Annotated in this window: 43 protein-coding genes (2 of these 43 running past the window's edge); 14 read left to right on the forward strand and 29 right to left on the reverse strand. The window is 39.8% G+C overall.

What is annotated here, in order from left to right; all coding sequences use genetic code 11:
* Positions 1-990 carry the 3' portion of a DUF8614 domain-containing protein gene (locus HG263_RS18940; protein WP_171627646.1) on the forward strand. Its footprint begins 696 nt before the window's first position, so 990 of the gene's 1686 nt are visible here — the last part of the coding sequence; the start codon falls outside the window, past its left edge; its stop codon occupies positions 988-990.
* Between the two features lie 110 nt (positions 991-1100).
* Here HG263_RS18940 and HG263_RS18945 read toward each other — a convergent pair whose 3' ends face one another.
* The 10 genes from HG263_RS18945 to HG263_RS18990 form a co-directional block, all read right to left on the reverse strand.
* Positions 1101-2633 carry a M17 family metallopeptidase gene (locus HG263_RS18945; RefSeq protein ID WP_171627647.1) on the reverse strand — a complete coding sequence of 511 codons (1533 nt, stop codon included), beginning with the start codon at positions 2631-2633 and terminating at the stop codon, positions 1101-1103.
* Between the two features lie 71 nt (positions 2634-2704).
* Positions 2705-4390: a carbon starvation CstA family protein gene (locus HG263_RS18950; protein ID WP_171627648.1), complete on the reverse strand. Its 1686-nt coding sequence runs from the start codon at positions 4388-4390 to the stop codon at positions 2705-2707.
* Between the two features lie 186 nt (positions 4391-4576).
* Positions 4577-6517, reverse strand: coding sequence for a M3 family metallopeptidase (locus HG263_RS18955; protein WP_171627649.1), 1941 nt, complete (start codon positions 6515-6517; stop codon positions 4577-4579).
* 334 nt (positions 6518-6851) lie between these two features.
* Positions 6852-7862: a DNA polymerase IV gene (gene dinB, locus HG263_RS18960; protein ID WP_171627650.1), complete on the reverse strand. Its 1011-nt coding sequence runs from the start codon at positions 7860-7862 to the stop codon at positions 6852-6854.
* A 194-nt stretch (positions 7863-8056) separates the two neighbouring features.
* Positions 8057-9115: a DNA polymerase IV gene (gene dinB, locus HG263_RS18965; protein WP_171627651.1), complete on the reverse strand. Its 1059-nt coding sequence runs from the start codon at positions 9113-9115 to the stop codon at positions 8057-8059.
* Between the two features lie 66 nt (positions 9116-9181).
* Entirely contained in the window at positions 9182-12364 is a 3183-nt protein-coding gene (locus HG263_RS18970; RefSeq protein WP_171627652.1) for a type I restriction endonuclease subunit R, read from the reverse strand.
* A gap of 1 nt (position 12365) precedes the next feature.
* Positions 12366-16280 carry an alpha/beta hydrolase gene (locus HG263_RS18975; protein ID WP_171627653.1) on the reverse strand — a complete coding sequence of 1305 codons (3915 nt, stop codon included), beginning with the start codon at positions 16278-16280 and terminating at the stop codon, positions 12366-12368.
* A 3-nt stretch (positions 16281-16283) separates the two neighbouring features.
* Entirely contained in the window at positions 16284-17474 is a 1191-nt protein-coding gene (locus HG263_RS18980; RefSeq protein WP_171627654.1) for a restriction endonuclease subunit S, read from the reverse strand.
* Positions 17475-19112, reverse strand: a complete 1638-nt coding sequence (locus HG263_RS18985) for a type I restriction-modification system subunit M (RefSeq protein ID WP_171627655.1) — start codon at positions 19110-19112, stop codon at positions 17475-17477.
* A 175-nt stretch (positions 19113-19287) separates the two neighbouring features.
* Complete coding sequence (locus tag HG263_RS18990) at positions 19288-19527, reverse strand: helix-turn-helix domain-containing protein (RefSeq protein WP_171627656.1); 240 nt, start codon at positions 19525-19527, stop codon at positions 19288-19290.
* A gap of 114 nt (positions 19528-19641) precedes the next feature.
* Between HG263_RS18990 and HG263_RS18995 the strand changes: the two genes are divergently transcribed.
* The gene (locus tag HG263_RS18995) at positions 19642-20166 is read left to right on the forward strand and encodes a VspR family transcription factor (protein WP_171627657.1); all 525 of its coding nucleotides are present in this window, start codon (positions 19642-19644) and stop codon (positions 20164-20166) included.
* Positions 20166-21650 (forward strand): DEAD/DEAH box helicase, encoded by a 1485-nt coding sequence (locus HG263_RS19000; RefSeq protein ID WP_171627658.1) that lies wholly within the window; start codon positions 20166-20168, stop codon positions 21648-21650. Before HG263_RS18995 ends, HG263_RS19000 begins: the two co-directional genes overlap by 1 nt.
* Before the next feature lie 209 nt (positions 21651-21859).
* Here the strand turns inward: HG263_RS19000 and HG263_RS19005 are convergent, their stop codons facing one another.
* Positions 21860-22324, reverse strand: coding sequence for a 5' nucleotidase, NT5C type (locus HG263_RS19005; protein ID WP_216628502.1), 465 nt, complete (start codon positions 22322-22324; stop codon positions 21860-21862).
* 754 nt (positions 22325-23078) lie between these two features.
* Between HG263_RS19005 and HG263_RS19010 the strand changes: the two genes are divergently transcribed.
* Positions 23079-23951, forward strand: a complete 873-nt coding sequence (locus tag HG263_RS19010; RefSeq protein WP_171627659.1) for a hypothetical protein — start codon at positions 23079-23081, stop codon at positions 23949-23951.
* A 122-nt stretch (positions 23952-24073) separates the two neighbouring features.
* Positions 24074-25075, forward strand: a complete 1002-nt coding sequence (locus tag HG263_RS19015) for a DUF4238 domain-containing protein (RefSeq protein WP_171627660.1) — start codon at positions 24074-24076, stop codon at positions 25073-25075.
* A 246-nt stretch (positions 25076-25321) separates the two neighbouring features.
* Here HG263_RS19015 and HG263_RS19020 read toward each other — a convergent pair whose 3' ends face one another.
* The 4 genes from HG263_RS19020 to HG263_RS19035 all read right to left on the reverse strand — a co-directional run bounded on the left by HG263_RS19020 (position 25322) and on the right by HG263_RS19035 (position 32218).
* Positions 25322-25819 carry a hypothetical protein gene (locus HG263_RS19020; protein ID WP_171627661.1) on the reverse strand — a complete coding sequence of 166 codons (498 nt, stop codon included), beginning with the start codon at positions 25817-25819 and terminating at the stop codon, positions 25322-25324.
* Between the two features lie 196 nt (positions 25820-26015).
* Entirely contained in the window at positions 26016-28781 is a 2766-nt protein-coding gene (locus HG263_RS19025) for a hypothetical protein (RefSeq protein ID WP_171627662.1), read from the reverse strand.
* A gap of 4 nt (positions 28782-28785) precedes the next feature.
* The gene (locus HG263_RS19030; protein WP_171627663.1) at positions 28786-30978 is read right to left on the reverse strand and encodes a hypothetical protein; all 2193 of its coding nucleotides are present in this window, start codon (positions 30976-30978) and stop codon (positions 28786-28788) included.
* 7 nt (positions 30979-30985) lie between these two features.
* Positions 30986-32218 carry a tyrosine-type recombinase/integrase gene (locus HG263_RS19035; RefSeq protein WP_171627664.1) on the reverse strand — a complete coding sequence of 411 codons (1233 nt, stop codon included), beginning with the start codon at positions 32216-32218 and terminating at the stop codon, positions 30986-30988.
* A gap of 650 nt (positions 32219-32868) precedes the next feature.
* On the opposite strand from HG263_RS19035, the gene HG263_RS19040 reads away from it, so the two are divergent.
* The 3 genes from HG263_RS19040 (at position 32869) to HG263_RS19050 (ending at position 35595) form a co-directional block, all read left to right on the forward strand.
* Positions 32869-33921, forward strand: a complete 1053-nt coding sequence (locus HG263_RS19040) for an aldo/keto reductase (protein ID WP_171627665.1) — start codon at positions 32869-32871, stop codon at positions 33919-33921.
* Positions 33922-34237: 316 nt separating this feature from the next.
* Positions 34238-34747, forward strand: coding sequence for an NUDIX hydrolase (locus HG263_RS19045; protein WP_171627666.1), 510 nt, complete (start codon positions 34238-34240; stop codon positions 34745-34747).
* Between the two features lie 83 nt (positions 34748-34830).
* Positions 34831-35595 (forward strand): substrate-binding periplasmic protein, encoded by a 765-nt coding sequence (locus HG263_RS19050; protein WP_171627667.1) that lies wholly within the window; start codon positions 34831-34833, stop codon positions 35593-35595.
* On the opposite strand, the gene HG263_RS19055 is transcribed toward HG263_RS19050, so the two are convergent.
* Entirely contained in the window at positions 35580-36254 is a 675-nt protein-coding gene (locus HG263_RS19055; RefSeq protein ID WP_439332004.1) for an SIMPL domain-containing protein, read from the reverse strand. The two genes, HG263_RS19050 and HG263_RS19055, sit on opposite strands and share 16 nt — an antisense overlap.
* A 247-nt stretch (positions 36255-36501) precedes the next feature.
* On the opposite strand from HG263_RS19055, the gene HG263_RS19060 reads away from it, so the two are divergent.
* Positions 36502-39180 (forward strand): bifunctional acetate--CoA ligase family protein/GNAT family N-acetyltransferase, encoded by a 2679-nt coding sequence (locus HG263_RS19060; protein WP_171627668.1) that lies wholly within the window; start codon positions 36502-36504, stop codon positions 39178-39180.
* Positions 39174-40121 (forward strand): ion transporter, encoded by a 948-nt coding sequence (locus HG263_RS19065; RefSeq protein ID WP_171627669.1) that lies wholly within the window; start codon positions 39174-39176, stop codon positions 40119-40121. The genes HG263_RS19060 and HG263_RS19065 overlap by 7 nt, the downstream gene beginning before the upstream one ends.
* A gap of 229 nt (positions 40122-40350) precedes the next feature.
* On the opposite strand, the gene HG263_RS19070 is transcribed toward HG263_RS19065, so the two are convergent.
* From HG263_RS19070 to zntR, 7 genes are all read right to left on the reverse strand, one after another.
* Positions 40351-44859, reverse strand: a complete 4509-nt coding sequence (locus HG263_RS19070; protein WP_171627670.1) for an EAL domain-containing protein — start codon at positions 44857-44859, stop codon at positions 40351-40353.
* 17 nt (positions 44860-44876) lie between these two features.
* Complete coding sequence (locus HG263_RS19075; RefSeq protein ID WP_216628503.1) at positions 44877-45290, reverse strand: GNAT family N-acetyltransferase; 414 nt, start codon at positions 45288-45290, stop codon at positions 44877-44879.
* A complete protein-coding gene (locus HG263_RS19080) occupies positions 45280-45486 on the reverse strand; it encodes a DUF3283 family protein (RefSeq protein WP_171627671.1) in 207 nt (68 codons plus the stop codon). The genes HG263_RS19075 and HG263_RS19080 overlap by 11 nt, the downstream gene beginning before the upstream one ends.
* 87 nt (positions 45487-45573) lie before the next feature.
* A complete protein-coding gene (locus HG263_RS19085) occupies positions 45574-45822 on the reverse strand; it encodes a DUF1289 domain-containing protein (RefSeq protein WP_171627672.1) in 249 nt (82 codons plus the stop codon).
* Positions 45823-45937: 115 nt separating this feature from the next.
* Positions 45938-47047 carry a 1-acyl-sn-glycerol-3-phosphate acyltransferase gene (locus HG263_RS19090; protein ID WP_171627673.1) on the reverse strand — a complete coding sequence of 370 codons (1110 nt, stop codon included), beginning with the start codon at positions 47045-47047 and terminating at the stop codon, positions 45938-45940.
* 99 nt (positions 47048-47146) lie between these two features.
* The gene (locus HG263_RS19095; RefSeq protein ID WP_171627674.1) at positions 47147-48337 is read right to left on the reverse strand and encodes an SO_0444 family Cu/Zn efflux transporter; all 1191 of its coding nucleotides are present in this window, start codon (positions 48335-48337) and stop codon (positions 47147-47149) included.
* Positions 48321-48734 carry a Zn(2+)-responsive transcriptional regulator gene (zntR, locus tag HG263_RS19100; RefSeq protein WP_171627675.1) on the reverse strand — a complete coding sequence of 138 codons (414 nt, stop codon included), beginning with the start codon at positions 48732-48734 and terminating at the stop codon, positions 48321-48323. Before zntR ends, HG263_RS19095 begins: the two co-directional genes overlap by 17 nt.
* Positions 48735-48809: 75 nt before the next feature.
* Between zntR and HG263_RS19105 the strand changes: the two genes are divergently transcribed.
* Both HG263_RS19105 and HG263_RS19110 read left to right on the forward strand, forming a co-directional pair.
* Positions 48810-49757, forward strand: coding sequence for a D-2-hydroxyacid dehydrogenase (locus HG263_RS19105; RefSeq protein WP_171627676.1), 948 nt, complete (start codon positions 48810-48812; stop codon positions 49755-49757).
* Positions 49758-49925: 168 nt separating this feature from the next.
* On the forward strand, positions 49926-50300 hold the full coding sequence (locus HG263_RS19110) for a DUF3192 domain-containing protein (RefSeq protein ID WP_171627677.1): 375 nt from the start codon (positions 49926-49928) through the stop codon (positions 50298-50300).
* A gap of 42 nt (positions 50301-50342) precedes the next feature.
* Here the strand turns inward: HG263_RS19110 and HG263_RS19115 are convergent, their stop codons facing one another.
* A complete protein-coding gene (locus HG263_RS19115) occupies positions 50343-51245 on the reverse strand; it encodes a GGDEF domain-containing response regulator (protein WP_171627678.1) in 903 nt (300 codons plus the stop codon).
* The gene (locus tag HG263_RS19120) at positions 51246-52025 is read right to left on the reverse strand and encodes a response regulator (RefSeq protein WP_171627679.1); all 780 of its coding nucleotides are present in this window, start codon (positions 52023-52025) and stop codon (positions 51246-51248) included. It abuts the gene before it with no gap.
* A gap of 582 nt (positions 52026-52607) precedes the next feature.
* On the opposite strand from HG263_RS19120, the gene HG263_RS19130 reads away from it, so the two are divergent.
* Positions 52608-52919 (forward strand): hypothetical protein, encoded by a 312-nt coding sequence (locus HG263_RS19130; RefSeq protein ID WP_171627680.1) that lies wholly within the window; start codon positions 52608-52610, stop codon positions 52917-52919.
* Positions 52920-53007: 88 nt separating this feature from the next.
* Entirely contained in the window at positions 53008-53172 is a 165-nt protein-coding gene (locus HG263_RS19135; protein ID WP_171627681.1) for a hypothetical protein, read from the forward strand.
* Positions 53173-53320: 148 nt separating this feature from the next.
* Here HG263_RS19135 and HG263_RS19140 read toward each other — a convergent pair whose 3' ends face one another.
* The 4 genes from HG263_RS19140 to HG263_RS22725 all read right to left on the reverse strand — a co-directional run.
* Complete coding sequence (locus HG263_RS19140; protein WP_171627682.1) at positions 53321-53950, reverse strand: YitT family protein; 630 nt, start codon at positions 53948-53950, stop codon at positions 53321-53323.
* A gap of 55 nt (positions 53951-54005) precedes the next feature.
* On the reverse strand, positions 54006-55727 hold the full coding sequence (argS, locus tag HG263_RS19145) for an arginine--tRNA ligase (RefSeq protein ID WP_171627683.1): 1722 nt from the start codon (positions 55725-55727) through the stop codon (positions 54006-54008).
* Positions 55728-55913: 186 nt separating this feature from the next.
* Entirely contained in the window at positions 55914-56735 is an 822-nt protein-coding gene (dpgD, locus tag HG263_RS19150) for an enoyl-CoA-hydratase DpgD (protein ID WP_171627684.1), read from the reverse strand.
* A gap of 249 nt (positions 56736-56984) precedes the next feature.
* Positions 56985-57671, reverse strand: the final stretch of a protein-coding gene (locus HG263_RS22725) for a carbamoyltransferase C-terminal domain-containing protein (RefSeq protein WP_171627685.1). It continues 1059 nt past the right edge of the window; only the last 687 of its 1746 coding nucleotides appear in the window; its start codon lies off the right edge, out of view — the gene reads right to left on this strand; it ends in the stop codon at positions 56985-56987.

Below are 57671 nucleotides of genomic sequence, written 5' to 3' on the forward strand. Positions count from 1 at the left end.
ATGAAGAATAATCCGATTGATGTGGTTATTGGTCCAATTGAAACCTATGAAGATCAATTGTTTGGCTACAGAGCCGGTTTTGAATCATATGTGCTCGTTAAAGATTTGGCATGGAGCGAGCGTTTAGCCAAATTCGCCGCATTTTTACCTGAACTACAAACAGGTTTACCTGTTGACGAGAAATACAAGCAGGAAGTACCAGGATCTGATGCAGACCTAAATGCTTACGATGTGATTTTTTATGCTGGTCACTCAAACGCTGGTAGCAAGACCATTGCTATTAACCTACCAAATGATGAACAGGTTCAGCTAGAAAAAGGCACTCGCCGCTTGCAGCTTAAAAATGCGATGCGTGCTAAATTTGATAAAATCATGCTACCTATTGCCGACCAACTTATTGTGCCAGAGCAACGTAAACACATCACCTTTGATGCTTTTTTTGCTAACACCATGTTCCATGAAGTGGCACACGGTTTAGGAATTAAAAACACCATCACGGGTAAAGGCACTGTTCGCCAATCTTTGCAAGAACATGCTAGTGCAATTGAAGAAGGCAAAGCCGATATTCTTGGTCTTTACATGGTTGAGCAGCTGTTAAATAAAGGCGAAATAACGGAAGGAACTATCGAAGATTACTATATCACCTTTATGGCTGGTATCTTCCGTTCAGTACGTTTTGGTGCATCAAGTGCCCACGGTAAAGCAAACATGATCCGCTTCAACTTCTTCAAAGAACAAGGCGCGTTTTCTAAAAACGAGCAAGGCCTATACAAAGTGAATATGGATAAAATGGCAGTGGCCATGGAGAAGCTTTCAAACTTGATCTTAACGTTACAAGGTGACGGTGATTATCAAAAAGTAGACCAGCTTATTGCCACTCATGGTGATATCAAAGCTGAACTGGAAGCTGACTTAGAAAAACTATCTAAAGCAAATATTCCTGTTGATGTCACATTCAAACAAGGTAAAGACGTACTAGGTCTTAAATAATTTGATTTAAGCAGTCAACCTAATTAATAAAGGGCACATTGAGTGCCCTTTTTCATATAGTTAATGCGTAACTCGCTGTTATACCAATCAGCTTAACTAGTGGATTGATATTAAATGCAATAACGCGCAAATAAGCTGCTCACTGTTGCAGCAGTTGGCTTGCCGTGTTGCCAATCACCGCCCTCAACACCACTGCCAGCAATATCCATATGCACATAAGGCAATGGAAGCTCTGAATCACAGCCATGCTTATCTAGCCCGCCCACAATCGCTAAAAATGCCATAGGGAATTGGTGACCGCGCGCAGTAACCGCTGAAGGGGCATTGTTACTTGAAAGCACATCGTCTGCTAAGGTGCGAGGTTTTACAAAATCATAATCTTCACGACGGCTGCGTGATAACTCCGCGCCATCGGCCCACAGATCGCCGATATCGGCCAATTGACGAGATACACTCGCCGCACGAGCTGGGCCATTTTCTACATAAGCGCTATATGGACCTACCGCTCGTGCTGCGTGGCCAGTCAGTGTTGCGACAGTAAATAACTCAGGGTTTACCTCTGACTTAGCAAGGTCTTTCATTTCGCTTAGTAAATCACCCATCGCCAAACGACCTTCGGCATCGGTATTACCGATACGTACTTTTAACCCCTCACGGCATGTGATGATTTCATCTGGTACAAAACAGTCTGAACCGATTGAGTTACGCACCACAGCGAGGTAGGCAATTACTTTTACCCCATTTGGCTGATAATCAGCAACTGCTTTCATAAAACCAGCGACAGATGCAGCACCGCCTTTATCGCGACTCATCCCCGCCATAAAGCCACCTACTTTAAGATCTGCACCGCCGGTATCGTAAACAAGCCCTTTACCAACGAACATCAAGGTACGATTTACTTCACCGCTTGGCGTGTATTCTAGCTTTATCACGCGAGGATGGTGACGCTCAACGGCATAAGAAGCACGAGCAACAGTTCCCAACATTGGATATTGCTTTTCTATCGTATTGATATCACTAATAACTTCTACAGACACGCCCGTATTGTTAAATAACTCAACACAGTAATCTGCAAATTTTGGTGGCGCCATACGCTCAGGTTCAGTACCACATAAATCTCGGGCTGCATATTGGCCAGCAGCCATGGCATTAAGCTGCTTACACAGCGCCTCACTGGCTCCTACTAAGCTTATTTGTGTAACTGGCTCTATGCTTTGACCACGATACTCTCGTGCTTCTAACGGCTGCCATAGCGCCTGACACGCGCCTAAGTAAGCCACTTGAAGCGCATTTTGATAGCGTTCATCTTGTGGCATACCCACAACCTGCAAGGTAGGTGCTTTGCATCCTGCCGCTTTTGCTTCATTGATAGCTGACTTTGCAGCATCAAAAACACGACGTACGTCATCATAATCACGATTAAGCGGGCCAGTTGGGGAGATAATCAAACGCTTACCAGGTAGCTCATCAGCAAGCAACAGAGTCGCTTTGCTCGCGATTCTCGCATCTATCGCTAGATACGGCGCGACAGCTGTGTTAAGACGCTCATCCTGTAAATCATGCACATCTGCAGCAATCACGATCACTGCGTCTGCGTTATTATTCACTAAATCACTACATGGTAATGCTAGAGGAAAAGACATAAAAAAGGCCCTCAGTTACAAATTAAGGGCCCGATTATGGGATATTTGATAATGCTTTACCAGTAAAGTCGTTATTGTTGACTTGTGCCGTGCGCCTCGGCACGATTATGTTTGCTAATAACAGCCCAAGCTTCCAACATCACCAGTACACTCACCACCAATACGATGATATCCAGTCCCACTAATAACCAGTTACCTTGCTGGTAATATTCTTGTAGTTTGATTACTCCAGCAAAAAATGCCATCAATAAAACAAAACTCATTGGTATTAAAGTGTATTTCGCTGGGCGCCCTAACTTAATGAGGTAGACTGAAATTACTAACAAAGTAAGACTCGCGAGTATTTGATTGGTTGAGCCAAACAATGGCCAAATGATCATACCACCACTGCCCGCAGAGCCACCGGCTCCAAAAGCAAGCAATAGACAACAACCAACTGCGATGAATGTTGCAACAATACCATTTTGTAGCGGCTTAAGTTGGTATATCTCTCCCCACTCTTGAATGATATAACGCTGCAGTCTTACCCCCGAGTCCATCGTTGTACCAGCGAACAGCACCACCATTACCGCAAGGAGTGTTGCTGCGATCTCTGCCGAGATACCCCAACCACTACTGATCAAATTCGACCCGCCGTTAATAAATGCTCCCACACTGCCTGCACCTAAGTGGCTGTATATTTCATGCCATTGCTCAGGTGACACAGCAAGCATCACGCCACTAACGGCTACTAGAGTTATCAAAGCCAAAGAGCCTTCACCTACTGCGCCCAAGTAACCAACAAACCGACCATCTGTTTCTTTATTTAATTGCTTAGAGCTGGTGCCCGATGACACAATGCCATGAAAACCTGATACCGCGCCGCAGGCGATGGTGACGAATAACAGCGGTATAATGCTTGGTGTTTCACTAGCCATTTGGGTGTTGAATGCTGGAGCAGTAATATCTGGCATGACCACAAATACCGCACCGTAGAGTAATATCAAGCCAACCAATAATTGCATACCGTTAATAAAGTCGCGAGGCTGCAGCAGCATCCATACCGGTAATAGAGAAGCCACCGCTGCATAGATAAAGAGGATCACAATCCAACTCGCCTTATCCGTTAGGCCAAATAATTCTGAAGGCAATGCCAAAGGCATACTCGACCCCATGTAAATCGTGGCATACAAAATCGCCACCCCAACCACACATAGCGGTACTAAAGGCACTTGTCGTTTAAGTAACTGTCCAATAATCAATGCCACTGCAATCGCTGCCCATGCAGGAAACACAGCGCTTGGATTGGCAACAAAAGAGTTGGCAATCACCACTCCAAATACCGCATTGACCATTAATAAAACCAGAAACACCACTATCATAAATAACGCACGGGTGCGTTTTCCTATGACGGTTTCAGACAGTGCCCCCATAGACTTACCTTTATGACGTGCACTGGCCCAAAGTGCCCCCATGTCGTGTACACCGGCAAAAAATATGGTGCCAATCACTACCCATAGCACCGCCGGAACCCATCCCCAATACACCGCAATAGCAGGCCCAACAATTGGGGCTGCACCGGCAACCGAGGTAAAATGGTGTCCCCACAATACCACTTTGTTCGTTGGTACAAAGTCTACGCCATCATTGAGTTCGTGTGCTGGCGTGACAAAGTTATCATCCATTTTGAAGATTTTTTCAGCGATGAATTTTGAATAAACAAACCAGCCAAATAGCATACCAATGATGCCAAATAGCACTATCATGATTGACTGCATTCTAGGCTCCTGCTCTTATTATTGTTTTCACTTAGCTTTTGAAATTAACATAATTAACAAAAAAAGCACTTACCTTTTAGTCGCAGAAAAATATAGGGACTATCGATAAGTGCTTGTTGCACGATTCAAACTTGCTCACTTATGAGGCATTCACGTTAGGCAAAAATGCATCATCAGTTTATGTTGTTACTGCTGACTATAGGTTTTTAATTTTCCTGCAAAAGCGTCAAAAGAGACTGGCCTTTGTAGAAAGTCTTCTAACAATATGTCCGCAGGCTTTGAACCGCCCTGCTCCAAAATTAACTGTCGATATCTACTTGCCGTTTCTTTGTCCATCATGCCGTTTTCTTTGAACTTCGAAAGAATGTCCATTGCTATAGCCTGTGACCATTGATAAGTGTAGTAGCTGGCACTATAACCGTTCAAATGTGTAAAAGAGGTATAAAGATACTGATCGTCATTGGCAGGAAATAAAGTATAAATTGACTGTAAGTCATCGCTGAGTTTATCTACATCTAAGCCATTTGGGTCTCGGTTATACACGTCAAGAGAAAACGCCCCATAGTGCAATTGCTGCCGAGTATTCATACCTAAATTAAAGTCTCTAGCAGCGTACATAGCATCAAACATTTCCTTAGGTAGTACTTCGCTTGCGCTGTTGGTCGCAAAGCGAGACAAGGTTGGATAATGCCACGCCCACTCTTCAAGCATTTGTGATGGAGCTTCGATAAAATCTCTTTCTGTTGACACTCCTGCGGTATTACTCCATTGAGTACTTGCAAACATAACATGGAGCGCATGACCAAATTCATGCAAAAACGTGGTCACCTCACGATGCGACATAGCGGCATTACCCTTTGGAAAATTTGCCAGTACGGCCGCCACGGGTATCTGTTTACCTTCAATCCCTTTTTGCAAAGTCACCACTTTGGCATGAGTAAACTTGCCATCCCGCGGGTGCAAATCCAGATAAAAGCGTCCCAATAATTTGCCGTTATCATATACCTCATATGCCGTCACTGAGGTATCCCATAACCAAGTATCCCAAGGCTTTACCTGAATACCGAATAGCTCTTGAGTCAGCTCAAGTATGCCCGCTTTAGTTTTGTCAAAACTGAAGTACCTACCGATAGCTTTGGAATCAACTTGTAACTGTTCTTTTAAAACCAGCTCGTACACATAGTCACGCTGCCATAATTCTACTTTATCTGTCTTTGGATAAATCTGCTGTAATCTCGCTAACAAGCGATTATAGTCTTTTTGATCAGCTGCTTTGGTGTATTCATTAAGCTGGGTTAAAAAGTCTTTTACTCTTTGTGGCGTCTTTGCCATTTTGTCTGAGATGATGTAATGCGCATAGTTATCAAAGCCTAATAATTGCGCATATTCAAAGCGTTTTTGTAGCAATTGCTCAACAACAGGCACATTTTCAGGATAGGCCCTTTGCCAAAACGCAAACCAAAGCCTTTTCTTTACCTCGTCATTTTCTGCATAAGATATGACTGGAATGATATCAGGGTAACGCGTTGAGATTTCAATAAAGCCATTTTCATCTAAGCTCCGAGCATTAATATATTCAGCAGGTAGCCCTTTTAGCTCTTCTGGCTTTACTTTTATATAGCGCACACTCTCATTAATATTTTTATTAAACTGCTGGCCTATATTCGTTAATTCGCTATTGAGCTGGTGCAACTTAGCACGCGTTTGTGCATCTTTGCTCACACCTTTTTTTTGAAACTGAATTAGATACTTTTGTATTGAGTATTTAGTTTCATCATCAAGATCACCCTGACTAATATTCAAATACTTTTCGTGAATTGGTTGTGACAACCAAAGTTCACTCTCAAAGTTGGCAATTTTTTTAATGCACACTCTTGCCGCATTTTTGATACTAGGTTCATTAAAGCTGTCTGAGATCAGTCTTAACCTGCCTGATAGATTACCTAAAGAAACAATCAATGAATCAATAGGTTGATAAAATCTCACTTGGGTTGGGAAGCTGCCATCTTGCTCAAGAAGCTGCTTTTTCGTGTTTGCGTCAATAAGTATCCGTTCACATTGCTGCGTTATATCAGCCACAGAGTTTAAATCTCTGAGTTGAGTCGATTGGTAATCAGCTGTAAACACAGGGGGGTCTTTTTGAACAGTTTGGGAAAGGAGGGGACTTTGAGCGCAAGAGGCTAGAGCAATACACATAGGGGCAATAATTAAGGCTATTTTAAGCATACAACATCATCCTGATACTTACTTTCGTGGTGTGAGATATAAAAAACAGACCGTCCTTATCTTACTAAACAACCAAAAATCACGCTCGCACTTGCTTGTTACGCATCAAATAGTCGCTTTTAGATCACCTGACAAAGGCTTGGTAATGTTTAAGTTTCAATCGGGTCAATTGTTGTACGGCAATATAGCAAATAGCTGAAATAAAAACAAAAACTCTATTAAGATAACGGCAAGCCTACTCGCTATCAAATAGTCCCAGCTGCGCCTGACAGCTTTTGCTATCAGCAAGGCCAATATTAATGCCTATCAAACGTACCGGTTTACTTGGGTAGCGAGCGAGCAGTTCCTTTAGCAATGTGGATAAAACATCAACGTTTAAACTATCGTATTGACATTCTTTGCTAACAACTTGAAAGTCAAAAAACTTCACTTTAACGCCCAACTTATTCATACCTCGATTGTCAATATACGGTTGTGCTCGACGAGTAAGCTCTGGGAATAGCGACTCAACCAAGCGCCGCGTTAACTCGACTTCATCATTGGTGTCTTCACTAAATGTTGTCTCAACACCCACAGACTTTCTTACTCTGTGCGTTTCAACCTCTCGCTCGTCAATGCCATGGCAACGCCGCCAAAGCACTGAGCCAAATTTACCAAAGCGTTGATATAAAAAATCTTCACTACTTGCTTTAATATCACAGCCATACTGAAAGCCAAGTGCCAATAGCTTTTGCTGCGTCACTTTACCTACGCCGGGGATTTTTTTTAAAGGCAAGGTATCAATGAAGTCATTCACTTCATTGGGTGTTATAACAAACTGACCGTTAGGCTTGTTTTCATCGCTGGCTATTTTGGCTAAAAATTTGATGGGTGCGATACCTGCTGAAGCAGTTAAGCCTGTTTCACGTTCGACATCTGCGCGAATTTGTTGTGCTATTAAAGTGGCACTGCCGCCAAACTGAGCGCAGTTTGTTACATCCAAATAAGCTTCATCTAAAGACAGCGGCTCGATCAGATTGGTATAACGAGCAAAAATCCCTCTGATTTGTGCCGACACGTCTTTATAAACTGACATTCTGCCGGGCACTATCACCAGGTGAGGGCATAGCTTTTTAGCCTGATAGTTGGACATTGCCGAGCGTACACCGTATTCACGCGCCAAATAATTAGAAGTAGACAAAACCCCACGATGACTATTACCGCCAATGGCCATGGGAACTTTTGCAAGTTCAGGATTGTCACGCATCTCAACGGCCGCATAAGATAAGAATCGTGATCTAATATTGAACAAGTTCGGAGCTTTAAAGGATACGATACCGAAAATAACCAATAAAAGCAGAGCAATAAAAATTTACAAGGTAAAGTCTCACCCTATACGGTATGTTCAATTTCTATTGTTCATTTTTTTAAGAGTCACAAATAAAGTAAATAACCTTTTATTTACCACTCAAAAGATATCTGTTCTGTATCTTCTTTGTTTGGTGATAAACCGATGTGAACACCTAAAAGGCGTACTCGTTTTCCATTTCCTCTAGAAAAAGCTTCACTGAGCAATTCAGATAAAATGGAATTATCAATCCTATCTGTTGCGAATTCTTTTGTCGTTTGATGAAAATCGGAAAACTTAACTTTAACACCTAATTTGTTTATTGCTCTATCTTTTAGGTGTCTTTCAGACCTGCGCTCCAATTCTGGGACTAATTTTTTAAAAAGGATTTCTTCAAGAACAGAAATATCAAAAATATCTTCTGGAAATGTACGCTCAACACCGACTGATTTTCTTTCCCTGCTAGTCATTACAGGTCTATCATCTACGCCACTACACCTCTCCCAGAGTAAGCGACCAAGTTTCCCATAACGAGAAGCTAAATATTCTAAACTAGATGCTTTGATATCCCTGCCATATTGGAGGTTGTCCGCTAGAAGCTTTTCGTTTGTAACTTTACCAACACCTGGAATTTTTTTTAACTCCATATTATCGATAAAAGAATCAACATCATTGGGAGGAATAACATATATTCCATTAGGCTTATTCAGATCAGAAGCTACTTTCGCTAAATATTTGATGGGAGCTACACCAGCAGATGCAGTGAGTTGTAATTCTTCATAGATAGAGCGACAAATGTCTTGAGCTATTAATGTCGCTGAGCCACCAAACAATTGAGAGTTGGATACATCAAGATAAGCTTCATCAAGACTGAGAGGTTCAATAATGTTGGTATAGCGTTCAAAAATCTCCCGTATTTTTGCACTAACTGATTTGTACACTTCCATTCTACCAGGCACCAAAATCAGGTTAGGGCACTTTTGCAAGGCTACACTTGTGGGCATTGCACTTCTAACGCCAAATTCTCTTGCGATATAATTACAAGTAGATAAAACACCTCTTGCTTTACGGCTTCCGCCAACAGCGACAGGCTTATTAGCTAATGAGGGATTATCTCTGATTTCAACAGACACATAAAATGCGTCCATATCAACATGAATTATCTTTTTCAAAATAGAACCCCTACAAAGTTAACTGTATAAATATACAGTTAACTTTGTAGGGGTTCAACAACAATTTTAATGATAAACACTCTGGCCTTGACCAGGATATTTCTCAAATATATGCATATAAACTTCGCTACATTTTTTAGGCCATAATTCGTCGTCATATGATTCAGGTAAGCTATCGAGCACTTCTTCAATCATATTCTTAACTCTGGCTTTTGTGCGTTGTTTTTTCCGCCAATCGATCACCAATAACTCTTGAATCTTTTCCGTCAGTTCCTTAGCAATCTCTTTAACTTGCTTACGCTCTTTTTCCTCCAATGGTGCATCTTGAATCATCAAGTCATATACCGCTAACTCTTCCTCAGAAAGCCCTTCACGCACGGTACGCTTTTCTTCATGTTCAAGCTCATCAATAAAGTCTTTCAAACGGTTAAAGAACTCTTCTGCGGTATAAGCACCCAAGTTGTACTCTTCAATAAGCTCTAAAAACTTTTGCTGGAGATCTTTGCGGGCTTTATTTTTCAGTACCATAGGTTGAAGCTTGCGCTCTATAATGTTCTTCAACCGTTCGGCATCTGATTGCTGTGGCTTTTCAATTTTTGCCACCATGGTTGCTAAGGCATCAAAATCGATTTCAGCGATATTGATAGGATCAGGTAAATTGCTTTGGATCTTGATTGTAGAGATTGAGTCATCTAGCAAATCATTTACTTGATTACGAACGACATCTAGCACATCTTCATCATCAATTGATAAACCTGACTTCAAACGCATTTGCGTATAAATGACGTTAATTGCAATACGGTATGGTACATACTCATTTGCACTGTCGTCTGGCAATATAGCTTTAAAGATACGATTTATTTGACGCAAATATGCGGTAAACTCTTCTTTATTCTTAGGTTCAAGTAAGATCTCGCTTGCATTGTCGAGCATAGCTAGTTTAGTAAAACCATCAGCTGGTGCTTTTACGATACCGTTGATATCGATATCGTTAGTGTTTAAAAATGCTTGTAATTCATTAATAGCAATGCCTAGCGCTGAAACTAGTTCCGACTTATCTTGCGCTGGGCTATCAACCTTATAAGGTGCGCCACCCTCAGCAACACCACCACCATATAAACCTAGTGCTTGTTGGAGAGAGCTAAAAATATTTATGTAATCAACAATCTGACCAGCTGATTTACCTTCGTAAACTCGGTTGGCACGGGCAATGGTCTGCATTAGTGTATGACTTTTGAATGGTTTATCTAAATAAAGTGTCGATACTGATGGTGCATCGAAACCTGTAAGCCACATGGCGCATACAAAAACAATCCGTAAATTATCCTCTGGGTCTTTGAACTTCTCATCTAACTTTTCTTTTAAAAACCTTTCTCTATGCGGTTTATAATTTAGACCTTTTTTAGCCAAACGTTCATCATCATTTTGCCCACCAGACACAACAACTGCCATGTCTACCGACTCCATATGTTCAATCTGAAATTGAAGCTTATTCAGTCGGCTCCCTTTCGCATACTTGGCCTGTGTTTTTAAGCTTGTTAACTTTAACTTCCAAGCATCCTGAACCTTGTCATACATCTTAATTGCAGTGGCTTTGTCAATCGACACAACCATTGCCTTACCTAACATTCCATCTGAAAAGGCTTCACGATTAATATAATGATCAACCAAATCTTTAGCTATCGTTTCTAAGCGGTCATCACGAGTGATAATGTGGTAAGACTTCGCAAATTCATTTTCAAGTCTTGCTTCTTGCTCTTCTGTTAAGTCAGCTTGATCAAGAATCTCTGCAATATCACTACCTATGTCATCGTTAGAAAGTGCAACTTCAGGGACTCTATTCTCATAATAAAGAGGAAGTGTTGCACCATCATCAACCGCATCAGCAAAGTTATAAACACTTATATAGTCACCAAACACTTCACGGGTTTTTGCTTCGCCTGCTAATAATGGCGTGCCAGTAAAAGCCATAAATGACGCATTCGGCATTGCATTACGCATATTCATCGCAAGTGAGTCATATTGGCTACGGTGAGCTTCATCGGTAATAACAATAATATCGTCACGCTCTGACAAAACAGGAAAATAGCCTTTTTCATCACCTTTAAACTTTTGAATTAAAGTAAATACAAAGCGATGATCTTGGCCTAATAACACTTTTAACTCTTTGCCTGACTCCGCTTGGCAATTTTCAGTTACTATGCCTGCTGCACTAAAGGTTTTATAAATTTGATCATCTAAATCAGTTCTGTCAGTCACTAAAACAAACGTCCAGTTACCTTGGTACTTTCTGAATGCTTTTTTACAGAAAAACACCATAGAAAAACTTTTACCACTGCCTTGAGTATGCCAAAACACACCTAGTTGACCTTCACGCTCTTTAACGCTCTTTAGGCCCAGCAGCGCTTGGTTTACCCCTAGATATTGATGGTACTTAGCGATAATCTTGGCTGTCTGTTTACCTTTAACGAATAAAATATAGTTTTCTACTATATCGAGAAAACGGTTTCGCTCGCATACACCACGTATCACAACTTCTAAGCTAACTCTTCGTTCTTCTTTTTCGCTTTCAATTTTTTTCCATTCAGCAAAGTGCTCCCACTGACTAGATATAGAACCCACTTTGGACTGAACACCATTAGAAAGAATGATTATTTGGTTAAAAGTAAAAAGTTGAGGAATGTTATTACGGTAGTCGGCTAAATTATTCTTATACGCCGTAAGAAGATTTTTGTGACTTGCTTTTAATTCAACAAATAACATAGGTAGGCCATTTACGAAACCTAATAGATCAGGGCGTCGTGTTTCAACTTCTCCCGATATTGTCATTTGGCTACAAAGCAAAAAGTCATTTTCAGTTACATCATCCCAGTTTATATAACGAACAATACAATCGTCTTCACCCTCAGCATCTGTAGTATAAACATACCCTTTTTTTAACAGCTCATAGACTTCTTCGTTCGCCGAAATAGGTGTCATTGCACTTCTATCTCGTGCAATCTCATCTATTGCTTCTTGAATTATAAACGAGCTAATACCTGGATTAAGCCTAACTAACGCAGCTCGAAGCCTTGCGAACAACACAACATCATTGCGTGTTTCTCTACCAAAAAATAAAGAGTCGTTATTTAATGACTCATCATTTAAAGAGCCAAAAACCTCATCCCAACAAGTTGCTGTTTCCCAGTTTAATTCTGAAAATAGATTAATTGCAGGTTGTTCTACTAAAGCATCTTCCGTGTATGTCATTTTAACTCCTTAACATATGCTCTTCAGCGTCACGCTTTACTTCATATTCAATTTGATGGTCAATATTCTCTATGAAACCTATTGCCCAATTTCTCACTTTAATATTGGTATGTTCGGTTAATGTTTGAAGAATTTTCTTATCAGCTTCTAAATATGGGATTAAAGAACCTGACCATGTTCTACTTGAAAAATTCGCAGATATTTCACTTAGAAATGGCCTATTATCAGCATACTCAGTCAGTAATTGAATCATTAAAGGGTTTACTACGCGCTCTTCTCCATGCGAGATAAACATAGAAATTGCTCGGCCAACTATAAGAAGGCCAATTTCATCTTTACACCACGAAACAACTACCTCTGGATCTAATATATCAAAAATGCTCTTATCTCTTTTTTTATAAGATTTACCACTACCAAGTAAGTCAATTAAGCGATACGGTTTTATTGCTTTTCCATCAGTAAACTTATTAGCAACCTTAGGCCAGATATAGTTACCATGTACTTCGAAGGCTTTATAGAAAGCATTACTTAAGTAATCCCACAAATCTGAATAATCAACATCATTTTCGCCAACCTGATCAATAACATGCGAACATAATTGTAATGCGAACTCAGCGTCTCCTGACTTTAATAATCGTTCAACTGAATTTAACCAATGGTAACTATCCGAATGGCGAGTCTTATCTTCTTTTCTGAAAGAAACATTAAGAACTAAATGGGCTAAAGTCTCTCTTAACTGAGTAAAATCCAAATCAGTACGACCATGTGTGTACATGTTCATATTATCAAGTGCTACCCAATTTGCTGTCGCATCAATTTTGCTCAGTGACATGCAAAAGCTAGATATTTCCTCTTCAGTTAAATGCTCAGTTGCCCGCCCATAAACAAGCGTAGAGGCCGAATAACTAGGGAGATTTTCTTCAGCGATCAATCTAATAAAAACATCTAAATGCGACATTTCAAAGCGACCAGTTCGTATCGCGTCAGGATAATATTGAATAAGCTTTTCATCTGAACCTATTAACTCGATCATTTCTTTCCATTGAGCAGGTTCCTTTACATTAAGTCCAGACAGTAAACCAGAAAGGAACTGAGTATTAACAATGTTGTGCTTGCGCAAATAGTCGAGAGTTGCATTGATTATCTTTGTGGCATTATCTGCTTCTAGCACTATATGTTTTGCAAAAACCCAACTTTGTTTCTGCTCAGGAAAGGTCATCAATAATTCAAAATGTTGGTACAAATCATCAAGCTTATTGTTAAGAGTTTTTGCTAGTCGCTTTGCATCTTCCGCTGCCATATCTATATAGTGACCATCATCTCCTTTTACATGTTCCCTCGAAGGATTAAGCACGACTAATTTCAACTGTTCTTCAATGCTATTTTCATCGGGGGACAATAACTTTTCCCACGACTTTAAAAAGTCAATTTGTTCTTCATTCATTCCTTTAGCATCATAATGTAAAGCATGGGTTATCGATTGAGCTGCGGCAGGCCAGTATTTACCTGTAAGTTTGATTACTTCTTTAATAAAGTGATCCAACTTCTCTGGTAGCTTGTATCGGATTAACCCTCTAATTTCATGACCAAATGCATCTTTAACCTGTTCAACTAACTGACCGCGTTTAATAATTACAAGTAATATGTCTAATAAAGACTGCCAATAATCATAAATTTCTTGATATGTTTTTGGATGCCATTCTTTCAATTCTGGCTTAGTGCCTTGAAACTCTGCTCCTATTGTTCTTGTGCCGCCGTGAGTGTCCATAGCTGTTTTAATAGCGTTAATTATTACAATATCTGCACTTTCTAAGTCTAAGGAAATAGCTTTGTTCAAAATTGCCAGTCTTTGGTCAAAATCAGCTTCAGTACCAGATAATTGCCAGCGAAATAATTGCGAGAATTGCCCCAATGCATTATTGCTATAATTTTCGTTTTCAAATTGCGCAAATTTAAATAAAGTCCATGCACTTTTATCAAAGCAAGATTTATGAAAAACAAGCATCTCCAATGCCCAGACTAAGTTTCGTCTAACATCGCCTTCTATATCGAGTATTTCTTTATCAGTTAATCGCAAAATAACTCTGTGTAGCTGATTATTTGTAACCGCAGGGTTCACCTCAACTAATGCGCGAAACAGTCTTGAACCCTGCTTAGATAGCAACAATTCCGCTTGGCCGAAAGGGTGGTTAGCAGCACAAAAATTTTCAACAAACGATTGCACATTTACCGAAGAGTCTAAGTATCTTATTTGATCGCAAAAACTATCGTGTAGCATAGCCGGAAGATTGGAAACAATTTCACTTTGCCTATCAAATGCACTTGTATTCCACCATTCCATTGCCAAGTTTAAAGCTAATGGTTTGGGAACCACGCGAGCTAGGCTTCCAGTACAATTAATCAACTCTTTTTCGTTGAAAGTCATAATTGTATTTTCGAAGGTAATTTGGTCTGTTCCAGCAATACGCTTTAAAAATTCAGCGTCTTCATTAACGTCATCTCTAACACCTCTCTGAAATCTAAAATAATCGAAAAGAGAAAAGACTTTGAGCAGTTCTCTTGCTTGATCACTTAGGTTTCCATCACCATTTATTAATTTTTCAACGAGATCAGATTCATCAAATTGAGTTGTTATTCGCCCTTCTTGCTGAAGCTCTCTTATGGTCATTTGTGCTAAAAGAGGAAAGCCTTCAATAAATTTTTCTAATTGTTTTTTTGAAGATGTATCGAGACCAGGTAAGCTAATATCGATAAGATTTTCTATTTGTTCACTATCTAATTTGTCTAGCTTTATTCTGATGCTATTTTTTAATTTCTTCTCTTCTTCGTGATAAAAATATGTCGTTATAAGTTTTAGAGGAGAGTTATTAATTTCAATTGCATTTGTTGCAAAGTTATGTAAATTCACAGAGCAATTATCTATGATAATAAACCCTTGTGCTCCGTTTTCTGCTGCTATTTTTATTGACTCTTGAACAGCGTGTGTATTTTCAGCGCCACTAAAAATAATAAAATCACTATCTTTCAAGTTATTTCTATTTTTATATTCAATCAATAATCGAGATTTTCCTAAACCAGATAAACCAGTAAGTCTGACAAAACAGCTATTAGAGTTTATTGCTTCTGATAATGCGGAAAATGCTATTTTTCTTGGCTCATCTTCTTCGTAAGCAAGCTCATGCTTACGCTCATCATATTTCAGCCATTCTTTAATCGGCTTAGCCGCATCTAAATTAAATTTACCAACCGAAGGGGAATTTTTGATAAATGATTTCAGTAGTAAAACCTGCGTGTCATCTTCTGAGTTGGGTTTTACTATAGAGCTATGATTTACGCCATTTATTGTTTCAATAGGGTGATGTCTAAATATGCTTTTGGAACTCATCGCAGAAACGATAGTTTCATTAGCATCAATGACACTTAATATGGTTAGGTGCGCATCAAGTTTTTTATCTACCCATTGCTCATTTAAATCGTCTAATTCAGTTGCGTTACTAGCCAAAGACTTTAAATGCCTATTTAAAAAGGCTATATGTTTCCCTACTTTTGCAAAACCAGAGCCTTCATGAGGGACGTCGAAAAAACAGACTTTTTTAATATTATGGTTGGTGCCTTTGGCATCAAGCCTTAAAAGCATCCGCCTAATAACTAGCCCTCCAAGGCTATGACCAACAAGAATGATATCGTCCTTTTCAATGTCGCAGCGTGTTTTAATATCTGTCAACAAACCATTTGCAATACTCAGGATAGATGGTGCAGGCAAGAAGCATTGCTTGATGGGGTTCGGTGAGGTATATCCATACTGAATTACGGTATGTTCAATTTCATCATCATCCATCAAAAACTGTGGGAATTTCCCCCACGTTTTTTCTATTTCACCACCTAATCCATGTACAAAAATGATAAATTTATTCATATTTTAATCCTTTAATTCTATTTGTCCTGAGATTAGTTTGGGTAACAACATATCTCGTTGTTGTTTAAGGTTTTGGTTTCTTTTCTTTAAATTAACCACTCCCTCAAAAAACTTATGTGCAATCTCCTCAAATTGCTCAACTAACTCTTCTGGCGGCGCAATATACTTCAGCTGTTTTAACGTTGTTTGTGTTAAAAGTGGTTGTGCAGATCCTCCTGCATATTTGTTTAAGTTAAAGTGCTCCAATAGCAAGAACAAATATGAAATGTTTTTCTCTGACTTACATTTAGCAATAATCGTATTATCTGACCCCCAGAATTTGTCAAAACAATACTCAACGGCTCCACAATAAGCTCCCACACGACCTATTATCACCGCGTTTTGATACTTCCATTCTTCTGCTTTACCTACAATACCGTTAGCGCCATATAACTCAAACTCACCAGTTTCAGATTTAGCACACTTTTTACCATTCCAAAAATCAAATGACTCAGCAAACTCTTTAACTCCCCATCCCTCAGGGGTTTGACCTAGTGGCGAGTCAATAAGCTTAGGATTGCCATCGGCATCAAGGTTTTCTTTGTGCCCTGGATAACGGAAGTTAATAAACCATTCGCGATAAAGAGATTGCGCCATATCTTCTAAGATAGCGATACGGCGGTTGTTGTTTTCGATTAGGTCGTCGTAACCCTCAAGTATATCTGCAACTTTCTTTTGTGTACTTTCTGGAGGAAGGATGAACTCGAAATCCTTAATTTGTTGACCACTGATGTGAGGTACATTTACACCTGTAACTATGGGTTTAATATAACTTGTAAACTGAGGGCTTCCTATCAAATAACGTAAGTAGCGAGTGCTTAAACCATCCACGCCTCTCATTCTACAAACTCGTTGTACTAACAGTGATTTTGGGTCGCCTGGTTTTATCCATGAAAACTTTAGACCTGACTCAATCCAAGGTCGATCCATAGCTAACACTACATCATTTTCTTCCAACCAATACTTTTCTTTTACTGGATGTTCAGAAACAGGCCACCTTACAGCACCAACCCAGTCTATATAACCTTGGTGAACGTTTGAGCCTTTTACTAAAGGAATATCTTCGAAGTTTTGAGTAAATAATTTACTTTTAAATGCGAAACCACTCAAAAAATCGATGTGTTTACCAAGTTTAGTTACGGTAATATTGTTCATCTAAATACTACCCAGCACTTTAGTAATATTTTTTGAAATTGATACTTCCAATTCATGCGCCTCAGCATTCAAGATTTCTAATTTTTCTTGAAGTGCTTCTAACTTAGCTGCAAAGTCTTCATCATGCTCCTGATCATCTTCAGCAACTCCTACATAGCGACCAGGGTTTAAGCTATAGCCTTGTTCTATGATGTCGGCTTTAGATGCCACTTTACATAAACCAGCGATATCTTGGTAAGTCAGTTCACCATTGTCGTTGGTAAAGAAGTCTTCTAGTTTAAACTTACCGTCGTTGCCAGTGTCTGGATGGGTTTCTAGGTAAGTATTATCAATATCTTGCCCACGGTACAAGCGCACAATATTGGCGATAAAGTTGAGTTGCTCACTGGTGTAATCACGCACGGCGCGGGTAACTTGGCGGAAGATATGGCGCGCATCAATAAACAATACTTTATCTTTGTTGTACGCTGGTTTGTTTTTATCTAAGAACCACAGCGCACATGGCAACGTTACGGTGTAGAAGAAGTTACTCGATACCGCCACCATGACATCAACGGCATCATCTTCGATAAGCTGTTGGCGGATTTCTTGTTCTGAACCACGGGCATCACTAGCTGAATTTGCCATTACAAAACCTGCACGACCTGTTTGGTTAAGCGCGCTGTAAAACATTTGTACCCATATATAGTTACCGTTGTCATTGCGAGGCATACCATAAGGGAAGCGGTGTTTATCACCTTCTAAACGGTCTTTTTGGATTTCATTCACATTGAATGGAGGGTTTGCCATTACATAGTCAAACTGACCGTGTTGTTTACCATCAACAACTTCACCTTTGGCAAGCTCAAACGGGTCTTCATAGTAAGAGTTACCTTCTCGGATATCACCTTGTAAACCATGAACAGCTAGGTTCATTTTTGATAAGCGAACTGTATCACCTGTTTTTTCTTGGCCGAAAACCGAGAGTTCATCAGACGCATTCTTATTATGACTTGCTACAAAGTCCGCCGAACTGACAAACATACCACCACTACCACAAGCGGGATCGAATACCTTGCCATGATATGGCTCGATGATCTCGGTAATTAATCTTACCAATGCAGAAGGCGTGAAGAATTCACCACCACCTTGACCTTCTGTTTTAGCAAATTCATTCAAGAAGTATTCGTAAATACGGCCAAATATATCCGAGCCAAGGCTGAAGTCGATGTCATTGAAGTTCTTAAGCAGGCTTTTAAGAATATCGTTATCAAATCGTGTAAACGTTTTAGGCAAAGCATCTTTTATAGCTTCATTTTCACCTTCTAACGCTTTCATCGCTTCATTAACATTTACGCCAATGTTTGCACCTTCTGGTAAGGCTAGTAAATTTGAATATAAGGCTTCATCAGGTACATACATTGCACCTTCGGCTTGAATTTTAGATTTGATATCACCACCGCCACGGCTGCGAGAATTCGTTTGCTCAGCAATCTTATTCTTTGCTTGAGTAAAGCGATATTCGGCATATTTGAGAAAGATTAAGCCTAATATTGGGCGGGAGTATTCTTGTGCAGTTAAACCTGTGTTTGCACGTAATGAGTCAGCAGCTGACCACAAACGTTTTTCTAATTCTTCAATTTTTTTAAAATCAGCCATTCCTGAGGCCCTACTATCCAATATTGTATTCAATTTAGTGTAACAAAACACATTTTCTAAAAATATATTTTAGTTACATAACTTTTTGAAATTTATGTTCATTTTGTTTTCAATCAAACAAAAGTAGTTCGCCTGATTTTGAGCCATACGAACGCTTTATTAACCACTTTTAAAACTATTCAATTTCAGTCTCTTTTAACTGCTCTAGATTTGGTAAAAAGTCAGCGGGTTCGCACTCTAGTGCAATCGCAATCTTATAGAGGATGTCTAATGTGATATTTACTTCACCTCTGTCGATACGGCCAACATAGCTTCTATCAATTTTTGTTGCGACAGCCAGCTTATCTTGAGAAATCTTCTTACTTGTTCTTATTGCACGTAATTTTTCACTAAAAATTTGGTTTCGATCATTCATCCGATTTACCCCAAACGAAAAGATCGATGATCCCATATTGCGGATTATATTATCACGGATTATAATCCCACGGATTATTATCCTAAAACCTACACCTATCTTAAGAGGGTTCATATGAAGTTAAACTTTCTTATTGCTCAAATTGTCTCTGTTGAGAACTTTGATAACTTTTCAGCATTGGAGTTAAGAGCCGCATTTCTTGTATTGCACGAAGACAAAAGTTTATGCCCTGTAGAAGCTAGAAGGTTCTGTTATGCGGAATTGATAAAGCTAGTAAGAAGAAACTGGTTAAAGAAAATTAAATCCAATAAAACTGGCGCTGTGAGCTACAAAAAAACAGCGCTGTTCAATGCTGAGAAAATTCTGCCTGAAACGACAGGTTCAATGATTGAAAAACCGAATCTTCTCCCTCACCCTGAGAAAGTTAAGGCCCCATTGTTAAGCAGGTTAAACCGTTACAAAAAAGAGCTATTAATTAGTTTTGGAGAACTAGAAGAGTATGAACAGCTCTCGCAAGTTCACCCAGAATTAAACGAACAACTTCAAGATAAATACAATCAAGCCCGTGAACAAAACTCGGCTTTACTTGGCAAAATCAAAGCGATTGAGAATCTTTTTAACCCAGTGAGTAAACCTTAATGAAATTAAGAAAGTGGCAGAGTGAATGTGTTGAAAAAGCACTAAAGCAGTATTCTGAAGGGCAAAAACATTTTTTAGCTCTTGCGACACCAGGCGCAGGTAAAACTCTCATGGGTTCAGAGCTAGCTAAGCAGCTATTTGAGCATGATATGATTGATTTAGTGTTTTGCTTTGCCCCTTCAAAAATCGTTGCTTACGATTTTAGCCAAAGCTTGAAGCAGAGCATAAATGCTCGCTTTGATGGTCTCATCGGAGCCAAAGGTAACTCTAAAACATATCAAGGATTGCAATATTTAGATGAGTCGTTTTGGGATCTTTTTAAGTCCCATAGGGTGTTTGTGATCTTTGATGAGATACACCACTGCGCCGGATCAAATATTGATAACGCTAACTCATGGGGGCGACCAATAATTGAAAAAATAAAGCATGGTGCTGAATTTACCATTTCGCTTACAGGCACTCCTTGGCGTTCTGATGCTGCCCCTGTCGCACTTTCTAAATATTGTGATGTAACAAGAAGAATAAAATGTGATTATGTTTACGGTTTAAAGGAAGCAATACGTGACAAGGTTTGCCGAATACCACAGCTCATCGCTCTTGATAACGACAATATTACTCTCACAGAAAAAGATGAAACCCAGCATTTTAAGTCGTTTGCTAGTCTATTAATGGAATCCGGAATTCCTTACTCTAAAGTCGTTCAAAATGAGATTGTTATTGAGCAGATGCTTATAAAAGCTAATTTTCAGTTAGAACGATTAAGGACTTTAAATGGTAACTCAGCAGGCTTAATTGTTGCCTCAAGCATTAGTCATGCTTGGCAAATTCACGCTATTTTACGAAAAATATTAGGTGACGATGCGCTAGTTGTAACAAGTGATGACGATAAGCCAAGCGAAGCTATCCGACAATTCAGAAAAGCAAATGATAAGTGGGTGATCAGTGTAGGAATGATTTCTGAAGGCACCAACATTCCTAGATTGCAAGTTTGTTGCTTGCTAACAAATGTGACTACCGAGCTATATTTTAGACAAATCTTAGGTCGTATATTGAGAGTTACGGATAAGCCAAATCAGGAAGCAATTATGCTCATGCCTGCCGAACCGCTATTTATGGAATTTGCAAAAAATATCATTCAAGATATTCCAGATTCTGCTCCCATTGTAAAAGTTGAAACCACATCTGACTCTGTATCTCTCGATAATGAGAATATTATTGTCGACGAAACCTGCGACGATAACGTTCAACTAGTGCTCACTTCAGATATCAACTCTGATATATCCACTATCTTAATTTCACCTTCAGAAGTATATGAATCTGAAGGCGAAATTAAGCAAAGCCAGTTAAGTGATACCTATGAAAGAGAATTAGGAGTGTTTGGGAGATTTAAACAAGAAACATTAGAAATTCGGGACTTCGAGTATTTTAAAAATTCTGATTTTAAAAAAATGAACTCAGCTCATGAAGACATGGCTGTTTTTTAAAATGATAAAATGGGTAAATATCAATCTAAATTACCAGATTCAGTTAACAAAGCTGAACCTTCAACAATTGTCACCTAAATAAACGCAACTATCAGAACTGATATAAGCTAGTGCTATTAAAATTTTGCTCACCAAAACTAAGCCTCGTTAATAACGAGGCTTATTATTTTTAAATCTGATGGAGCTTAAATTCTCTTAGGTTAATTCAACTAATTTGAATTAGAACTTAGCTCGCTTGAGAGTTTGCCTAATACTGTTTCCCAATCAGGGCACTCTATAGTTCCAAAATGAAATAGTTTACCTTCAAATATTTCCTGCCCTCTGCCGCTGGCGTGGTCGTCAATCAAAATATCGCCTTTCAGTAGCCCTTTATGGCTGCATATTATTAGGTTATGGGTCATTTCGTAACCGAATTTATCTTCGACCCAAAGCCTTTTTTCTGAATATGATAAAGGATTTTTGGTTGAAGGTGCTGTAAGTATGTAGACTTCAACGTTGGTATTTTTTCTTAGTTGTTCGACTGCTGCTAAAGCGCCATCCATTGGGGCTAAGCTTCGAAAAAATCCAGGTAAACTTTGTGGGAAAGGATTGTCAGGATTTTTTTGTTTGTGCTCTTTTATTTTTGAAGAGTAGTCACACAACACATCGTCCATATCTATGTAAATTTTCAGCATGTCGTCTCACCTAATTTTTTGAAGACCCAATATTATGGGCAATCAGTTTACTTGAACGGAAGCTTCTTTTCGCGTGATTATCATAAGTGAGGCCGAAAAGTAGATCTTCTTAATTTAATAGCGGGCACTTTCTTTCAGTGCTTATATTTATCTCAAGCGAGGTAAGAGAGATCAAGTATAGAAACTTAGGTCAATTAGTAATTATTCACAATAGTGAAAAAAAGCATTATTAATGACAATATCTGACACTATAGTGAAAAAAAGCACTTTTATAGCAAGGCATTACAAGTAAGATTCTCTATGCTTACCCAAAAAAAACGATGTATGGACTTCCCAGAGTTTGCTAGACACCCAATGAGTTACATTGTAACTTTAAATTGTAGTAGCTCATATCTGATCTGACAGTATACGCAAATAGGTTTAGAATTTATCTGACAGGCAGTTATGAGCGAATAGAGTCATTGAATAAATTACTCCAAGCACATAACAAACTCTTCGTTGTTAGAAGTAAAAATTATGCCTATTCCATTTCTTAATGATTACTTCCTCCTTAATAATATTAACACCCAATTTGCCTGTTTTCCGCAATTTATAAAATGTTAATTTTCAAATAACTATCTGACTAGTAACAACTAATTATTAGTGTTATAAATTGCTAAAGTATGTAAACAGGCGATGTTGCGGTAGAAAAAGAGGCAACTTGCCTCTTAATAAACTGTTAGCTGCAAAATAAGGAAAAGGTTACCTTAATACTATGATTTGTATATTTAGTGGTGAGCAGGCTGATACTAAAGAACATGTTGTTCCTGCTTGGCTTCAGCGAAAAATGAACCTATCAAACCAAAAGGTTAATTTGCCTAATGGTACTTGCTTGAAATATAAGCAAGTCGTCGTTCCTGCAACAAAAGAGCACAATGAAAAATTTGCTGAAATTGAAGGGCGTATTGCTAATGGTATTTATGACCCACTTGAAGTTTATCTCTGGGCGTTAAAAATTCACATAGGCTTCATTTTCAGAGATTCAACACTCAAGTCTGATATAAAAAATCCTGAGTCAGGATTTATTCTTGAAGTGGGTGACTACGAGTCTGAGATAAGGTTATTTAGAAAGCTCTACCGAATTTGGTCTCGTGGTGGAACGATTAATCCAGATTCCTTTGGTAGTGTTTTTATTGTTGACTCTTTAACCCAGAAAAATGAATTTGAGTTGGTACACTGCGGGATTTCTGGTGCTGTTGGAATAGATGTTGGTGATAAATTTATATTGGTGATGTTGTGGGATTTACAGAAAACATTGAATTCTAATGTGTTAAATGAATGGAATAATTTCCACTGCAAGAAACTAAAAATGCTGGAAGGCCGTCCAGAATATAATGATCACTGCATAATGACAACAAGGGTATGGGCGTGTGAAACAGCTTACTTTGCTTTTAGGTTTTTGCAACCAATTCGAACGGTTCAGGTTAACGACAATCTGTTTGCATCACTAGACAGAAGTAAAAAAGTTCCTCGTGAAATTAATGATTTCGAGTTTGCAGCTATTTGTAAGAACTTTGGCCTTAAACGTGTGCATATGCCTGAAATGGGTGATTATGTATACACTCAATTTGACGAAATAAGCAGCTAACAGAGGCATCAAGGTGACGCGTTACACTCGGCGGTTTTGGTATGGAGTTCGGTGTGCTTGGTTAGTTTGGTGTTGGCGCACCTTATGTCCGGCGTTATATTTATCTTAAGGTTCGGGGTGGAATGGGAAAAGTCACGAAAAATAAAAATCACTTTAGTCCCGTGTTAGCCAATAAATATTGGACTAATGAAGAATCGGGTTGGAGCTATAAATACTACTATTTTTGTAAGCACCGAAATAAAGTAATTGATTCACATAAAGATATTGGCAAAACCGCATGGGGTTATGAGCTAAACCTCTACCCACAAGAAGTCGAAGACCGCCTCGATCTAGAGCTTGAAAATGAAAGTGCATTACTTTACGAGAAAATAATCGCTGGAGAAATATTAGATTTTCCTCAGCGAATGAAGTGGGCACAATTTATTATTACTCAAGCCGTCAGAACTCCGAGCTTTTTTCGCTATCGTGACCATATCGAGAGAAATAATGGTGGTGACTATTCATATAAGAACTCGATATTGGGTTGTTCTAATTGCGAAGAAAATAAATATATAGCATCGAGAGATTGGCTTATCCTCAAAGCGAATGAAGATGACTTTTTTATACGAACTGATAATCCGGTTTACATGACAGGGTGCCTCGATAACCCAACGACAGCGATATTTTACCCTCTGACACCAAAACTTTGTTTTGTAGCTTGCTCATATGTCGAGACTGTTTTATTGCCAAAAGGCATGAAAATGCCTTCACCAAAGCAAGATTTTTTGCAGTTAGAAAAAGGTGATGCATATCATATAAATTTTGAATTGCTCAAATCAGCAAGTAACTCTGTGATTTTAGCCAAGAGTGATAACAATGAAGTTGTTAGCCAAATTGCATTAGATGTACTCGGAGCATTCCCGCAAATACCTTTTATGCTTTCCTCTGCTAAAAATGCAATTAGTGAGTCTAATGTAATTGAATCTCTAACTGGCTTAATGTCAGCCGCAGATGGGGTAGTGTACCCAGAGTATCGAGACTACCCATTCAGTCCATTTTATGGAGTTGAGTTCTCAATGGGAATTAATCCTTTTTCCGTGTTCGGGGTCACGCAAGACAAGTTGCTTTTAGATTTCGAGGAATGATAAATATAACAAAGCGTTTAAGACGGATTCCCAACGCTTGGCATTTTCGGTTTGCTTCGAATTTAGTGTTTACGGCACAATGGTTTAGGTAGGGTGTTAGCGTTGCTCAGCACTTAACGCGGCGTTACCACCGTCCGCCTCTGGCACATATGTGACTGTCAGATTTGATCTGAGTTCTATTATTCGAATCTGACAGTTCAAGTTAAGACTTATTCATTTAAATAACAACTCTGTACTAGTTCCACATCAGGTTAATCTAAGTATTCGCCTATCTTTAAAAGGCATCTTTGCTATTAAGTCCTCATAGAACTCTAGCAACCTTCTATTCTTCCAATAGTCTTCGCCATCCTTATAATTACGTGCTTTGTTGATAACTTCCTCTTTTGAACATGCGTTCAGACCCTTGGGTTTAACTCTATTAATTTTCTCATTTTCAAGAACTTCATTAACCTCAGTTAAATACTTATTCAGATCATTTGAATATGAGCCATGAGTAAAAAGCCCAGTCCTCGCCATTGTTATTTTTTTTGCTACTTCTATTTGCGTTATCTTATATCTCTTCTTAGCTTTAAAATCAGCTACTAAGTAGTGCGTTTTAATGTATGACAACTTTTCAAGCTTTAATTCATTAATAGCATCATATGCTTTCTTTGAACCATTTTCTGGATTTACCCATGCAGGTAACGTCTCTTCTTTAGGCTCACTTTGTCCGATTTGTTCATTTAAAATATCAATTAGACTCATTCTAACTTAATCCTACTAATTTTGCTCTTTCGCTCTTAAGATGTTTAAGAAAAATATTAACTTCATTTAAGTAAGCTTTAACTCATTTATGGCGTTGTATGCTTTAATCAAATCGTCTTTTTGATTTGTCTTATAAAGCAATTTTACTTATTAGCTTCTTCCAAACCTTTCACTTATCAAAGCCTAGCTGACATGCTTATACTATCTCCTGCTGCTCAGTAAGCTTGATAGCTGACTGCATTTCCTCAATAAATGGTTTGTTTCGATTGGTTTGACTGTTCTTATCCAGTTGCTTCAAGGTCTTAATAGTTTCTTTGACTATTCGTAGGCTTTCTTTCTTAAAGCTAGGGGGTAATTTCGATTGTTTTAATACACTTACATGATTTGCTACATTGATAATGATAAAAGCGACATTCTCTTGCTCGACAAAGTGATTATCGCAACCTATACAAAATTCGACTCCAGCTTTTTCACGCTGAGGTACTCCAAATTCCGCGCAATTGGCTTGACGCATGTTTCGACGTTTAAGTAAACATAATCCCCAAGGGTTAGCCTTTATATCTGCTATTTCTAGCTCTGCAAATTTAGTTAAAAACTCGCCTAACTGCTCAACATTTAGCAATTTAGTTTGCTTTAGTATACGACGTAAAAACACATCCATTTTCCCACCAAACTCTCTTCGAGAGTCACTCTTTAAAGAACTAAGATGTGCCTTTAGGATGGAGCTTACAACACGACGTTTAGCTATTTGTTCAGAATTTTGCATACTTTTTTCTCGAAGATATCTTCGATAAAAGTGATCACCAAAGTGCTTGAAATTGGTACGAATCAACCAACCCACATCACCGGAGTAACGCTTGTAAACACACTCAGCCCATATATGTCTAAAAGCATGAGGAGTAGGGTAAGCGCAACCTTCTCTGATGCTATTCATTAAGTCACAAACTATGACTTTTGGGAGTTTTTTGACTTCTCTTTCGTTAAGCGAGGATAAATACTCTCTTTGCTCAAATGATAAACGTGAATTCCAAATTTCCTTTTCACTTTCAGACATTGTGCCATTCACATATGCCAGAACTAATAGTTTAGGGGTATTTGATGCCAAGTTTGTAGATAGCATTCCAGATGCCAATAAGTAAGGTAAATCTTGACGAACTTTGTCTCTCACCTGTCGTAATTGTTTTGTTTTGTTTGAATCGCAAAATAGTTTAGTCAAATATTTAAGTTCCTTTTGCTCTACTACTTCAAGTACAGTTTGCTTAGATTTTGCTTGTAATCTATCAAGTTCATCTAGCTTAACGAAAGGTGTGTAACTCTCTACAAAATGTTCCCATCCTGCTCTAGATGCTTTAGGCCCTCTTGTTGATGAGGAAAATGCTGAACTTTCTAAGTTACCTTCTCCATCAAACTGAGTTCGGTAAAGCATAGGTTGATCTTGACTCCCATCATGCAGCGCTTGCAGTTGCTTCAATAGAATGTAACTCGAAAGCGTTACTTCTCTGTCAACTTTAGTCTTGCCTCCTGTCTTAGGAACCTCCCATTTTATTAGAAAACGAATTGGGTAACGTATTTGATCTTTGACATCATGATTTCGAAACAAATGAATAGATGACTCAGGGAAACTATATTCCGAATCTCTCCAGCCCAAAAACGCCATGATAAGGGTCCAACCATTTCTCTCTATCACTTTGTCGTACTTTGAGATTGCAGGAGAACTGTGTGCATCGTATACACCTGCTGCTGCCAAATGGGATCTAGTTGGCATAGGTATTTCAGCTTTTTCTATTAGTTCTGCTAAATAAACCTTTTTTACTAACTGAAAACGCTCATTGCTTAAACGAGGTACGCTGCTCGATGTATATTTTAACTCATGTGAAAAGTCATCGATTATCGTGTCAATTGGATCTCCTGAATAATCACTACATAGTTCTAAAGCGAGTATAGATTTCAAAAACAGTCTATTGTCTTCATCATGTATTAAATCAAGCTTATCAACTAGATAAGTTAGTGACTCTTCACGAAATAAGGCAAAGCGTCTCATTGCTTCTTTATATGACGACAAGTATTCTTCCTTCGTTCGTCTACATAAATGCTCATACATTCTCTTACTTCCCTTTAAAGTAGCTCTTAGCTGCTCAAAAGGAATCCCCATTAAGGCATTATGATAAAGCTGACGATTAAATGGGTTGTCGCTATATGTTCCTAGTAAAAGTTTTTTATTACGAAGCAGACGAATTACTGCAAAAGCCGAAAAAAAATGGTTCTCAAATACATCATTTAAATGCTCTACGTAATATTGTCCAATCTCCAGGGTCAAAAAGTTAAATGACCCTCCATTTTGATAATCGGCATAGGACATGTCAGCAACACGTAAGCAAACCTGGTTGAGTGATTGAGTCAGTTTTGTTTTACTAAATACTTGAGTTATATAGTTTTCAATACCTAATCGTTTAAGTACCCGATTTATAGTGTTAGGCTCAAAAGGTTTAATTGTTGAGATAGAGTTCAGACCAAGCCGCTTTATTAGTCCACTCTCTGTTGGAGTATAAGTCAGAAGAACTTCTAGAAAATCTTCAATCGTTTGCAACGTTATTCTATTCAAATTTTCTTGTGTCAAATAACCAAAAACTCTCAATAAAACATCAAAGTAGCGCTTCTTATCATGCGTACTCTTAAGTGACGTAGCAGTATCAGACCATAATAACCATGCCAATGTCGAAGTGTTAACACTCAGAGCCTCCCCTTCTATATTAAGAACAAAGCTCCCAGACATTCTATACTGAGGCAAATCAAACCAATGAAAATGGAAACTACAATCTGTATTTCCCCCTTTAGATTGTAAAGGTAGGATAAGCGTTGTTGAAAATGCTGTCCCTTTAGTTGGAGTCATCCCTGCAACTTTTATACTAATCTGACGATACAACGACGTATGGCAAAACGACTTAGGTAATTTAATCGCCATAAAACTAAGCACCTAATTGTGAGAAAAATAAAGGGGGTAGCATAGACTTGTAATTCTCATATGCTTCGTATCCTTTAGTTTTAATATCTTTTGAAAAGCGGTACGTCAGCAAGTCATCCATCCACTCAGACGTTGGTAAAACATGCTTTTCTAAGAAGTCAGGGTTACGATTTGCTAGTAACGAGTAATGGGTTTTTGCTTGTTCTAAATAATGTAAAAACTCAACAACTGTTTCTGTCGATTCCACTACTAAAATTACATCGCCTTGACTGTCATTTAAAATAACTTGGCTGTCATGCTCCTCTTGGTTCGATAAATTAAGTGATTCCAGTTTACCTGTAGTACCAGAAATTAACTCTGTACGAGCTTGACGCTCTTTAAGCCGACTTTCTATTTCTTCATGATTAGGTCTATAAGCAACCGTTTCAATATCCTCCATAACCAATCGCATCATACGCCCCACAGTGTTTGTATGCTCCTGATTGTTACTGGACAAATAATCAGATTGCTCCGTTTCAGGTGTGTGTGAATTATAATTTACTAAAGTGCCAACACGAAAATTCAAACTATCTGAGTGAACTGCCGCAGTTTTTATCATTGAACCAGTAAACCATTGATTGGGCGCCCAATAACGAGTGGCTTTCCTGTAAGCTTCCATATCATGGGGCAACCCCTTTTCCTTTTGCTTTTTTACCCAAGACGTACTTTTCATAGTCTCCCAAGTTTGCAAACACTGGATTAAATCCAAAAATAGCGTCGAGCATTTACTATGTTTTATTTCCTGTCTAATACTGTTTTCAACAAAGGGTAGGAATGCAATTTGAAGAGTTCGTCCCAATACTCCTTTCCAGCTTGAGCTTGCTCTATCAACATTGTTTCGATTTAAAGAAAGTAAAGACTCAGAGTCCTTGCGATTCATCAAAAAGTTCAACATTGCTTTTCCATTATGCGAAGAAGCATCAATGCTGTCGGTAAATTTGAAATCATGGGCGCGCGATTTATAATAATCACATGAAAAATGTGTAATACGTGATGACGAACCATGAAATACGAAATCACTATACTTCAACGTTAAAGCATCGCTCGCTTGAACTGTCTGAGCACAGTTTAGCCAATAAAAACATATCTCTTCAGCTTTAGTTACAGGGTATGGCGCTTGGTTATCTTTTAGGTGATCAAAAAGTTGTTCTAAAAACTTTTCATCAAAAATGACTCCTTTGTTAAACCAAAGATCACCTCCCTCTTTTTCAGAGTTTCGTTTTATAAGTTCATTTTCATTTCGAAGCCGAGCATTAACTTTTTCTCTAACACTTTCAGATATCCAATCAAAAATTAATAAATCTATATGTTCTGGCAACATTTTTTGTTGACCCTTTGATATAGAACTTAATAAAACTCGCAACTTATTCGCATTGCGACATGCGGGGCTTTTCATCTTATCGAAAATGCTGAGTTGTTCAGGATTAAACCCATTCGATTTAAGAGTATCCGTAAAGTCTCGACTAACTTTTTGTAAAAAAAACATTATTTCTGAAACAACCAGATTAAATGATTTCATTAACAGTTTAGGTGACGCTAATCTCTTGTAGACACTACTTTTTCCCTTTGCTGACATCACACCTCTGAGCCATGTTATCTCAGTAAACCATTTATCTAATGGGTATTGCTCTGTTTCTATTGGGATTAACTTTGTTGCACTACATATAGCTTTAATTTTTTCAACTTGTTCTAGTCCCAATACATCAAGTTTTGTAGCTTCCTTTATAAAATAAAAAACAGAATGTACGGATTGGTTGCTTAGTCCTTTTTCTACCAAATAGGTCTCAAAGCTTTTAATGATTTGGTATTGGTTGCTATCTGTTGTCTCATGTTGATTAATATATTCCGTGAACTTTGGAAACCGATCAGCTATGTGATCTAGCTTAAATTTCGCATATTCATCAGAATTCTCTGCAACATGAAAGAATAGCAAGCATAAGCTTCCAAAGAGCAACCTTGCTGTTTCATGTGTGTTTACACACTCATACACAAGTTCCGACTGTCTTACAGGCTTTCCAATTACGATGCATTTAGGTAAGACAGATAAAAATTCAATACTTGACCTCTTATTTATATTCGTTTTCTTCTGTCTAAAATACTCAGATTGAATATTGAGTACCTCGACGTTTTCATCTTTAAAGTTATTTTTGCTCTCCATGATTAAACTATTTCTTCCCTTCGACTATGAGCATCTCGTCGACGCTGCGTATATAACGCATCGTTATTTCTTGAGCATGTTTCTTCTTATTAATTTTATGACCCATTAATCTAGCTATTTCGGTGACTACAGAATGTCCTTCGGTGATTGCATGATGAGGAATGTCACCGCACAACTCATAAAATTTTTCTGTAGCAAAGCTATGTCTTAAATGCTGGTATGAATTGTCTTCATGAAGTGGTAGCTCAGAAATTTTTCCATTTACAATTTGTTCCAATATTGTATTTTTTATTTCACGGAAAATACGAGTTCCTGTGCTGGGGCTTATGGCTTGGCCTTTAGTATTGGGATCATTATTAACAAATAAACAATTATCTTCTGAAACTGGTCGCTCAAGTAAATAGTATTGACGACACTTTTCCAATAGCTCGCGAGGAATGTAAATTACTCTAGAAGGAGAACCCTCATTTCTTCTACTTTTAGTAATTGTTAAGAGGTACTTAAAGCTTTGTTCATCAGGGTTACACTCTAGGTCAGCAAACATAGTTAAGAAGCCACTTTGCTTCTTTTTTCCATATGTAAAGTCATTCAAAAATAAGGACGTGTTTTCATGAGTTCGTAGACCGCAAATTACGCCAAATTGCAAAATCAACTCGTCACGCAAACTTTTACTTTTTAACAACATCGTACTTCTGGTCTGCCTCGCAATATACTTATATGCCCTTCTTCGTTTTGTATTTTTATTTGCCTTCTTTCTTTGCTTAGGACGGATATAAAGATTTCTAATATATGTTATGCCTATCTTCGCAAGATAGTTGTAATAAGCTTGCAATGCGACCTTGGCCTGTTCAACAGACTTCATTCCTTTCTCTTCCTGCTCAATTAGATATTCATTTATATACTTGTTAATGAACTCTGAGGGAGCATGAGTATGTTTGTGAACATTAGGCAATGAAGCATCAGAACTAGCCATACTGTCGCAATACTCGAAAAATTCAAGAAGCTTGCTTTCATACTGTCTGATAACATTCTCGGACAAATCTGAAAACTCTAAGTTTTCATTTATATTTCCGTCTTCACCTTTTTTCACCCTAGAGAGCAAAACCCGCCCTTCACGATTTACAACCATAGAAAAGATAGTAGGCAGCACCAGTGGCGTGCCGTTAGAATCTATATAGGCAGCAAATCGTTCAATGGATACATCCTTTAAATTAAAGTTCTCAATAAAAATTTTTTCCAAAAAAACACCGCGTATAGATTGTAATAATAAATTTATTATGAGATCATTTAATGTTTTATTTCAACATAAATAAAGTGTGAAATTAAAAAATTTTCGGTTTGAGGTTTTCTGGCTTTCAAAAACAAAGGCAAGCGCAAACTGGTGGCACTCGAAGCATTTCATTTTCAAAAATACCAATAAGCATGAAAAAGAGAGGTTAATAACAATTGAATCAATAGATTGGAGGAAAGGCAACTAAGATTAAAACTTGGCAATACACCTTTGAGACTTTATCAATTTAAAATTAGATGTGAATAACAATATTTTTAATATAAAAAATCAATAGTCAAAGTCCCAATTAATTACAACTTTTCATCACACCTCAACCTGTAAGCTATCATCATTACTCGAAATCTAATATATGAAAAATCTAATCACCTTCTTACAAGCGCGAAGTAGTTGTTCAATATTGGATTAAAACTTTAGGTAACGAAAAGAAACAATCCATATCAATATGTATGAATTTTCGCATGTTTAAAACACTGTATTTATATACAGATATTATGTTCATAACTTTCGGTATCTTGCAACTTTTACTCACGCCTTGAATGCTCTAAACTGGTTTAGTCTTGACGTTAAGCGTCGAATCTAACTTATAACAAGGATTTAGCATGCAATTTAGTCGACTAGGCAGTAGTGAACTTGAGGTTTCTAGAGTTTGTTTGGGGAGCATGACCTGGGGTTTACAGAACAATCAGCATGATGCCGACGAGCAAATTAACTACGCACTAAGCCAAGGTATAAACTTTATTGATACCGCTGAGCTATACGCAGTACCGCCATCAGCGCAAACCTATGGCAAAACTGAAGCTATCATTGGTAATTGGCTAGCTCGACATCGTGAAAAGCGTGAGCAACTGGTGCTTGCAACAAAAATATCGGGTCGTGGTGTAAGCTGGATACGCGACGGCGCACCTATCTGTGGACAATCTATCATCCAGGCAGTTGATGATTCACTTTCTCGTTTAAACACCGATTATATCGACCTTTATCAGCTTCATTGGCCAAATCGAACCTCTCCTCACTTTGCAAAACACTGGCCCGGTATGGTGACATTCTCCGATGTAGATAAGGCGGAGGAAGTCGAATCTATGCTTGATATTTTACAGGCATTGCAAACCTGTATTGTTCAAGGAAAAATCCGCCACTGGGGGTTATCTGACGATACCACTTGGGGCATAAATACTTATTTACGTTTAAGCACAGAGCATAACCTTGCCAAGCCTGTTGCGATTCAAAATGAGTTTAACTTATTACATACCAAAGACTGGCCCTATTTAGTTGAAAACTGTGTGCACGAAGACATAGCCTATTTACCGTGGTCTCCCTTGGCTGCGGGTTCTCTAACCGGTAAATACGTGGATGGCGCTCGACCTGAAGGCTCTCGCTGGACTTATATGCAGCGCAATGGCTTGTTTAGAGATACACCACAAGCCAATCAAGCAGTAAAAGAATATACCTCGTTAGCTAAACATTATGGTGTAACGCCTGCACAATTAGCGCTTGCATGGGTTAATCAAGTTGATGGCGTTACATCAACAATTATTGGTGCAACAACCATGTGCCAATTAAAAGAAAACATCCATGCCTTTGATTTGCATTTAACTGAGGCGCAATTAAACGACATTGGTGCTGTATTACAACGCTTTCCATCCCCTTATTAATCACCATTGTTGGGACCAGCTTAGCTGGTCCTAATTTGTCTCCCTTTATCCAAACCTGATGTTAATTAACCTGAGCTTCAGATAACTAATATCTCTCTAGCAGCTAGTTTTAACGCTAACTGCGTTGAATTCACTTCTAATAGCCCGCTATTAGTACGTAAATTCGCTTTGTTATCCCTAAAACTTACTGGCTAGATGAGAATAAAAGTTAATCATTTTATTTAAAAACAATGAATTAACCTATTTCTTATCCAAACTTCAGGTTGATTAGCGTAAAATGCGCAGCTAAGTTACACCATTAATGATATGAAGCGTGATGCGAAACCTCAACTCAACAACGGTTAGAGCCCCTCAAGGCAGCTGCTTTACTCGCCATACAACACGAGCGATTGTACTAAAGGGTGAAGATATCTTATTGTTATATACCGCAAGATATAACGATTACTCTCTGCCTGGTGGTGGCGTGGATGAACACGAAACTATTGAACAGGCGCTACTGCGAGAACTACAAGAAGAAACTGGTGCAAAAAGTTTAACCAACATAACGCCTTTTGGACGATATGAAGAATACCGCATTTGGTACAAACCAGATTATGACAATATCCACATTGTGTCAGATTGTTACGTCTGTGAAATATGCGGTGAATTTAGCCAGCCACAAATGGAAGACTACGAGCGTGACAATGGCATGAAACCTGTTTGGATCAACATTGATAAGGCGATTGCTCACAATCAAAGTACATTAGAAAACTGTGACAAGCAGGGGCAATCGCTGATTAGAGAGCTATACTTACTGGAAAAAATTAAAGCAGAATTAATCGTATAGGCAAAGATTTTACTCTCACTCTTATCTCCATATACGTGGGCGCATAATTTATCTACAATGGATTGTCGATTGTTGGAGGTTGTATGAGCAAAGTGTTATGTCGTTTTGGCTTTATCTCGCTGTTTCTGAGCACCCTGTTTCAAGCTCACGCACTGACATTTTATGCTGAAGATTTGCCGCCTTACCATTTCAAAAATGCTCAGGGTAATGCCTCTGGTGCCCTAGTTGAAATTACCAAAGCAGCATTAAAACACGCAGACCTTGAGGGCGAATTTTCGATTTTACCGATGGCCAGAGCTTACAAAGAGCTTCAAGAAAGGCCTGATGCGTTAATGCTCTCATTACTTAGAACAGCTGAGCGAGAAGCGCATTTTACTTGGATATCACAAACCTACTTTGCTGATGCCTACCTTGTTAGTTTAGCCAGTAATCCCGTCAACCCAGAGACTCTGAGCGCGGCACAACGTTTTCGCGTCAGTACCATTAGAGGTTATTCAAGTGCGCGATTTTTGCAACAGGCCGGATTTAGTGAAGATGACAACCTTGTATTAGTTGGGCACTATAAACAACTGTGGCAACTGCTTTATAAACAGCGTATTGATCTTGTACTTACCAATACGCTGACACTACAAAATGAAATAATCAGAAGCGGTCTAAACCCAGAGCTGATAGAAAAAAAGCTGCATTTAACTAATTTCCCCTCACAGCTATGGCTTTGCGCCAGTAAGCAACTCAAGCCTGAAATCGCAGCTAAATTAAGCACCGCGATGGCATATATCAAAACCAGTGGCGTCTACGAACAAATACTCATGCGCTGGCAGTTGCCGCTACCTCAATCTGATAAATAATATTCAACACTGGTCACCACTCTTACTGTCTTTATCTGTGGTGTATTGCTGTCTCTATCACTGATGCTAAATTGCCCTTGTCGCGCAGATTTTATTTTCCCTAACTGTGAATCAGAGTCTTTTGCAAATTTGAGCGCCACTTCACGCGCCTTTTGCGTTGCTTCTTGTACCATCTGAGGTTTAATGTCGTTAAGGCCAGTAAACATGTATTCAATACGATTCTGGTAATCATCTTGGGTGATTGCTATACCTTGCTTAGCAAGCGAATTTAATGCATTCAATGCTTGCTTAACCTTAATTGGCTGATGGCTGAATACCGTCATGCCAGATTTAGCAATATAGCGAAAGCCGCGTTCATTTTGACTATATTCCTGCGCATACTTATCAACAATAGAAGGCGTCGCTTGCGTTATTTCTCCCTCATCAAAACCATGCAAAGTTAAAAAAGCACGAATAGCCGAGTTCTTTTTCTCTATTCGAGCAACCAATGCTTCTAAGTCATTATCAGCATCTTTGTAAAACACGGGCCAAATAACGGTATCAGCCATCACTTCTTGTTCTGCTAGGCCTTTAACCTGTACGGTTCTTTCCATTTCCTTAATGTTTTGAAAAGCATGTGACATCAGCCACGTACTTAACACTAGCCCCACTGAAATGATGCTGGCAGCCCCTATATGTTTAGTGATTGCATCTTTCACATTGATTACTCCAAAAAATAAGTTATCAGATCAAAGTCTCATAGGTTAAGGCTCGATCAATAGTTAAAAACTGATTAAAGTGATAACACAGCAAAATGGTTATCTATGAACATATAAACATAACCAAGCAAGCCTTAACCTGCTATGTATAAACTGGGTTATTTACACTCAATTTAATACTCGGGTGAGGATTTAAACAGGACAGTCAATGAGCGTAAAACAAATAGGGCAATTTTTAAACCCACAATCGGTTGCCGTCATCGGTGCATCTAACTCTCCTGGACGTGCAGGGTATGTCGTTATGCGCAACCTGTTACAAGGTGGCTTTAAAGGCCCAATTATGCCGGTGAGCCCAAAACATAAAGCGGTCCATGGTGTGTTAGCCTATCCTAATATTAGTGCGCTCCCGCAAACACCTGAGTTGGCAGTCATTTGCACCAACAAAAACACCCTTGAAATGTTACTCCAACAATTAGGTGAAATCGGTTGTAAAAACGTGATTATTATTGCTGCCGGTTTAAATAACGTACAAAAAATAACGCTAAAAAAAATATCTAGATTACATAACATTCAATTGCTTGGCCCCAACTGTTTGGGATTGCTTGTACCGCATATAGGACTTAACGCTAGCTTTTCACACACAGTTGCAACACCCGGTAAACTGGCGTTTGTGTCGCAATCTGCTGCCGTGTGCTCAACCATTTTAGACTGGGCGCAAAGTAAACGAATTGGCTTTTCGTATTTTGTTTCAGTAGGTGACTGTTTGGGGATCGATTTTGATGAACTACTGGATTTTTTAGGCCGTGATGCAAAAACAAAAGCCATCTTGTTGTATATCGACAACATTGACGATGTGAGACGGTTTATTTCGGCAGCAAGAGCCGCAGCATTTAGTAAGCCAGTAATTGTAATAAAAACCGGTAGAACTCAAGCGGGAGCCGAAGCTGCCTACATACACACTGGGGGTAAAACGTCTGATGACAGCGTGTATGATGCTATGTTTCAACGGGCAGGAATGCTCAGAGTAAACGACCTAAGAGAGTTATTTGCAGCGACTCAAACCTTAGCATTACACCCAAAACTCTTGCAGGTGGAACACCTGACTATTCTCACCAATGGTGGTGGGCCCGGAGTTATGGCCGTCGACACCTTGCTGCAGCGTTCTGGTAAATTAGCGCAACTAGAAGCACATACTCGCTCAGCTTTAAATGCTGTGATCCCACAATCTAACAAAACCTCTAATCCAGTTGATTTATTTGGAGATTCATCTCCCGAGCGTTATAAAAAAGCCCTTGAGATCTTGCTTAAAGCCCCTGAAGTAAAAAACTTACTCATCATCCATACTCCATCAGCACTGGCCCCCAGTGAGGAATATGCCAAAATTATTGCCTCAACCTTGCAAACCATTCCTAAAATGGCCCGGCCCTTTGTCATGACAAACTTCATGGGAGAGCGTGCAGCGTTCACTGCAAGAGATATTTGTGCAGACTATGATATTCCTACATATCGAACCCCTGAAGGGGCGGTAGGTGCCTTTATGCATCTAATAAGCTACCGCAGAAACCAAAAGCATTTAACACAAACACCTGAATCAAAAAGTGATAACACTCATATAGATGCGCGCGCAGCCAATTCGGCCATTCAATCGCTGCTTAAGCAGGGTCACACACAATTAACGACCCATTTAGCACGCCAATTACTTTGCTATTATGATATCGACTGCATTGACACTCGGGTTGCATTAACACCGAGCGAAGCGAAGGAAGTGTCTTGTGAATTAGGCTTTCCTGTTGCGCTTAAATTAATGAGCCCATCTATCGCCTCCAAATCTGAAGTCGGTGGTGTTGTGCTCAACTTGAACGATTGCAATGAAGTTGAACAGACCGCATTTTCGATGCTATTGCGCATCAAAAAAGCCTACCCTGATGCAATCATCGAAGGCTTTTCACTGCAAAAAATGGCACCTAGAGCCGGAGCGCAAGAGCTGCGTATCGCGGTAAAAACAGAAGCTAATTTTGGCCCCGTTATTCTATTAGGTGAAGCAGGCACCGGTTTTGAGTTTTCACAAGCAGCGGTTGCACTACCACCTTTGAATATGAACCTAGCCAAATATCTCATTGCTGCTGCGCATGATAAAGGCGTGCTAAAAGAGCGAGCGCTACCAGACAAAGTGGATAAATACCGACTGTGTGACTTGCTGACCCGAGTGTCTCAGTTGATCATTGATCAACCCGATATACGGAGTATTGAACTCAACCCAATCTTGGCCAGTAACGGACAATTTTTGGTGCTTGATGCGAATATCACGCTCATGCCCTATCAGCCAACACCTGGGAAAAAACGTTTGGTAATAAGGCCCTACCCAAAAGATCTGATAAAAAATGTAACATTAAAAAATGGTCAGCAGGCCATTTTAAGGCCCATAAAACCCGAAGATGAACGTGCTCATCAAGAGTTTGATCAATCTTTATCAAAAGAAGATAGGTACCGCCGCTTCTTTGGAGAACTCCCTCAATTTAATCATGAGCAACTGGCAAAAATGACGCAAATTGATTACGACCGAGAAATGGCATTTATCGTCAGTGAGCCATACAAAAATAGCTATCGAACTCTTGGCGTTTCTAGACTGCTGATTGAGCCAGATAATGAAAGCGCAGAATTTGCAGTGGTGGTTCGCTCAGACGCTCAAGGACTAGGTCTGGGTCGGTTGCTCATGGATGCTATCATTGACTATGCCAAGCGACAAAGAATTAAAGTGCTCTGTGGTATCACCCTACCGGAAAACACTGGGATGATTGAGCTATCCAAAAAGCTAGGCTTTACTGTCACAAGAGACTTTGAAGAAGGTACTGTTAACATGCAATTACAGTTGAGCTCACTATGCTAAACACTTATCGAGAAAAAGTTGCCGCACTCCTTGAAGGGAGCGGCCGCCTCTATCAAGCAGGTAGATATTTAGATCTGTTTTTAATCGCCTTAATCATGACCAACGTAGTCGCTATCGTCTTGGAGTCTGTACCAAGCCTCGCAAAACAGTATCACCATCAGTTTTTACAACTAGAATTAGTCTCCGTCGCCATTTTCACCGTTGAGTATCTATTAAGGCTTTGGAGTTGTGTAGATAAATTAGAATATAAACACCTGTCTTGCAACAATATAAAAAAGCGCATTAAGTATTTTTTCTCAGCATTAGCTATCATTGATTTACTGGCGATTTTACCCACCTTGTTGATGGTCTTTGTCACTTTCGACTTGCGCTTTTTAAGAGTGATTAGACTGCTGCGCATATTCAAGCTCACACGCTACTCTAGAGCCATGCAGCTGTTACTAGCTGCATTTAAAGAAGAAGGGAGCAGCTTGATGGCAGCATTTTTCATCATGTCTGTTGTTTTGATTATGGCATCTTGCGGTATTTACCTGCTCGAACATGACGTTCAACCAGATAAATTTGGTTCTATCCCCCAAGCGATGTGGTGGGCAATGGCAACCCTCACCACTGTGGGATATGGCGATGTAGTGCCCATCACCGCCGCAGGTCGCTTTTTCGGTGGCGTTATCACCATGCTCAGTATGGGTATGGTTGCTATTCCCACCGGCTTGCTTGCGTCAAGTTTTGCAGATCAGCTGCGTAAACGTCGCGATGCATTTAACGAGGCTGTATTACACAGTCTCCACGACGGTATAATAGATCCTGAAGAAAAAGAGCACCTTGAAATGCTCCGTATTGAGCTGGGTTTGAGTCATGCAGAAGCTAACCAAGCTATCAAAATCATGAGTAGTCAGCGAGCACATGCCCTGTATTGCAAGCACTGTGGAAATAAACTGTAGTTTCCACATTAAACTTTGGATACGCTATTTTGCCCACTCTATGTACGTTTTGATATTAAAAAGCTTATCATCATTAGGGGCTATTATTCTCTGCTGTTTAATTTTTCCCCAGATGAATACGCTTTATTGCAATTTCTACTGTGTTGCTCACATGAAGGTGGGGTAAAGAAACTTCGCAGGAGCACTCAGTCTTTATCGCCAGATTCACATAGAGTAATTAACCATGAGGTTAAATACTAGAAAACACTGGCTGCCAGTTTTTTTCACACAGCTCATTTATATGCTCTCCTAGTTGCGGCTCACAAAACAACGGGCCTTGAAAATAGTCACAACCCAGCATGCGTAAAAATCTTAGCTGCTCAGGCGTTGTGATCCCCTCTGCAATGCATTGCATCCCTAAACTATGTGCTAAAGACAAGCTGGCATGCACTATCACTTCATGCTCATTATCAATGCCAATATCTGCTACAAAGCTACGGTCGATCTTTAACACATCGATTGGGAACTGCTTTAAATAAGTCAATGACGCGTAACCGGTACCAAAATCATCCATAAATAGACGACAACCTAACACTTTTAACTGGTACATGGTTTCTATGACACAGGGGATATCACTCATCATAATTGATTCAGTTATTTCAAATGCTACATATCGGCCTGTAACACCTGTGCGAGTTAACACTGATCTGATTTGACTTATTAATTGTGGGTTCTGAAAGTCTAACGCTGATAAATTTAACGCAACATATAATTCATTATTATGACCATGCCACTGCTTTAGCTCAATCAGAGCGCGCTCTAATGTTAGTAACATGATAGACGAGCATAGCCCTGTTTGCGCAACGCTCTTTTCGATATCTTTGGCATCACATTGTAAATAATTAGGCCAGTTAATCGATACTTCAAAGCCATCGATGGTCTTACTGGTACCACTGATAATTGGCTGATAGCTATTAGAAAAGTCTCCATTTTCGATAGCTCGACGTAAGTCTTTTTCAAGTAAAAACGAGCGTTGAACCTGTTTGTTCATTTCTTGTTTGAAAAAGTGCACACCAGTATGCGGCTGGTGCATTGCATGACTCAATGCCAATTTCGCATTTTGACAAAGTGAGAAAGCCTCTACGCCATCTTCTGGTGAGTATGCAACGCCAAAGCACACATCTAGCGACAAATCGTGACCATTAATTGTGATAGGTTTGTCAAAATGCTGCATGATTTCACTAATACAGCGGGTTACTTCAGACACATCTTTAGCCTGCTCCATTAAAATATAGAACTCATGAGCACCTTCAACACCAATACTATCTTGCTCTCTGAAGCATTGACGTATAATGCTAACAAGGTGACGAACCGTCGCTGTATACTGTTCTGCGGACAATGCTTCTTGATATCTTTTCAGGCGCTTAAAACGCAGCGCAACAACCATCACTGGTGCATGATTTTGCCCTTGTGATAACGCATGCTGCACCCTGTCTATAAATAAAACCTTGTTAGGTAGTTGCGTTACTACATCATAATTGGCAAGCTGATATAGCTCTTGCTCTGTACGTTTTTGTGAGCTTATATCGGTCATTACCACCACATAGTTTTCAAGCTCACCATTAGACCCTGCAACCGCACTGACTTTAATTAAGACGAAACAGACTTCACCACTTGGCTGGGTTAAACGCTCTTCTGCGCTGTAATGTTCACCTGGCTTGAGTAAGGTCATGGCACGCAAGTAACTCATTCTCGCCTGTCGGCTCAAACCTAAATGCAGTTTGGTGCTCGACTCAGGTTTAGCTTCTATTTGAAAAGCCTGCTGCAAAGCAGTGTTACAGGCCTGAATACGCATATTTTTATCTAAAATAAACACCCAATCACGCGTTTGTTCAAAGGCCGCACCAAATAATCGAGCTCGCTCTTCAAAAATACGTTCTCGAGTCAAGTTGGTATACGTGCCAGTAACCCGCTCCGGAATTGTCTCCCGCCAAGCGATCACTTTGCCGTAATCTTTATACCAACGCCAATAACCTTGTTTATGTTGCAATCTATAGGTGCAATTAAAGGTGCCTTTATTCGTCGAGACAAACTCTAGCCACTCAATTCTAAATAGTGCGCGATCGTTGGGATGAATGATTTTTAAGTATTCATCTAACGTAACATTATCATGTGGATAATCTAGCTCTGTCGTTAAACGAGGCTGGTAAATTAAATGGTTGTCTAGTTGCCAATCCCATACACCAGAACCACTACTTTCAAGTGCCAACTTTAATCGGGCTTCACTATTTTGGGTTTCTTTGTGAGCGGCAATAATCATCTGCTCAACTTTATTCTTTCGATACATCCACAAACTAAATGAAAGTAATGCGAATAATATATATACCCCTAGCGCCATAGGCGAGCGCCAATATGGATATTTAACATTAATATTTAATTTGGCAGGCTCAGTGTAGTCGCCTGTAAATGGGTCTTTTGCCCATACCTTCAGTTGGTAATTACCAGGATTGAGTTTTGGAAATACCACTCGGTTATTACTTCGTGTTAGCGTCTTTTGACCACCTGAGATCTGATATTCATAAACCACTCTATCTTTGAAATCAAAAATCATGGCTGAGAAGGCAACCTCCAAACCTATATCATCATGGTTGAGTTCTAGATATTCTATTTCTTTTAAGCCATTGATATCTAGTTTTCGAGACATCAGTTCAACTGAAGTAATATTGACCCGAGACAGTAGTGGTTTTTTAGGTCGGTTAACGGCTGGGTCAAACCAAGTGAAGCCTTTTAAAGAGCCATAGACAAGACTACCATCTTGCAACTGGTCTGAAGCCCCCCAGTTAAATTCATTTGAGTACAAGCCATCTTTGGTGGTGAATTGCTGCATGTGTAAGTTATCTGGGTCCAATCGCCATATTCCTTTATGTGACGACATCCAAATCATGCCCGCTTTATCTTGGTGCATTTCATACATTGGCGTTTCGAGTTTTAACTGTCGCAAGTCAATTGTATGCGCAACTTCATAACCTTCCAGTGTAAGCCCAATTAAGCCCATATTTGACAAGGCCAGCCATAGAATGTTGTTCTTATCTATCGTGTAGGTAAGAACGTTATCTGGCGAGTGCTCATTGGCATTAGGAATAGCGTACACTTTCTCAAGCGTCTGAGTTTTTAATTTAAAGCGATACAACACCCCACCATAAAAGTACAAGGGTTGATCTGGTTTATCAGACAGTGGCTTAGTAAACCCCATCGATAAGAAGGGATCTTGCGTCTGCAAATCACCAGCCAGCTTTAACAATGTTTGGCTTTCAATATCGTAATGAAAAAAACCCTCATCACTATTTACAAAATATAACTCGCCAGTTTGCAGTAGCGCAGTACCAAAAACAGGTCCCTGCATTACTTCCTGGTATTGTGAACCTTTAACTAAAGGGCGCCTAATATCATGTGTTTTGGGGTTAAATGCAAACAATCCTCTATTTGTAAGCAACCAAAACTCATCACGATATAAAAGCATTCGATAAACAGAAAACTCAGGTTGGATAGCTTCACCAAGGTATCCTTTTAGATAATTAGCCGTTTTTCCCGTTGGCGGGTTATAACAGGTTAGGCCATCATTGGTAGCTGCCCAAATTTTGCCATCGTATGCTTGTAGATCCCAAACGTTGCTATGTGAAAACCCCTCACCTTTTACTGTTAAAGAATTAACATTAATAAAACTAGATTGCTTTTTAGGCAGGTAAAAAGCGCCATCCATTTTCGTTGCAACCCAAAGCGCGCCTTGCTGGTCTTCGATAAAATCAACTATCGTTGTATCTGTCAAACTATACTGGCTTTGTGCAATTCTTTGGTCTCGAACAACCTGCTTAGAATCAGTGTCCAAGTACATCAACCCTTTATCAGTGCCCAGCACCACGTTGTCAGACTTGGGGACTATTTTCCAAATATTCAGATCGCTGATTAACGTTTCGTATTCCCAGCGGTTATCTTCATATTCAAATTTCTTTTCTAGTTGGCTAATGTCAACTTTATATAACCCCTTTACTGCCCCTATCAATAGTGTTTCAGGATCCAATAGCGCCAATGATTTGGTGTGTAATTGAAACTCGTGATTCTCATTATCAATATGCTTGATTAATATTAACTTTTTTAATTTTTCATGATAGACGAATGTGCCCTGTGAACTGGCAATAAATAAGTAGTCTCCTACTGCCATTAAGGCCCGCACAAAGCCCATTTCCTTATCAATTGGCAGGGGAATTTCAATATTTATCTGTCCTGAATTTATATCAAGTAGTGACACATTGTCACCGCGCGCTAACCATAATTGATCTGCGTTTTTCGAAAGCATTGAGTTTACCCCAAACAGTAAAGACTCCTCTTCACTGCGAGGTAGGCTCATATACTTTCGAAAAGTATCTTGTTGTGGGTCGTAACTGTACAATCCAAATGAACGCGATGTTATCCAGATCCGACCCTGAGGGTCTTGATACATAGCATCTATCATCTCCTCATCAAGCACGCCTTGTGGCCCTTTCACCGTCAGCACTTGATAGCCGTCATAACGATTTAGCCCACCTTCTGTTGCAAGCCATAAAAAACCTTTTTTATCTAAAATTAAAGTATTTACATAGCTTTGAGATAAGCCTTCTGCGGGGGCTAAACGGATGATTTGCGACGCATGCGATATGTTGGCGCTAGACCAGATGATAATTGAAAAAAGCAGTACTGCGAGCTTTGAGAAAATGTTTTGCATACGTCTTATAAATTACATTACTTAGGTAAACACATTGCCACAATATCGCGCTTTTGCGCAACATAACTGTCGAAATATGGCTGTAGCTGCGATGGTAATGTGCATTCACACAGGCCCATCTGCTGATAAAATTCGTATAAGTGCCTATACGCAAAGGTGTACACAGCAGCATTTTGCTGAGCAAACACCTGAGTCAATAGCGCGCGAGCAATACCTTTGCTCCGATGCTTTGGGGCAACTAATACTGAGGACAAGAGTAATACACCTTCAATATGTTGCACTCGACATGCGGCAATAATGTCAGGGTCTTTTACAACCCAATTCTGATCTTGCTTGATGGCTCGGCCACGCCCTCTATGTTGCTTATAAAACTTATTAATGAGCGGCGTTGAGATAACATTAAGCTGAACAATGTGCACATCAACCCGCAAGCATAATGCTTAGGTAATATTCAAAACGCTGTTTCAAAATATCTTGCTCTGATTGTGGGCGATTATTTATCGCTTCGTAAACAGCTTCGCGGGTATTTTTAGAGCGCTTAATTTGATATGCCCAAAACGAAGCTTCATAGTCTAACTGAATTTGATATTTTTCTTGTCGTGGTAATTTACACAAGTTAAAACTCATAGCTTATTCACATCATTGCTTCAAATTTACGGTGTTTAAGTGTATCACACCTTTAAATATTGCCATTAAGCTTTGTGCTCAGTGAGATTAAAAATCCAGCGATTGCTGATCATTTTGCTGACTACTTTGCTCATCTTGTTTGTTCTTATTCGCTATATAGCGCTTATAACGCTGCTGACATAACGCAATGACTTTGCGCTTTTGTGCATTGCTTAAGTTATTCCAAGCAAAACGCTCCTCGCGGTTGCGATAGCACCCCTTACAGTAACCTCGGTTGTTTACTTGGCAGATCCCCTTACATGGACTGGGGATCTCAAAAATTTCTATCTGTTCCATAGTGCCCACTTCACTCAACTACTCTCAGTATAACTTGGTTTAATGGACAAATAGCAAACAAAAAAACCACTCTAAAGCTGAGTGGTTTTTAATCTGCAAATAAATTAGCTACCGTTTAAGGAACTAACTTTCTTTTTAGGGGCTCAGCATACATAGCCAGCACTTGAGACTTCAGCTCTTGTGGCACCTTTTCTAACCACTGAATAAAGTCCTGCTGCTCTTGGGAGCTTGCCTTACTACACTCACCTGCAGCAATATAATTACTAGGATGTAAGTAGTACTGACTCAGAATTTGCTGATCTATACTGTGTGCTAACTGCTCTGGCGTGTCACAGCTATCAGTGATTGGCTGACCAAATGCAATGTGCACATGCCCTTTATCCGAGCGGATCCCCTCAACAATACTTTCAATATCTTCCCCTTGCGCTTTTACGTAAGCACCAAACTCTCGCTTATGAACGAGTTCTTTAGCTTTGGCGACAGCGCACGGTTCGTATTGGTAAGAAATGGAAACCGGTACAATTTTTAAAGTACGAACGTACTCGTCTAATGGCATTTTTAACTTACGGCCTTGCAACTGTAGCATTTTGAGTAAAGCTGGGTCAGTTTGATCAACACCATCTTTTGCTCGACCTTCTTTTTGCGCAATCCAAATTGAATGGCCTGATTGTAACGAGTCATAGATGTAGCTAGAAAGCTCGGTCAACGCCCTAAGCATTTCTTTAGGTGCCTTGGCAGAACGTTTTACGATAAAACTCTTGTTCAAACGCATCAGGTCGGTGATGTATGGAACCTGTAGTAAGTTATCACCAATTGCAATGCGGACGGTATTCATCTTGTGTTGATGCAAGCCCCAGTTCATTAACGCAGGGTCTAATACTATATCTCTATGATTAGAGACAAATAAATAGGCTCCCTCCTTATCGAGTTTATCTAAACCAGAGTAGGTCACCTTAGAGGTCGTATTGTTGATAAGTATCTCAAGATAATGAGCGACCTCATGCTGCACCTGCTCAACAGTTGTAAAGCTTCCCCATTTGCCACGTAACCTTGCGCGAACTAGAGGCCTTGCAAGCACTGACCAGCGACTCAACCAAGCAGGCAAATTGTACTTTGCTATCACATCGATAAAGTCATTGTCGGCAAGCAAACGCCGAAGAGCTGCGGGTACTTCGTCATCATTGTAAGGTCTTATTTGTGCGTACTTATCCACTAAACTACTCATTTATCTTAGGATTAAACATCAAAGCGCGGTATTTTATCGCGCTTATCATTGGGAAGCCAAGATTATCAAGTCTGACCACCTTTGCAAGTACCCACTTTGTTATTTCTTTGCCACTTTCTCCCAACCTGCTAATAAAGCTAAGCGAGCCATCAATGCCAATAGTACCCAAGCGCACAGTAATGTAAGCCATTGCGGTAGCACTTCATGCTGCATTTGATGCATAGGCTCTACGGAAAAAGCAAATTCTGCTACCAAAAAGTCTGTCAAAAAGCCAAACAAAATTGCCACGCCAATTACCGCCCCCAAATAGGCAAAGATTGCACGCCGCCCAAGCTCTTTACCGACTACACCGAGTGTCGCTATATTCGTTGCAGGCCCAGCTAGCATAAACACTAACACCGCCCCAGGAGAGACACCCGCCATTAAAAGTCCTGCCGCTATCGGCGTTGATGCCGTCGCGCAAATATACATAGGAATACTGATTAAAATGACCACCAGCATCGCTAGCACCCCACTGCCCCATTCGCTCAAAAAAGATGTAGGTACATACGTTTGTACAAGTGCAGCAAAGAACAATCCTATCATTAACCAAACCATGGTATCTGAAAGCAATTTATTACTACTGAACTTAATTGCTTGAGCAACTTTGTTAATCACTGTCGGCGTCGCTTGCTGTGGCTCAGTTGCACAACAACTTTGCTCGTCTTCTTGCTCAGAACTACAACAACTCGCATTGGTTTCCTTATTAGCAGGTTTGTCGTCACAGCAGCTGGGATTAGATGTTGCTACCTGCGTACTACAGCTACTTTGCTTAACTAAGTTAGCCTGTTTCGGTTTGCTATCGCAGCATGCCTTATTGGCAACGTCCTGCTGCTGGATAGCTTGTTCTGAGTTGCTATCTTTGCCAACAAGAACACCAGCAACAATAGCGCTGCTCACTGCTGCTATTGGCCTGATCACTGCCATAAACGGACCTAGCAATACATATGAAACAGAAATTGAGTCTACGCCTGTTTCTGGTGTAGAAACTAAAAACGCCGTTGTTGCACTTTTCGACCCTCCTGCTCTTCTTAGCCCAATCGCAGCGGGGATCACGCCACATGAGCAAAGTGGCATAGGAGCGCCAATCAACGCAGCCTTTATTGTCGTCCACAACCCTTCTTGTCCTAAATGCCTTTGTAAAAAGTCCTTTGCAATAAAAACGTTCAGTAAACCCGCTAGTAGTAAACCAAGCATGAGCCAAGGTGCCGATAGTAAAAACAGCTGCCAAAAATTAGTTACAAGTTCCATCAACATCCTCCAATGCGGTTAAAATTGAGCAAAAATCTGCACTTTCTGGTCCACCGCAGCAACGCTGCGCCAATTTAGATAGTGATTGTTCAAATCGTTGTAATTCCTCTATTCGGGCCCTCACCAGATGAAGCTTCTGTAAAGTAATCTCTTTGACTTCTTCACAACTGTGCTGATGCTTTTCAATCTGTATCTGCAGCAGCTCCTGAATATCTTTAAGACTGAAGCCAACCGCTTTAGCACGCAAAATAAACTGCATTTGACGCCGCTGTTGCTGCGTGTACATACGGTAACCCGCTTCACTTCTCCCACTAGGGGTTAACAGTTTATGCTGTTCATAGTATCGTAGCGTGTCTGTGGATACACCTAATGACTTAGCCAACTCGCCAATTTTCATCTTTGTCTCCTTTGTTATACGACAAAGTATAAACCTTAGAGTTAACACCAAGGTCAAGAAATTTTTTGGAAAACTATGAACATCGTACTACTTGATGCAAACACCCTTGCGAATACTTCACTATCAGCACTACATAACCTTGGACAATTAACTGAGTATGGCAATACCCTCCCTTCACAAATTGTAGAGCGTTGCCAACATGCAGACGTTGTTATTACCAACAAAGTTGTCTTAGATGCCAATGTACTAGGTCAACTGCCAAACTTAAAGTTAATATGCGTAGCTGCAACAGGAACAAACAACATTGACCTGAATGAAGCCAAAAAGCAAGGTATTACAGTAACTAACGTTGCAGGCTATTCGACCCCATCTGTAGTGCAACATACTTTTACGCTATTAGGAAACTTGTTAGGTAATGTGCATCACTATGTCAACGATTGTGCGCAGGGAATGTGGCAGCAAAGTGATATGTTCTGTCGCTTAGATCACAGCATTACAGAAATAGCAGGCAAACAATTTGTGATCGTCGGCTACGGCACGTTAGGGCAAGCTGTTGCAAATGTTGCTCGCGCCTTCGGTGCTAACGTAATTATTGCTGAACATAGGCACAGCAAAACGATACGACAAGGGCGCACACCATTTGAAGACGCGCTTAAGCAAGCCGATATAGTATCAATTCACTGTCCTTTAAATGAAAAAACAACTGATCTCTTCGAGAAGTCAGCTCTATCACTACTAAAACCATCTGCTGTGCTTATCAATACTGCTCGTGGCGGTATAGTGAATGAACATGCGCTAGTTAACGCTCTGGAAAATGCCCACATAGCAGGGGCTGCGGTTGATGTTTTATCATTTGAACCTGCACAAAATGATAACCCTTTACTCACTTATAAAGGGGATAATCTACTACTGACTCCACACATTGCATGGGCAAGCAAAGAATCCATAACAAGATTAGTAGAGAATATTGCACAAAATATCGAAAGTTTTTATAAAGGACGAACGAGTAACATTGTCGTTTAATGCGATAGCCTAAATAACTAAAAAGTAGTTAGATTTACTAGTTATGTCATTTTTGTTACCAATGAAATAACTAGCAACAAAGTGTAACGCTATGATACAAAAAACTTTTTTATCTTTGGCAACAATTTTGCTTTAATACGTTCAAATACTGTTAAGGATCATATAAAAATGAAAAAACTACTTTTAGTCGCTGTGCTCGCTACTCCGTTACTTTCAGGCTGTATTGTGGCTGTGTCGGACGGTGAAGTGGAACATGGTTGGGTTAACAATAGCGGCAATTGGGAAAGAACATTTCAAGATAACCGTAAGAAAATAGCTCAACTCAGCTTAGGGACAAATTATCAAAGCGTCTTAGACTCTTTCGATACACCGGAGTTTACGGAATTAGTAAAAAAAGGCGAGAATGTTTACCAAGTTTTATACTTTGCGACTAATAGCAAACACTCTGATGGAAAAATTACTAAAGATGAGTGCACACCATTAGTTTTTAAAGACGCAAAGTTGATCGGTTTTGGCGAAAGTGCCATGGCTGAGATTTTATAACAACTAGGTTAAGCTAACCGAATAGGTGACAAGTTCGTCTTCTCACCTATTCACCATCACCATACGCTCTTGATTAGCGTGCGCCGCACACAAAGCGCCATCGGCATCTTTAAAACAATGAGCGATACCTAAAGAATAATCTTTCGACACAATCGTTGTGCCAATACTAATACTCACATGCGCACATATCGGAGACGCTTTATGGGGAAGTAGTAATTGCTCTACCGCATCATGCATACTGTCACAAAGCAACTCCACTTGCTGTGAATTAAGTCCTTTTGCGACAACACAAAACCTCACTCCATCATATCGAGCAACAAAACCTTGCTGTTGATGAATAACCAATTCAAGTGCATGCGCCACTTTAACTAAACACTCATCCCCTCCGGCATAACCATGTAGATCGTTATAAGCTTTAAAATAATCTATATCTACTAGCATCAATACTAAACTTTGCTGAGTGCTTTGGCAGAGCTGCCATTGCTGTGCTAGATGCGTGTCTAGTAGGCGCCGGTTTGGCAACTCTGTAAGCCCATCTATTGAAGCCAGTTTTTCTAACAAATCGCTTTTTTGCTTCAGCGCTAAATGAATTTTAACACGTGCTTTTACAATTAAGGGGCTAAATGGCTTAGTAATGTAATCAACAGCACCCATTTGTAGTCCTTTAACTTCATCGCTATAGCTATTACTTGAAGAAATGATGATTACTGGGATCATATAAGTGGTTGGGGACTCTTTTAACTTTTGCAAAAACAAAGTACCACCACGCTCACGCAGCGTAATATCAGTGATGATTAAATCAACATTGTTTGTAGCAATAACTTGCAATGCAGCATCTGAATTGTCACACAAGGTAACTTGGCAATCTTCACTAAGCGTGTTTTCTAGCACCACTCGGTTTAGGGGATCGCTATCAACAACAAGAACATGTGCACCGCTTACCATCTAATCACCTTTGTACTGCCTCAATATATACTCACGAACTTGAGTTAAACGCATGATTAAGTGTGCAACTAAGTGACTCTTTTGTAGCTGATTCGTCTCTTTTAAGTGTTGCTCTAGTTGCATAGCAGCGTCTGAAAGTGCAATAAAGCCCACTCCCCCCGCTGCACCTTTAATATTGTGCGCCATCATTTGTAGCTTGTCTGTATCACTTTGCATACTCACCTTTTGTAAATATTCTGTACACATCTTTGAAAACTTATCAAGCATTTTGTTCAATAGTTCAGCATCTCCCATCATTTGTTGTAACGCTAACTCACCATCAAAAAAAGTCGCTTCGCTTGCTATATACTGCTGTAATGCTTGGTGTAGCATGGTCTGTGAGACTGGCATAGTTAGATAACCGTCCATACCTACTGCTTTAGCACGTTTTCGTTCAGTTACTTGGGCATTCGCGGTTAATGCCACTATCGGACTGGTAAATTTTGGTAGTGATTGCCTAAGTGCCTGAGTGGCTTGAAACCCATCCGTACCTGGCATATGAATATCCATTAATATAATATCGGGTTGTAAAACAGCGACAATGTCAACTAGGTTAGCCGCCGAGCTCAATACGACTACATTAACCTTCATTGTTCGCAACATATTCGCCGTGATATCTTGATTTACCTCATTGTCGTCAACCACAAGACACAAACAACCAGACACTTCTTGCCGGGTTTTAGGCAGTTCAGGGGCATGCTGCTCATGTAACAAAAAACAAAAGGCACTTTGTAAAAACATGGCCTCAGGCATTGTTTTTACAATTGTTGAACTTGCTACTGGTAAAGAGCAAACAGGTTGCTTACTGGGCACTTTGTAAAAACATGGCCTCAGGCATTGTTTTTACAATTGTTGAACTTGCTACTGGTAAAGAGCAAACAGGTTGCTTACTGATCACATACTTTTGAAGTTAAAAGCGAACGATTCCGCCACCTGTTTGATTTAACACTATCGGAATCTTGTATTGAAGAGCTTGAACACTTGAATGCAACCATGCTTTCTGCGCGGAAAAAAGAAAGGTGATCCTTATAAAGTGGGTGACAAATTTAACTTGACCAATCACATGTTTCGACATACTTGTAGTGGCACAATAAATTAGGACATCACGACGATATTGGATACCAATACAAGCACATAAACGAAGCTATATCCGCTGTATATGGAGATAGAGGGCTATTGACCGCTGATGAGTTAGTGGATTTAGTAGAAGGATTTGAAGCGCTACTTATTCACCACGTAGCAGTCGATTTAGCCAGATCAAAAATTGCGTGGAGGTGCGGGTGAGAGATTCAACAAAGCGGCAAAACAGTTGGTAGTTGGTAGTTGGTAATTGGAATATCCGATAGCAGTTCTGGTAATCCTACACACATAAAGCAAGTTCACTTCAAAGACGTTGAGCAGTTCAAAGCCTTTTTGATTAAAAATATCGACATGATACGTGGCTTACCACACGGGTATTGCACTGCCGGTGATGCTTGCAAAATTAAAGGAGCAGCAGTGCCTGCTGGTTGCGTATCATGCGGCTCCTTTGTTGTAGCAAAAAGGCATAAGTCTCATTGGGTTGCTATGAAAAAGAATGCACAATCAAAGCTTGAAAAATATAACTCTCTATCGACCGAGCAGCAAAAAGAGTGAGAGCTAATCAAGATTTCCTGGCTTAAAGATCTGAATGCTGCGAATGATGTGCTAAACGATCTTGCGGAAAAGACAAGGGAGGGTTCTTATGACTGAGTTATCAGCTATAGAGCGAGGCAAAAAAGCGCTCAGGGAGATGCAGGCTGAAGGTGTACGAATCACCAAGAACGCTGTGGTAACAAGAGCTAGGTTTGATCACACTAATTTCAATAAAAAAGATTATGAAAACACGAATAGCAACTCTGCCAGCTAGAAATTCAGCTTGCCGCCCACTTATAGAGCTACTTATAACATTACAAGAATGAATATTTAGAGCGACAAAGTATTCTGGCTCGTGCGATATTCGACAGTATCTAGCTAGAATAAATGAAACATCTTCTTTATCGTAAGTTTTTGTAATATTAAAAAAGCTTTCTAATTGAGCTTTTTCCAATTTTCCTCCTTGAAGTTAGAACACGGATAACCAATGCCATAGAGAAAACGGACAGTATGCCTAATATGAAGGACTTCAATTGAGCATACACAAGTGCAGATAAGGCTATAACCAGGGTATCTAAAACAAAAAGAACCGTATGGTTCTTAATACGACTATGGTTGGAAATGACTAAAGCCAAAAGACCCCAGCCTCCTGAAGAGCCATTTCCTTTTAACATCAAAGCAATACCAGTCCCAAGAAATGCTCCTCCAGTGATAGCATCAAACGGTAGAAAATGGCTCTTAATTGATGTAGATAAGTAAAAGTCCAAAATTTCACTAAGAATGCTTGTTAGAGCAACAGAATACATAGTTCGAATAAATATGGTGGTACCAAGCTTTTTATATCCTAAGATAATTAAAGGGGCATTAATAAGAAAGACAGAAGCCCCAATTGGAATACTTAACGTTTTGTTAAATATAATTGCTAATCCAATTGGACCTCCGATTGATATATCACTCGCTGAAAAGAAAGCAACGGCGCTAGTAGCAATAAAAAAAGCTCCTAATGAAATGAGCCCAAAATCCTTAATAGCTCCAACGCTCATTGCTTTCATCTAACTAATTTCTCCATACTAATTTAAACGTTTTAAAATAACTTGAAGAAATAAGCTACATTTTTTCCATAACTTCAATGCCAAGTATGTTAAGCCCTAATGCCAGGGTTTCGGCAACTAGGTGGGATAATAATAAACGGCTGGAATTATTAAGAATCGGGCAGGCTTCATAAAAGCTCATATATTGACTTGCCAGCTCATATAAATAATTACAAAGAATATGCGGCATAGCTTCCTGGATCATTTGATCCAGGACTTCTTCGAATTGCAGCACTTTTAAAGCAAGTGATTTTTCTTTTTCTTCGACAAGCAGCAGTTCGTTAACCTGAGTCGGGTCCTGAACACCACTTTTTCTCAGGATACTGCGGATACGCGTATAAGCATATTGAAGATAAGGGGCCGTCGAACCTTCAAAACTCAGCATGCTGTCCCAGTTAAAAATATAATCGCTAGTTCTATTTTTAGACAGTTCAAAATACCTCACCGCCCCGATGCCAACCTTATGGGAAATTTCAGCAAGCTCTTCTTCAGATAAGTCAATGGCCCGCTCCTGCACTTTAACCTTTGCCCGGTTGACAGCTTCGTCCAGCAAATCAATTAATTTAACCGTTCCGCCGGTACGAGTTTTAAAGGGTTTTCCATCTTCCCCCATAATCGTCCCGAAAGTACAGGCCTCCAGGGAGGTTGAATCTTTAAGGAATCCGGCTTTACGGGCCGTTAATTCTACCTGGCTGAAGTGCAACTTTTGACGGGCATCGACAAAGACTAAGATACAATCAACGTTCAGCTCATTGGAGCGGTAATCACATGCCGCTAAATCTGTGGTTGCATAAAGGTAACCGCCATTAGATTTTTGCACAATAAAGATGGAAGGATCGCCGTTTTTGTTGGCCAACTCGTCCAGGGTGACAATTTGCGCCCCCTGATTTTCGGTCGCGATGCCCTTTTCTTTTAAAGTATTCACCACACCTTCAAGCCGATCATTGTACGCACTTTCTGCCTTGATATGCTCAGGCTTTAAAGTCACATTCAGTTTTTCATAAACAGCCTGTGCGGCTTGTGTTGAGGTATCAATAAACATTTTCCATAATTTTTTACAATGCTCATCGCCACTTTGCAGAGCCACCACATAATCGCGGGCTTTACTCGCGAAATCAGCATCATCATCAAAACGCTGTTTTGCCTCCCGATAAAAGTTCTCCAGATCACTTAACGGCATTGCAGTAACGTCTTGAGACTGTTTGAAGACATCATCGAGATAGGCAATCAGCATACCGAATTGCGTTCCCCAATCGCCAACATGGTTTTGCCGGATAACCTCGACACCACGAAATTCCAGGCAACGCGCGATAGAATCACCGATAACGCTCGAGCGGATATGGCCAACGTGCATTTCTTTGGCTAAATTAGGTGACGAATAATCAACAACCACCTTCTTCGGACGCTCCAGCTGGGTGACACCTAGCTTATTGTCCCTGCTCGCAGTTAACAAATGCTGCGCAATATATTCAGAGTTAAGGTGAATATTTATGAATCCCGGGCCTGCCAATTCGATCTTTTCAGCAATACCGTCCAGCTTCAATTCATCCACTAATTTCTGTGCTAACTCTCTAGGATTGACTTTAAGTTTTTTTGCCGCGCTCATGGAGCCATTGATCTGATAGTCGCCAAATTGAGGTTTTGTGCTTTTCGTCACCCCCGGACTACTGTCTTGCGGAGCCCCTATTGCTGCCATAGCCTCTATAGTACGTTCTCTTAAAATCTGAAGTATGTTCATCTATTTCCCACTAAATAATATTAACTTTGCTGCACTAAAATATTAGCCATAGCATAAACAATATAAAAACCAGTTATAATACCATAAGTTGGTTTATTTTATCTAACGTCGCCATAAATAGCGTGGCCGATAATGAAAATCATCGAAAATCATCTTGGATGGACAGCCACGGTGTTTATGTCCCGGTTATTCTCCTTCCCATTCCGGACATCTTTTCTCTAAAAACGCATTTACCCCTTCTACCAGGTCAGCACTTTCAAGCCGGCGTTGTTCGGCATGATAATGTTGTTCAAAGGCCTCTTCAACCGACAAAGAGGCGCTTTGGTAGGCGACATTTTTAATTGCTCTAACCGACATAGGAGAACACAGCAGTATTTTTTCAAGCCAGCTTTCAACGGTCTCCGCTAACTGCTCGGCCGGCACCACTTCGTTGACCAGACCAAAGTCAAAGGCTTCATTGGCGGACATTTCCCTACCGGTAAGCAGGTAACCCATAGCTTTTTTTAACGGCAGCTGTCTTGTCAACCTGAAGATCCCCCCCGCTCCCTGGATTAAACCCAGCTTAGCTTCGGGTAAGGCAAATACAGAGTTATCCGATGCAATGATTAAATCGCACGCCAGGGCCAATTCAAACCCTCCCCCCATGGCATAACCGTCGACCATGGCTATGATGGGCTTTTGAATATCAAAACGCTCCGTTAACCGGGGCCAGCCCGGCCTGCCTCCGCTGCCGAAACTGGAAAAAGGTTCGCCGGCTTTATAGCGCTCGCGTAATTCTTTTATATCCTGACCAACAGAAAAAGCCTTACCTCCGGCACCCGAGATCACCCCAACCCAGATATTTTCATCGGCATTGAAGTCATTCCAGATTTCCAGGAGCCTGGCATGCATATCAAGATCCATAGCATTTAATACACCGGGCCTATTTAAAGTGATATAGGCCACTTTTCCTTTTTTTTCATATAAAACAGACAATTGCTGTTCAGATGATAATTCGACACTAGACATTTAATAACTCTTTAATCAATATAAGTTTGGCAATAGAGCAAGGTAACATGAGAATCGGGACAGGATTTCATCAAGAATGTTGCCATGCAAAGTACTGATAGCCATCTTGCCCTCTTTGCTGGTATATGCGGGATTTAAATGATGGCGCACCGGCAGGCGAAATAAAAAATGCCTGCCGGGCTCCAACCAGAGTGACGGCTACTTCATAAGCATATACCCCTCTGAAGCCGGCAAGCTTAACTGACAGTATTAAGCCACGGACTGCTCCGCTTCTACCTCAGGGAAACCATGGTTCTTTAACACTAGGTAATCCCCCAACACCAGATAATCTAAACCGGTAGAGAAGAAGCAACGAATCGCATCAGTTGGGCTATGAACAACAGGCTCGCCTTTAACATTAAAGCTGGTATTCAAAATAGCGGCACAGCCGGTTCTTTCACGAAAAGCTTCGATGATATTATAATATTCTTCACATGCCTTTTTAGAAACCGTTTGCGGTCTGGCTGTGCCATTGATATGCGTTACCGCCTGTAACTTATCTTTATACTCGTCATTAACCTCAGATATCATCTGCATATACGGGCTGTTAGCATCTAAGTTAAAATATTCTTTCCCATACTCTTCCAGCACCGAAGGCGCAAAAGGCCTGAACTCTTCGCGGAATTTGATCTTGGAGTTAACGATATCCCGGTGTTTTTCTGGGCGCGGATCGGCGATAATACTCCGGCTCCCCAGGGCTCTCGGACCAATTTCAGATACACCCTGAAATAAACCTATGATATACCCCTTGTCCAGCAAAGCAGCTACTGTTTTGGGTTTATCCGTCATCTTTTTATAGGCTAAACCACAGGTCTGAAGTTCTTTTTCAATTTCTTCATCAGTATATGAAGCCCCTTGATAGGCATGCTCAAACGGGAGTCTGGTCGTTTCCTTATA

Source organism: Pseudoalteromonas caenipelagi (genome assembly GCF_013140855.1).
Classification (GTDB): Bacteria; Pseudomonadota; Gammaproteobacteria; order Enterobacterales; family Alteromonadaceae; genus Pseudoalteromonas; species Pseudoalteromonas caenipelagi.

Coding starts and splice junctions, on each gene's coding strand:
- HG263_RS18945 (WP_171627647.1), bottom strand. CDS start 2,633: ATGTCTTTTCCTCTAGCATTACCATGTAGTGATTTAGTGAATAATAAC.
- HG263_RS18950 (WP_171627648.1), bottom strand. CDS start 4,390: ATGCAGTCAATCATGATAGTGCTATTTGGCATCATTGGTATGCTATTT.
- dinB (WP_171627650.1), bottom strand. CDS start 7,862: ATGCGTGACAATCCTGAACTTGCAAAAGTTCCCATGGCCATTGGCGGT.
- HG263_RS18970 (WP_171627652.1), bottom strand. CDS start 12,364: ATGACATACACGGAAGATGCTTTAGTAGAACAACCTGCAATTAATCTA.
- HG263_RS18975 (WP_171627653.1), bottom strand. CDS start 16,280: ATGAATAAATTTATCATTTTTGTACATGGATTAGGTGGTGAAATAGAA.
- HG263_RS18980 (WP_171627654.1), bottom strand. CDS start 17,474: ATGAACAATATTACCGTAACTAAACTTGGTAAACACATCGATTTTTTG.
- HG263_RS18985 (WP_171627655.1), bottom strand. CDS start 19,112: ATGGCTGATTTTAAAAAAATTGAAGAATTAGAAAAACGTTTGTGGTCA.
- HG263_RS18990 (WP_171627656.1), bottom strand. CDS start 19,527: ATGAATGATCGAAACCAAATTTTTAGTGAAAAATTACGTGCAATAAGA.
- HG263_RS18995 (WP_171627657.1), top strand. CDS start 19,642: ATGAAGTTAAACTTTCTTATTGCTCAAATTGTCTCTGTTGAGAACTTT.
- HG263_RS19000 (WP_171627658.1), top strand. CDS start 20,166: ATGAAATTAAGAAAGTGGCAGAGTGAATGTGTTGAAAAAGCACTAAAG.
- HG263_RS19005 (WP_216628502.1), bottom strand. CDS start 22,324: ATGCTGAAAATTTACATAGATATGGACGATGTGTTGTGTGACTACTCT.
- HG263_RS19010 (WP_171627659.1), top strand. CDS start 23,079: ATGATTTGTATATTTAGTGGTGAGCAGGCTGATACTAAAGAACATGTT.
- HG263_RS19015 (WP_171627660.1), top strand. CDS start 24,074: ATGGGAAAAGTCACGAAAAATAAAAATCACTTTAGTCCCGTGTTAGCC.
- HG263_RS19020 (WP_171627661.1), bottom strand. CDS start 25,819: ATGAGTCTAATTGATATTTTAAATGAACAAATCGGACAAAGTGAGCCT.
- HG263_RS19025 (WP_171627662.1), bottom strand. CDS start 28,781: ATGGCGATTAAATTACCTAAGTCGTTTTGCCATACGTCGTTGTATCGT.
- HG263_RS19030 (WP_171627663.1), bottom strand. CDS start 30,978: ATGGAGAGCAAAAATAACTTTAAAGATGAAAACGTCGAGGTACTCAAT.
- HG263_RS19040 (WP_171627665.1), top strand. CDS start 32,869: ATGCAATTTAGTCGACTAGGCAGTAGTGAACTTGAGGTTTCTAGAGTT.
- HG263_RS19045 (WP_171627666.1), top strand. CDS start 34,238: ATGCGAAACCTCAACTCAACAACGGTTAGAGCCCCTCAAGGCAGCTGC.
- HG263_RS19050 (WP_171627667.1), top strand. CDS start 34,831: ATGAGCAAAGTGTTATGTCGTTTTGGCTTTATCTCGCTGTTTCTGAGC.
- HG263_RS19060 (WP_171627668.1), top strand. CDS start 36,502: ATGAGCGTAAAACAAATAGGGCAATTTTTAAACCCACAATCGGTTGCC.
- HG263_RS19065 (WP_171627669.1), top strand. CDS start 39,174: ATGCTAAACACTTATCGAGAAAAAGTTGCCGCACTCCTTGAAGGGAGC.
- HG263_RS19070 (WP_171627670.1), bottom strand. CDS start 44,859: ATGCAAAACATTTTCTCAAAGCTCGCAGTACTGCTTTTTTCAATTATC.
- HG263_RS19080 (WP_171627671.1), bottom strand. CDS start 45,486: ATGAGTTTTAACTTGTGTAAATTACCACGACAAGAAAAATATCAAATT.
- HG263_RS19085 (WP_171627672.1), bottom strand. CDS start 45,822: ATGGAACAGATAGAAATTTTTGAGATCCCCAGTCCATGTAAGGGGATC.
- HG263_RS19090 (WP_171627673.1), bottom strand. CDS start 47,047: ATGAGTAGTTTAGTGGATAAGTACGCACAAATAAGACCTTACAATGAT.
- HG263_RS19095 (WP_171627674.1), bottom strand. CDS start 48,337: ATGGAACTTGTAACTAATTTTTGGCAGCTGTTTTTACTATCGGCACCT.
- zntR (WP_171627675.1), bottom strand. CDS start 48,734: ATGAAAATTGGCGAGTTGGCTAAGTCATTAGGTGTATCCACAGACACG.
- HG263_RS19105 (WP_171627676.1), top strand. CDS start 48,810: ATGAACATCGTACTACTTGATGCAAACACCCTTGCGAATACTTCACTA.
- HG263_RS19110 (WP_171627677.1), top strand. CDS start 49,926: ATGAAAAAACTACTTTTAGTCGCTGTGCTCGCTACTCCGTTACTTTCA.
- HG263_RS19115 (WP_171627678.1), bottom strand. CDS start 51,245: ATGGTAAGCGGTGCACATGTTCTTGTTGTTGATAGCGATCCCCTAAAC.
- HG263_RS19120 (WP_171627679.1), bottom strand. CDS start 52,025: ATGTTTTTACAAAGTGCCTTTTGTTTTTTGTTACATGAGCAGCATGCC.
- HG263_RS19135 (WP_171627681.1), top strand. CDS start 53,008: ATGACTGAGTTATCAGCTATAGAGCGAGGCAAAAAAGCGCTCAGGGAG.
- HG263_RS19140 (WP_171627682.1), bottom strand. CDS start 53,950: ATGAAAGCAATGAGCGTTGGAGCTATTAAGGATTTTGGGCTCATTTCA.
- argS (WP_171627683.1), bottom strand. CDS start 55,727: ATGAACATACTTCAGATTTTAAGAGAACGTACTATAGAGGCTATGGCA.
- dpgD (WP_171627684.1), bottom strand. CDS start 56,735: ATGTCTAGTGTCGAATTATCATCTGAACAGCAATTGTCTGTTTTATAT.